The 57,671-nt window shown below is 73.4% G+C and carries 52 protein-coding genes and 1 pseudogene (1 of these 53 running past the window's edge); 26 read left to right on the top strand and 27 right to left on the bottom strand.

Annotated elements, in window-relative coordinates; genetic code table 11:
* Positions 1–1,589, bottom strand: a 1,589-nt coding sequence (locus AC156L_RS36105) for an ABC-F family ATP-binding cassette domain-containing protein (RefSeq protein ID WP_330880073.1), incomplete at its 3' end; no start/stop codon positions are given.
* A gap of 229 nt (positions 1,590–1,818) precedes the next feature.
* On the bottom strand, positions 1,819–2,655 hold the full coding sequence (locus AC156L_RS36110) for a carbohydrate kinase family protein (protein WP_330880075.1): 837 nt from the start codon (positions 2,653–2,655) through the stop codon (positions 1,819–1,821).
* 474 nt (positions 2,656–3,129) lie between these two features.
* On the opposite strand from AC156L_RS36110, the gene AC156L_RS36115 reads away from it, so the two are divergent.
* From AC156L_RS36115 to AC156L_RS36125, 3 genes and pseudogenes are all read left to right on the top strand, one after another.
* Complete coding sequence (locus AC156L_RS36115) at positions 3,130–3,411, top strand: hypothetical protein (RefSeq protein ID WP_330880077.1); 282 nt, start codon at positions 3,130–3,132, stop codon at positions 3,409–3,411.
* A gap of 155 nt (positions 3,412–3,566) precedes the next feature.
* Positions 3,567–3,995: a nuclear transport factor 2 family protein gene (locus tag AC156L_RS36120; protein ID WP_330880129.1), complete on the top strand. Its 429-nt coding sequence runs from the start codon at positions 3,567–3,569 to the stop codon at positions 3,993–3,995.
* A 56-nt stretch (positions 3,996–4,051) separates the two neighbouring features.
* A pseudogene (locus tag AC156L_RS36125) lies at positions 4,052–4,177 on the top strand (TetR/AcrR family transcriptional regulator); the annotation flags it as partial.
* Between the two features lie 369 nt (positions 4,178–4,546).
* Here the strand turns inward: AC156L_RS36125 and AC156L_RS36130 are convergent.
* The 4 genes from AC156L_RS36130 to AC156L_RS36145 form a co-directional block, all read right to left on the bottom strand.
* Complete coding sequence (locus AC156L_RS36130) at positions 4,547–5,686, bottom strand: GNAT family N-acetyltransferase (RefSeq protein ID WP_330880079.1); 1,140 nt, start codon at positions 5,684–5,686, stop codon at positions 4,547–4,549.
* Positions 5,687–5,897: 211 nt separating this feature from the next.
* Positions 5,898–8,933 (bottom strand): AfsR/SARP family transcriptional regulator, encoded by a 3,036-nt coding sequence (locus AC156L_RS36135; protein WP_330880081.1) that lies wholly within the window; start codon positions 8,931–8,933, stop codon positions 5,898–5,900.
* Positions 8,934–9,460: 527 nt separating this feature from the next.
* Entirely contained in the window at positions 9,461–11,638 is a 2,178-nt protein-coding gene (locus AC156L_RS36140) for a hypothetical protein (RefSeq protein ID WP_330880083.1), read from the bottom strand.
* Between the two features lie 12 nt (positions 11,639–11,650).
* Positions 11,651–13,312: a P-loop ATPase, Sll1717 family gene (locus AC156L_RS36145; protein ID WP_330880085.1), complete on the bottom strand. Its 1,662-nt coding sequence runs from the start codon at positions 13,310–13,312 to the stop codon at positions 11,651–11,653.
* Between the two features lie 236 nt (positions 13,313–13,548).
* Here AC156L_RS36145 and AC156L_RS36150 point away from each other — a divergent pair, with 236 nt between their 5' ends.
* From AC156L_RS36150 to AC156L_RS36180, 7 genes are all read left to right on the top strand, one after another.
* Positions 13,549–14,007 carry a pyridoxamine 5'-phosphate oxidase family protein gene (locus AC156L_RS36150; protein ID WP_330880087.1) on the top strand — a complete coding sequence of 153 codons (459 nt, stop codon included), beginning with the start codon at positions 13,549–13,551 and terminating at the stop codon, positions 14,005–14,007.
* Between the two features lie 114 nt (positions 14,008–14,121).
* The gene (locus tag AC156L_RS36155) at positions 14,122–14,649 is read left to right on the top strand and encodes a YlcI/YnfO family protein (protein ID WP_330880090.1); all 528 of its coding nucleotides are present in this window, start codon (positions 14,122–14,124) and stop codon (positions 14,647–14,649) included.
* Positions 14,650–14,698: 49 nt separating this feature from the next.
* On the top strand, positions 14,699–15,544 hold the full coding sequence (locus AC156L_RS36160) for a DUF4097 family beta strand repeat-containing protein (protein ID WP_330880092.1): 846 nt from the start codon (positions 14,699–14,701) through the stop codon (positions 15,542–15,544).
* A 26-nt stretch (positions 15,545–15,570) separates the two neighbouring features.
* The gene (locus tag AC156L_RS36165; RefSeq protein ID WP_330880094.1) at positions 15,571–16,524 is read left to right on the top strand and encodes an ATP-binding cassette domain-containing protein; all 954 of its coding nucleotides are present in this window, start codon (positions 15,571–15,573) and stop codon (positions 16,522–16,524) included.
* Complete coding sequence (locus AC156L_RS36170; protein ID WP_330880096.1) at positions 16,521–17,300, top strand: ABC transporter permease; 780 nt, start codon at positions 16,521–16,523, stop codon at positions 17,298–17,300. The genes AC156L_RS36165 and AC156L_RS36170 overlap by 4 nt, the downstream gene beginning before the upstream one ends.
* A gap of 24 nt (positions 17,301–17,324) precedes the next feature.
* Positions 17,325–18,521, top strand: a complete 1,197-nt coding sequence (locus AC156L_RS36175) for a cytochrome P450 (RefSeq protein WP_330880098.1) — start codon at positions 17,325–17,327, stop codon at positions 18,519–18,521.
* Complete coding sequence (locus AC156L_RS36180; protein ID WP_330880100.1) at positions 18,518–18,718, top strand: ferredoxin; 201 nt, start codon at positions 18,518–18,520, stop codon at positions 18,716–18,718. Before AC156L_RS36175 ends, AC156L_RS36180 begins: the two co-directional genes overlap by 4 nt.
* Before the next feature lie 54 nt (positions 18,719–18,772).
* Here the strand turns inward: AC156L_RS36180 and AC156L_RS36185 are convergent, their stop codons facing one another.
* The 5 genes from AC156L_RS36185 to AC156L_RS36205 form a co-directional block, all read right to left on the bottom strand.
* Positions 18,773–19,342 carry a LysM peptidoglycan-binding domain-containing protein gene (locus tag AC156L_RS36185; RefSeq protein ID WP_330880102.1) on the bottom strand — a complete coding sequence of 190 codons (570 nt, stop codon included), beginning with the start codon at positions 19,340–19,342 and terminating at the stop codon, positions 18,773–18,775.
* 142 nt (positions 19,343–19,484) lie between these two features.
* A complete protein-coding gene (locus AC156L_RS36190) occupies positions 19,485–20,585 on the bottom strand; it encodes an NAD(P)/FAD-dependent oxidoreductase (protein WP_330880104.1) in 1,101 nt (366 codons plus the stop codon).
* A gap of 69 nt (positions 20,586–20,654) precedes the next feature.
* Positions 20,655–20,873: a hypothetical protein gene (locus AC156L_RS36195; RefSeq protein WP_330880106.1), complete on the bottom strand. Its 219-nt coding sequence runs from the start codon at positions 20,871–20,873 to the stop codon at positions 20,655–20,657.
* A gap of 42 nt (positions 20,874–20,915) precedes the next feature.
* Positions 20,916–21,890, bottom strand: a complete 975-nt coding sequence (locus AC156L_RS36200; protein ID WP_330880108.1) for a glycosyltransferase — start codon at positions 21,888–21,890, stop codon at positions 20,916–20,918.
* 213 nt (positions 21,891–22,103) lie between these two features.
* The gene (locus AC156L_RS36205; protein ID WP_330880111.1) at positions 22,104–22,544 is read right to left on the bottom strand and encodes a winged helix-turn-helix transcriptional regulator; all 441 of its coding nucleotides are present in this window, start codon (positions 22,542–22,544) and stop codon (positions 22,104–22,106) included.
* A 67-nt stretch (positions 22,545–22,611) separates the two neighbouring features.
* On the opposite strand from AC156L_RS36205, the gene AC156L_RS36210 reads away from it, so the two are divergent.
* The gene (locus AC156L_RS36210) at positions 22,612–23,067 is read left to right on the top strand and encodes a PaaI family thioesterase (protein ID WP_330880113.1); all 456 of its coding nucleotides are present in this window, start codon (positions 22,612–22,614) and stop codon (positions 23,065–23,067) included.
* Here the strand turns inward: AC156L_RS36210 and AC156L_RS36215 are convergent, their stop codons facing one another.
* Positions 23,068–23,421, bottom strand: coding sequence for an STAS domain-containing protein (locus AC156L_RS36215; RefSeq protein WP_330880115.1), 354 nt, complete (start codon positions 23,419–23,421; stop codon positions 23,068–23,070). It lies immediately after the preceding gene.
* Between the two features lie 189 nt (positions 23,422–23,610).
* Positions 23,611–24,084 carry a MarR family winged helix-turn-helix transcriptional regulator gene (locus AC156L_RS36220; RefSeq protein ID WP_330880117.1) on the bottom strand — a complete coding sequence of 158 codons (474 nt, stop codon included), beginning with the start codon at positions 24,082–24,084 and terminating at the stop codon, positions 23,611–23,613.
* A gap of 147 nt (positions 24,085–24,231) precedes the next feature.
* On the opposite strand from AC156L_RS36220, the gene AC156L_RS36225 reads away from it, so the two are divergent.
* The 7 genes from AC156L_RS36225 to AC156L_RS36255 all read left to right on the top strand — a co-directional run bounded on the left by AC156L_RS36225 (position 24,232) and on the right by AC156L_RS36255 (position 34,534).
* Entirely contained in the window at positions 24,232–25,410 is a 1,179-nt protein-coding gene (locus AC156L_RS36225) for a PP2C family protein-serine/threonine phosphatase (protein ID WP_484407671.1), read from the top strand.
* A gap of 194 nt (positions 25,411–25,604) precedes the next feature.
* The gene (locus tag AC156L_RS36230; protein ID WP_330880121.1) at positions 25,605–25,988 is read left to right on the top strand and encodes a MerR family transcriptional regulator; all 384 of its coding nucleotides are present in this window, start codon (positions 25,605–25,607) and stop codon (positions 25,986–25,988) included.
* A gap of 55 nt (positions 25,989–26,043) precedes the next feature.
* Positions 26,044–26,418: an STAS domain-containing protein gene (locus AC156L_RS36235; RefSeq protein ID WP_330880123.1), complete on the top strand. Its 375-nt coding sequence runs from the start codon at positions 26,044–26,046 to the stop codon at positions 26,416–26,418.
* A 41-nt stretch (positions 26,419–26,459) separates the two neighbouring features.
* Positions 26,460–27,050: a DinB family protein gene (locus tag AC156L_RS36240; protein ID WP_330880125.1), complete on the top strand. Its 591-nt coding sequence runs from the start codon at positions 26,460–26,462 to the stop codon at positions 27,048–27,050.
* A 157-nt stretch (positions 27,051–27,207) separates the two neighbouring features.
* A complete protein-coding gene (locus AC156L_RS36245) occupies positions 27,208–31,737 on the top strand; it encodes a HAMP domain-containing protein (protein ID WP_484407673.1) in 4,530 nt (1,509 codons plus the stop codon).
* Between the two features lie 23 nt (positions 31,738–31,760).
* The gene (locus AC156L_RS36250) at positions 31,761–34,199 is read left to right on the top strand and encodes a SpoIIE family protein phosphatase (RefSeq protein ID WP_330878790.1); all 2,439 of its coding nucleotides are present in this window, start codon (positions 31,761–31,763) and stop codon (positions 34,197–34,199) included.
* Between the two features lie 47 nt (positions 34,200–34,246).
* Complete coding sequence (locus AC156L_RS36255) at positions 34,247–34,534, top strand: DUF1905 domain-containing protein (protein WP_330878791.1); 288 nt, start codon at positions 34,247–34,249, stop codon at positions 34,532–34,534.
* 4 nt (positions 34,535–34,538) lie between these two features.
* Here AC156L_RS36255 and AC156L_RS36260 read toward each other — a convergent pair whose 3' ends face one another.
* Positions 34,539–35,048, bottom strand: a complete 510-nt coding sequence (locus tag AC156L_RS36260) for an ATP-binding protein (protein WP_330878792.1) — start codon at positions 35,046–35,048, stop codon at positions 34,539–34,541.
* Positions 35,049–35,107: 59 nt separating this feature from the next.
* Positions 35,108–36,589, bottom strand: coding sequence for a serine/threonine protein kinase (locus AC156L_RS36265; RefSeq protein WP_330878793.1), 1,482 nt, complete (start codon positions 36,587–36,589; stop codon positions 35,108–35,110).
* A 200-nt stretch (positions 36,590–36,789) separates the two neighbouring features.
* Between AC156L_RS36265 and AC156L_RS36270 the strand changes: the two genes are divergently transcribed.
* Positions 36,790–37,218: a DoxX family membrane protein gene (locus AC156L_RS36270; RefSeq protein WP_330878794.1), complete on the top strand. Its 429-nt coding sequence runs from the start codon at positions 36,790–36,792 to the stop codon at positions 37,216–37,218.
* Between the two features lie 51 nt (positions 37,219–37,269).
* Here the strand turns inward: AC156L_RS36270 and AC156L_RS36275 are convergent, their stop codons facing one another.
* The gene (locus AC156L_RS36275) at positions 37,270–38,085 is read right to left on the bottom strand and encodes a glycoside hydrolase family protein (RefSeq protein ID WP_330878795.1); all 816 of its coding nucleotides are present in this window, start codon (positions 38,083–38,085) and stop codon (positions 37,270–37,272) included.
* A 106-nt stretch (positions 38,086–38,191) separates the two neighbouring features.
* Here AC156L_RS36275 and AC156L_RS36280 point away from each other — a divergent pair, with 106 nt between their 5' ends.
* On the top strand, positions 38,192–39,196 hold the full coding sequence (locus AC156L_RS36280) for an AraC family transcriptional regulator (protein ID WP_330878796.1): 1,005 nt from the start codon (positions 38,192–38,194) through the stop codon (positions 39,194–39,196).
* On the opposite strand, the gene AC156L_RS36285 is transcribed toward AC156L_RS36280, so the two are convergent.
* The 5 genes from AC156L_RS36285 to AC156L_RS36305 all read right to left on the bottom strand — a co-directional run bounded on the left by AC156L_RS36285 (position 39,159) and on the right by AC156L_RS36305 (position 43,603).
* Positions 39,159–40,667, bottom strand: coding sequence for a nitrilase-related carbon-nitrogen hydrolase (locus AC156L_RS36285; protein ID WP_330878797.1), 1,509 nt, complete (start codon positions 40,665–40,667; stop codon positions 39,159–39,161). The genes AC156L_RS36280 and AC156L_RS36285 overlap by 38 nt on opposite strands.
* Positions 40,668–40,706: 39 nt before the next feature.
* A complete protein-coding gene (locus tag AC156L_RS36290; RefSeq protein WP_330878798.1) occupies positions 40,707–41,060 on the bottom strand; it encodes a hypothetical protein in 354 nt (117 codons plus the stop codon).
* Positions 41,061–41,348: 288 nt separating this feature from the next.
* On the bottom strand, positions 41,349–41,750 hold the full coding sequence (locus AC156L_RS36295; RefSeq protein WP_330878799.1) for a hypothetical protein: 402 nt from the start codon (positions 41,748–41,750) through the stop codon (positions 41,349–41,351).
* Positions 41,751–41,849: 99 nt separating this feature from the next.
* Positions 41,850–42,518, bottom strand: a complete 669-nt coding sequence (locus tag AC156L_RS36300; RefSeq protein WP_330878800.1) for a response regulator transcription factor — start codon at positions 42,516–42,518, stop codon at positions 41,850–41,852.
* Entirely contained in the window at positions 42,515–43,603 is a 1,089-nt protein-coding gene (locus AC156L_RS36305; protein ID WP_330878801.1) for a sensor histidine kinase, read from the bottom strand. The genes AC156L_RS36300 and AC156L_RS36305 overlap by 4 nt, the downstream gene beginning before the upstream one ends.
* A 128-nt stretch (positions 43,604–43,731) precedes the next feature.
* On the opposite strand from AC156L_RS36305, the gene AC156L_RS36310 reads away from it, so the two are divergent.
* The 3 genes from AC156L_RS36310 to AC156L_RS36320 all read left to right on the top strand — a co-directional run bounded on the left by AC156L_RS36310 (position 43,732) and on the right by AC156L_RS36320 (position 44,720).
* The gene (locus tag AC156L_RS36310) at positions 43,732–44,058 is read left to right on the top strand and encodes a PadR family transcriptional regulator (RefSeq protein ID WP_330878802.1); all 327 of its coding nucleotides are present in this window, start codon (positions 43,732–43,734) and stop codon (positions 44,056–44,058) included.
* A 94-nt stretch (positions 44,059–44,152) separates the two neighbouring features.
* The gene (locus AC156L_RS36315) at positions 44,153–44,401 is read left to right on the top strand and encodes a DUF1048 domain-containing protein (RefSeq protein ID WP_330878803.1); all 249 of its coding nucleotides are present in this window, start codon (positions 44,153–44,155) and stop codon (positions 44,399–44,401) included.
* Position 44,402: 1 nt separating this feature from the next.
* On the top strand, positions 44,403–44,720 hold the full coding sequence (locus AC156L_RS36320) for a DUF1048 domain-containing protein (protein ID WP_330878804.1): 318 nt from the start codon (positions 44,403–44,405) through the stop codon (positions 44,718–44,720).
* A gap of 55 nt (positions 44,721–44,775) precedes the next feature.
* On the opposite strand, the gene AC156L_RS36325 is transcribed toward AC156L_RS36320, so the two are convergent.
* Both AC156L_RS36325 and AC156L_RS36330 read right to left on the bottom strand, forming a co-directional pair.
* Positions 44,776–45,957: a carboxylesterase family protein gene (locus AC156L_RS36325; RefSeq protein ID WP_330878805.1), complete on the bottom strand. Its 1,182-nt coding sequence runs from the start codon at positions 45,955–45,957 to the stop codon at positions 44,776–44,778.
* The gene (locus AC156L_RS36330; protein ID WP_330878844.1) at positions 45,954–46,847 is read right to left on the bottom strand and encodes an MBL fold metallo-hydrolase; all 894 of its coding nucleotides are present in this window, start codon (positions 46,845–46,847) and stop codon (positions 45,954–45,956) included. The genes AC156L_RS36325 and AC156L_RS36330 overlap by 4 nt, the downstream gene beginning before the upstream one ends.
* A 75-nt stretch (positions 46,848–46,922) precedes the next feature.
* Here AC156L_RS36330 and AC156L_RS36335 point away from each other — a divergent pair, with 75 nt between their 5' ends.
* A complete protein-coding gene (locus AC156L_RS36335; RefSeq protein WP_330878806.1) occupies positions 46,923–49,544 on the top strand; it encodes an AAA family ATPase in 2,622 nt (873 codons plus the stop codon).
* 48 nt (positions 49,545–49,592) lie between these two features.
* Here AC156L_RS36335 and AC156L_RS36340 read toward each other — a convergent pair whose 3' ends face one another.
* Positions 49,593–49,940 (bottom strand): DUF6968 family protein, encoded by a 348-nt coding sequence (locus tag AC156L_RS36340; protein WP_330878807.1) that lies wholly within the window; start codon positions 49,938–49,940, stop codon positions 49,593–49,595.
* Positions 49,941–49,958: 18 nt separating this feature from the next.
* Positions 49,959–51,521, bottom strand: coding sequence for a glycoside hydrolase family 76 protein (locus AC156L_RS36345; protein ID WP_330878808.1), 1,563 nt, complete (start codon positions 51,519–51,521; stop codon positions 49,959–49,961).
* 509 nt (positions 51,522–52,030) lie between these two features.
* Here AC156L_RS36345 and AC156L_RS36350 point away from each other — a divergent pair.
* On the top strand, positions 52,031–52,975 hold the full coding sequence (locus tag AC156L_RS36350; protein WP_330878809.1) for an ArsR/SmtB family transcription factor: 945 nt from the start codon (positions 52,031–52,033) through the stop codon (positions 52,973–52,975).
* A gap of 49 nt (positions 52,976–53,024) precedes the next feature.
* Here the strand turns inward: AC156L_RS36350 and AC156L_RS36355 are convergent, their stop codons facing one another.
* Complete coding sequence (locus AC156L_RS36355; RefSeq protein WP_330878810.1) at positions 53,025–56,312, bottom strand: hypothetical protein; 3,288 nt, start codon at positions 56,310–56,312, stop codon at positions 53,025–53,027.
* A gap of 69 nt (positions 56,313–56,381) precedes the next feature.
* Here AC156L_RS36355 and AC156L_RS36360 point away from each other — a divergent pair, with 69 nt between their 5' ends.
* Entirely contained in the window at positions 56,382–56,654 is a 273-nt protein-coding gene (locus AC156L_RS36360; protein WP_484407676.1) for a hypothetical protein, read from the top strand.
* Here AC156L_RS36360 and AC156L_RS36365 read toward each other — a convergent pair.
* Positions 56,599–57,671, bottom strand: the final stretch of a protein-coding gene (locus AC156L_RS36365) for a discoidin domain-containing protein (protein WP_330878812.1). Its footprint extends 3,295 nt past the window's final position; 1,073 of the gene's 4,368 nt are visible here — the last part of the coding sequence; its start codon lies off the right edge, out of view; it ends in the stop codon at positions 56,599–56,601. The genes AC156L_RS36360 and AC156L_RS36365 overlap by 56 nt on opposite strands.

Genomic DNA, 57,671 nt, shown 5'->3' on the forward strand with positions numbered 1-57,671 from the left:
GCCCCGTCCGACAGCCGGAGCCAGCGGTTCACGCCGATCGCGGCCAGGAACCGCTCGTCGTGGCTCACCACCACGAACGCGCCCTGGTAGGCGTTGAGCGCGCTCTCCAACTGGTCCACGCTGACCAGGTCGAGGTTGTTCGTCGGCTCGTCCAGCAGCAGCAACCGCGGTGCGGGTTCGGCGAACAGCACGCACGCCAGCGTGGCGCGCAGGCGTTCGCCGCCGGACAGCACGCCCACCGGGAGGTGGATGCGCGCGCCCCGGAACAGGAAGCGGGCCAGCAGGTTCATCCGCTGCGCCTCCGGCATCCCCGGCGCGAACGCGGCCAGGTTGTCGGCCACCGTGCGGTCGAGGTCGAGCAGGTCGAGGCGCTGGGACAGGTAGGCGATCCGGCCGTCCACCCGCTTGGTCCCGCTCACCTCCAGGTCGCCGTTGAGCACGCGCAGCAGGGTCGACTTGCCCGCGCCGTTCGGGCCGGTCAACGCGATCCGCTCCGGGCCGCGGATCGCGAGGTCGACGCCGTCGCCCGCGAACTGGGCCCGGTCGCCGTAGCGGACCTGCATCCCCTCGCCCTGGAAGACCGTCCGTCCCGGTGGGACGGTGGTCCCCGGCATCACCAGCACGATCTTCTGGTCCTCGCGCAGGGCGCGGCCTGCTTCGTCCAGCCTGGCCTTGGCGTCGTCCACCCGCGACGAGTGGGTCTCGCGCGCCTTGCCCGCCGACTCCTGCGCGCCGCGCTTCATGTTCCCCGCGAAGATCCTCGGCAGACCGGCGCTCTTGAGGTTGCGCGCGGCGTTGCCCGCCCGCCGCTCGGCGCGCTCGCGGGCCTGCTGCATCTCCCGCTTCTCCCGCTTCACGTCCTGCTCGGCGGTGCGGATGTTCTTCTCGGCGACCTCGCGCGCGGCCCGCACCGACTCCTCGTAGGACGTGAAGTCGCCGCCGTGGAACCGGACCTCGCCCCGGTCGAGTTCGGCGATGCGGTCCATCCGGTCGAGCAGCGCGCGGTCGTGGCTCACCAGCAGCAGGGTGCCGGACCACTCGCCGATCACGTCGTAGAGCTTGCGGCGGGCGTCGAGGTCGAGGTTGTTGGTCGGCTCGTCGAGCAGCAGCACGTCGGGCCGCTTCAGCAGCTGCGCGGCGACACCGAGGAACACGACCTGGCCGCCGCTGAGCGTGCCGAGGCGGCGGGTGAGGTCGACGTCCTCCAGCCCGAGCCGGTCGAGCTGGGCGCGGGTGCGCTCCTCGACGTCCCAGTCGGAGCCGATGGTGGTGAAGTGCTCCTCGCTCGCGTCGCCCGCCTCGATCGCGGCCAGCGCCCTGACCTGCGGGGCGATCCCCAGCACCTCGGCCGCGGTCAGGTCGCCGTCCAGCGGCAGGCTCTGCGGGAGGTAGCCGAGCACGCCGTCGACGGTCACGGACCCCGCGCTCGGCCGGAGTTCACCCGCGATCAGCTTGAGCAGCGTGCTCTTGCCCGCGCCGTTGGGCGCGACGAGACCCGTGCGCCCGGCGGGGAACGTGCAGGACAGGTCGGCGAAGACGGGGGTGTCGTCCGGCCAGGAGAAGGACAGGGTGGAGCAGGTGATGGACATGCGGTAAGACCTCGCGTGCGATGCGGGCGCGACTGAACCGCCCGGCTGGTACCAGGAAGTGGGGGTACGACAAGGAGGCCGCGGTACTAGTCCTGCGGCCCGATCACTCCGGTATCACCCGGAGACGTCGTCTTCGCCTGCCACTTCCGTGCTCCCTCGATCGCGATCACTCGGCTCCCACGATAACCCGTGAGGCCCCCTGTTCGCCGGCCGACCGCCACCGGCGGCGTCAGGCCAGGTCTGGTGAGGCCAGGCAGCGCGCGGCCGAGGCGGCGCCCGCGGTGAGGGCGCCGGGCACGTCCGCGCCCGCGAGGTGGGCGACGAGGAATCCGGAGAAGAACGCGTCGCCGGCGCCGTTGGTGTCCACGATCGTCTCGACCGGCACCGCCGCGGCCCGGTGCAGCACGCCGTCCGCGGCCGCCACCGCCCCGTCGGCGCCGAGCGTCGCCACGGCGATCCGGCTGTCGAAGCTCTTGAGCAGCGCTTCCAGGTCGGCGCGGTCCGGGACGCCGTCGTCGTTGAGGAACACGTGGTCCGCCGCGGCCACGAAGTCCTGGTGGAACGCGGACCTCCCGTCGTAGTCGTGCAGGTCGCACCAGACGGGAACGCCCGCGGCCCTCGCCCGTGCCAGCAGCGGCCGGGAGTGCTCGGCGAGGTCGACCACCGCCGCGTCGGCCGCCGCCAGCGCGGCCAGCGCCCGCCCGTCGTGGCGCGGCTCGCGCAGTTCGGGCAGCTCCAGGTAGATCGACACCCGACCGCCGTGGGTGTCCATCAGGTTGAGGTGCTGCTCGGTCGGCCCGTCCGCGACCTCCGCGATCACGTCCACCCCCGCCGCGGCGAGGACCGCCAGCGCCGCCCGTCCCGGCTCGTCGTCGCCCACCACCGTCCGCAGGGTCACCCGCGCGCCGAGCTTCGCGAGGTTCAGCGCCTTGCCCGCCGACGTGCCCCCCACCGTCGTCCAGTGCCCCCTGGCGAACGCCGTGTGCGGCCGGGCGGCGGGCAGTTCGTCCAGCGAGACGAGGTGGTTCCAGGACACGGGACCGGCGATGAACACGTTCGGCGTCATCCCGCCATTGTGGGGGCCGGTGCCCCGAACACGGTGGCCACTCTGGCGCGACAGCGGACAGTACTCCATTTGATCTATATAACGATCTTATAAAGTTGAGCCGTTCGCACATTGTTGTCAGGTCTGAACGGTCCTGACACCTCGCACGGCCGACAAGTAAGGTTGCGGCATCCCCGGCAGCTGAATCATCTTGCCGACCGTGATTGTAAGATCGACAAGGAATCACCGCGTACGATGTGCGAGCAAGATCCAGAAAAGTGTTCAGAGCAAGTACCGGAACCTCCGGTGACTGTTCGGAATGATATCTCCGGGAGAGTTCACCTCTCCGTTCAGGCAAATATGATTTCGGGTGGCGTGAAGTTCGGGGGAGCTGCTTCGACTGCTCCCCAAGTTGAACCTCGCACGTCAAGAGCCCAAGAGCCGTCTCGTGTGGTAGAGCCGAAGACTGTGGTGCCTCGGTCCGCTGTTGCGGCGATGCTGCACTTCGCGGCCATCTTCGTAGTTTTTGCCGCTTACGCCCGACTGTATCATTTAGTTAGTTTCGACGGGCTCGATTGGGTTCAGATCGCCATCACTTCGATCGTGCTGAAGTTTTTCTTCCATGCCTCCAGGAGTGCAATCTGGGGCAAGCCAGAAATTATTTGGTCGTTCGTGACAGTCGTGGTCGCGATCGCCGGATTCACGCAAGGCGCGAAAGGCTTCGCCGGTGACGGTCTCGTCCAGTACGTCGCCGCTTGGATGGTGTGGAACTTTTGAGTTGTGAATGTCGTGGGCCCGACAGGCCGGTCGAGGAGGTCGGCCGACGGCGGCAGGACGGGCCAGTAGGTTATCGGTCGACCACTAACCCAGGAGTCGACATGACCGACGACGCCACCCGTCGCGCCGCGGCCTAGCACGCCCTGTCCGAGCACCTGCGCCTCACCGCCGCGGGCCGGGTGGAGGAGTGGGTCGAGTTGTTCACGCCGGACGCGGTGCTCGAGTTCCCGTTCGCGCCCGACTGGGTGTCGCGGCGGGTGGAGAGGCGGGACGCGCTGGTTGCGCACATGAGCCACTTTCCTGAGACCTTCGCGGTGGAATTCGTCGACCTGGTCTTCCACGAGACGGCCGACCCCGGCTTGGTGGTCGCCGAGTTCCGCTCGACGGGCACCGCGGTGCCGACCGGCAAGCTGTACGAGCAGACGTGCGTGTCGATCGTGCGGACCGACGGCAACGGGCTGATCACCCACTACCTGGACTACTGGAACCCGCTGGTGGCGATCGAGGCGCTCACGCCGCGCGACGTGCCCGCCGAGTCGGACCTCAGCGTTGCTTTGGGCGCTGAGGAGAACCGTGTTAGCTGATGACCATGCCCGTCGCAGGCACCAGCGCGAAGAGCGACGAACGCCGTCGGGTCATCATGGCAGCCTCGGTCGACCGCTTCGCGCGCAAGGGTTTCTGCGGCGCCACGACCCACGAGATCGCCGAGTGGGTCGGCATCTCGCAGCCGTACCCCTACCGGCTGTACCCGAACACGGAAGCGCTGTTCGCCGCGGCGGTCGACCACGTGTCCGTGGTCATGACCGAGACGTTGCTCTCGCACGCGTCGGACGGGACCGGGTCGGCGGTGGTCGCGGCGCGCGCGGGCTACGCCGCGCTGGTCGAGGACCGGACCGTCCTGCGCTTCCTGGTGCACGCGAACTGCGCCGTGCGCGAACCGCTCGTGGCGCGGGCCGTGCGCCGGTGCTACGCCGAGCAGGTCGAGACCGTGCGGGGTCTGCTGGGCGACGACGCCGTGCGGCAGTGGTTCGGCGCCGGGATGCTCGACAACGTGGTCGCCGTGCTGGACCTGGCCGACGTCGACGAGCCACGGGCGCACGTCCTCACCGCGCGCCGAGGCGTCCGTCCACCGCGGTCAGGCCACGTAGTAGGTCAGCAGGTCGGCGCGGACCGGTGGGAACAGCGCGGCCATCAGCTTGCGGTTCGGGCCGGGGTAGACGTCGGGGTGGAGCCTGGCCAGCCCCTCGATGCCGTGCGGGCCGAACAGCAGCGACGGCACCAGGTCCGGCGCGACCCCCGCGCCGCCGACGGAGGCGGGGCCCTGCATCGGCCCGCCGGTGGTCATCGGCCCCGCCTCGCCGTCGGTGCAGCGGAACCGCACGTGCGACCCGAAGAACGAGAGCACGACCTCGCCGTCGTACCCGGCCGCGCGCTGGGACAGCAGCGGGCGCAGGTGCTCCAGCAGGGCGGCGGTGTCCGGGATCCGCGCGTAGTACATCTCGGCGTCCACGGGCAGCGGCCCGAGGAACGGCCCGAGCCGGTTGCCGAACCGGTCGGTGACCGTGACGCCCTCCGCGAGACCCGCGACGTGGTGCAGCAGCGCCTGCTCGGCCGCGGCGTCGACCCCGGCGACCTCGCTGAGGTGCGACTCGGTCAGCCGCCCGGTGCCGACCACGACCCCCGCGCGCTCGACGACCCACTGCGTGCTGCCCTCCCGCTCCACCAGCCACCGCCAGCACGCGGCCGAGTGCGGCATCCGCAGGTCGAGCTCGGCCTGGAGCGCGTCCTGCGCGGCGGCCATGGCCGCGATGTCGGCCGCGCCCGCTCGCCGCACGACGTGCCCGGCCACCGGCGGCGGCACGGCGACGACCTTGCGGGTCGGCGGGATCGGGATGGCGTAGGCGTAGCCGAACCGGCGGTAGAAGTAGGGGATGCCGATCATCACCTGCGCCAGGTGGCCGCGGTCGGCCGAGCGCTGGTGCGCCCACGCCATCAGCCGCCGCACCAGGCCGCGGCCCTCGTACTCGCGGTCGGTCGCGACCAGTTCGACCTGCCCGGCCGGGATCTCGACCCCGCCGAGCGAGAGGGTCTCGTCGAGCAGCATCAGCGTCGAGACGACGCGGTCGCCGTCGACCACCACCGCGCACGACGACCACCCCTGGTCGGGGTCGTGCACCACTAGCCGGTGGTCGAGGGCGTCCTCCGGTTCGCCCCTGGCCACCAGCAGGGCGGCGATCTGGTCCAGGTCACGGGGTTCGGCCTGCCGCAGGTGCATCGGAGCAGTGTGCCGAACGGAGCGGCGGTCGGGCGAGCGAATATCGGTGTGTTCGCACACCGAACGGACGATCGGCGTCTTCCCTCGTCGTCCACAGTGGACACGAGGGCCGTTGTCGTCGAACCGTGGACAAGTCCGCGTCCGACCGTTCGGCGGCGGGAGCCGTGCCGTTCCCGCGCGGGCGGGGGTGGGGTGCGTTCGGACGTCGGTGTCACGGCTGCGTGTCCGAGGTTGGCTCGGACGGTGCCGCTGCCGTCTGGTGCCGCGCGTCGGCAGCGGCGGTCCACTCGGCCAGGTGGGCGCTGACCCGGTCGGCCTCCGGGACGCCCAGGTCGCGGTAGAGGGCGAGGCTCTGCTCCCAGTGCAGGCGGGCGGCGTCCGGGTCGGTCGCCGACACGGCGTGGCCCAGGCCCAGGTGCGCCCGTGCCTGCTGGTGGCGGTCGCCGATGTCGAGGGCGTGGGCGAGGGCCTGCCGGTGGTCGGCCTCCGACGGCAGGCCCGCCGCGCGGTGCGCCTCGCCCAGGTCGTTCAGCACGCTGGTCTCCTCGGCGTGCGCACCGATCTCGCGGTCCATCGCCAGGGCCTGGTGCAGGTGTTCCAGCGCCTCGGTGTGCCTGCCCGCCACGCTGAGGGCCTGGCCGATGTTCGCCAGCACGTGGGCCTCGCGCAGGCGGTCGTCCAGCTCCCTCATCAGGACGAGCGCCTCCCGCTGGCAGCGCAGGGCGTCGTCGTGCTGCCGCAGGCCCCGGTGGATGAGCCCGAGGTGGATGAGCGTCTCGCCCTCGCTCCACCGGTCGCCGAACTCGCGGATGACCACCAGCGCGTCCCGGCAGTGCCGGAGGGCCTCGTCGTAGCGGCCCACCCGCTCGCACACCAGCCCGAGGTTGCTCAGCGTGGTGCCCTCGCCGCGCCGGTCGCCGATCTGCCTGCACAGGGCGAGGTCCTGGAGGTGGTGGTCGATCGCCTCCTGGTAACGGCCCATCCGGTCGTGGACGAGCCCGAGGTTGCCCAGCACCGCGGCCTCGCCCTTGCGCTCGCCGACCTCCCGGTACAGCGCCAGCGCGCGCTGGTAGTGGTCCAGGGCCTCGGCGTTGTGCCCCACCTGCCACGCGGCGGTGCCGAGGCTCTTGAGCACCTCCGCCTCCGCGAACCGGTCGCCCAGTTCCCGCGCGGCGGCCAGCGCGACCCGGTGGGTGGTGGCCCAGTCGTCGAGGTGCCCCCGGATGAAGTAGAAGCGCCACAACGCCTGCGCGAACCGCCACGCGTGGGAGGGCAGGCCGCGGTCGGCCGCGTGCAGCACCGCCGACACGAGGTTCGCGTGCTCGCCGTCCAGCCACCCCAGTGCTTCCGCGCCGGTGGCGAACTCCGGGGCGTCGGCGGGCGGGTGGTCGACCGGCGGTTGGCGCGACACCGGACCGAGGTGGAGCGCGGCGGTCACGGCGGTGTGCAGGTAGTGGTCGTACAGGCGGGCGGACGCCTCCGCCCGCCCGGCCTCCGGCTCGGTCTGGAGCACGAGGGCCAGCGCGTGCTCGCGCAGCAGGTCGTGGAACCGGTAGCGGTCCGGCGTCGGCTGCTCCAGCAGGTTCACGTCGACCAGCTCCTCCAGCAGCCCGTCGGCCGCGGCGACGTCGACACCCGTCAGCGCCGCCGCGGCGCGGGCGTCGAAGTCGGCTCCCGGCACGAGCCCGAGCAACCGGAACAGCCGCCCCTGCTCGGCGGTGAGGTGGCGGTGCGACAGCGCGAAGGCGGCGGCGACGCTCCGGTCGCCCGCCGATAACTCCGACAGCCCCTGCCGCAGGCGCTGGGCGAGGTGGCTCACCGTCCACTTCGGACGGCTGCGCAGGCGGGCGGCGGCGATCCGCAGCGCCAGCGGCAGGTGGCCGCACAGCTCCACCACCTCGTCCACCACCCCGGGTTCGCGCTCGGGGCGGTCGTCACCGACGACGGTGGTGAACAGGGCGACCGCGTCCCGGTGCGGCATCAGGTCGAGCGACAGCACGCGCGCCGTCTCCAGGTCGAGCATCCGCCGCCTGCTGGTGATCAGCGTCAGCGCGCGCGACGTGCCCGGCAGCAGCGGGCGGACCTGGGCCGAGTCGGCCGCGTTGTCCAGCACGACGAGCGCCCGCCGGGTCGCCAGCTCGGCCCGCCACAGCGCCGACCGCTCGGCGGGCTCGGCCGGGATGCGGTCACCGGGCACGCCCAGCGCGCGCAGCAGGGTGTCCAGCGCGGCCATCGGATCGGTGGCCCTCTGGTCGGAGGCGTGGCCGTGCAGGTCCACGAACAGCTGCGCGTCGGGGTAGCGGTCGGCCAGCAGGTGCGCGAGGTGCACGGCGAGGGTGGTCTTGCCGACGCCCGCCATGCCGTCGATGGCCTCGATCACCACGGCGGTCGCCGAACCGGGGTCGTCGGGGACCGCCGCGAGCACGTGCCGCAGCTCGGCCTCCCGGCCGGTGAAGTCGGCGAGGTCGCCGGGGAGGTCGTTGCGCACCACCACCGCCGCCTTCGGCGCGGGTTCCGCCGCGTCGACCTGGCCCCGCAGGATGGCCTCGTGCAGCCGCCGCAGCGGCGGGCTGGGATCGCTGCCCAGCTCCTCGGCCAGCAGCCGCCGGGTGCGCTCGAAGTGCTCCAGCGCCTCGGCCTGGCGGCCCGAGCGGTAGAGGGCGAGCACGTACTGGCCCGCGAGCCGCTCGTCGAGCGGCTGCTCCGCCGTCCTGGCCCGCAGCGGCGGCAGCACCTCGGCGTGGGCACCCCGCCGCAGCGCCAGGTCGTTGCGGTCCAGCTCGGCGGCCAGCCGTTCGCGCCCGAGCTGCTCGCGGACCACCGCCAGCCACGGCGTGTCGAGGCCGGTGAACGCCTCGCCGCGCCAGAGCCCCAGCGCCTCCTCGAACAGCTCCGGCTCCTCGCTGGCGCGGGCGCGGGCCACCAGCGCGCGGAACACGTGGAGGTCCACGACCTGCTCGTCGACGGTCAGGACGTAGCTGCCCGAGCGCCGGACGATCGTGACCACGCCCGCGAGCGCCTGCCGGACCCGCGTCAGGTAGCTGTGCAGCGTGCCGACGGCCCGCGCGGGCGCCCGCTCACCCCACACGCGGTCGACCAGCTGGTCCACCGGGACGGGGCGGTTGGCGTCCACGAGCAGCGCGGCCAGCACGCACTGCTGCCGGGCGGGGCCGATGTCGATCAGGTGGCCGTCGGTGGACGCCTCGACGGTTCCGAGCACGCGGAGTCGCACCGCGGAGAAGATCACCGTCTTGGGATAGCGGTTCTCAACTGCGGATTCAAGCGAAACGCAAGGATCTCCCACGTTCGGCCGAGCACCCTGGTCCCCGTGGCGGCCGTGAGCCGCCCGCAGGGGATCAGCATCCACCGACAGGAGGAGCGATGGGCTCGACGACGATCCGCATCGGCGGCGGGGCCGCGGGGGCGACCGTGCCAGGGGAGCCGAGCGCGGACACCGACCGCACCACCGGCCAGGCCTGAGGCCTGGCCCCGGCGCACCGCGAGCGGGACGATCCGACCCGGCCCTCTCGCGCCCCCGCAGGGGGAGGGGGCCGGTCGTGGCCCGCGGGCCACGACCGGGTGCGCCACCGGTTCCGCGTGACGGCCCGGCCCCCGTGCGCGCCGGTCGTGGCCGGTCTGTCACGACCCGGTGCGCCACCGGCGTCGCGCGACGGGCGCGACCACCCGTCAGCGCGGGACACCCGCCTGCGGGTGGCCCGCGCTGACGAGGGCGTCGACGATCTGGACGTCGGGGCCGCTACCCGAGGGACGCCGCTACCCGAGGGACGAGGCCGCGCCGTCGCGGTGGAACGGCTCGGCGGCCGTCGGTGCCGGGCGCAGCAGCGGCTCGGGGATGTTGAGCAGCTCCAGCGCCTGTCGGCCCGCCTCGTGGCCGAGGGTCCGGTAGGCCTCGAACTGCTCGTCGGTGAACATCTGCTGGCTGGTGGAGTGGTTGGGGAAGCGCCGGTCCCGCCGCTTGAACGCGTGCAGGTCCCAGCTCGACCCAGGGGTGAGGACCGCCTTGGCGTACACGAGCTTCGCCTCCTGGCCGGGAGCCGGGTAGTGGACGAGGCCGCTGACGGCCATGGACTCGCTCAGCCCGTCCGCACCCGGCATCACCGGGCGGGGGTCGAGGTCGACGTCCGCGCTCAGCTCGCTGCGGGCCAGTGCGATGGCGCGCCCGATGTCGAGCCCGTCACCGGTCTGGTCGCAGGTGGCGTCGAAGCAGAGCACGTGGGTGCAGCGCCGCCGCAGCAGCTCCACCAGCCCGAGGTTCTCCCAGTGCCCGCCGTCGGTCAGGTAGATGTACCGGTGGGTCGACTTGGCGCCGCCCAGCGCCTCCCGCAGCACGTAGAGCGCGCCGGGCTCGTGCCAGCCGTCCTTGATCGACGCCCAGGCCCTGGCGGCCAGGCCGGGCCGCACCGCCTCGTCGGGCACCGTCGGCTGCCAGCTCCGGTGCCGGGGGTTCTTGATCCAGACGCCGAGCCGGACGTTGGTCAGCGCCATGAGGAAGCGCAGCGGCGGGTAGGTGAACCGGCCCATCAGCGGGGACAGCGCGGCCCCCGAGACGGCCATGATCGACGGCAGGGTCAGCTGGGTGCCCGCCAGCCCCGACCGCCCCTCGAAGCGCGCGGTGTCGTGGTACTTGAACAGCGGCCCGCCGCTGCGGTCCGACTCGAAGGTGAACGACTCGGCGAACCGCCCCACCGGCACGTCGTCCGTCGTCAGGTTGACCGCGCAGCACACCACCAGCTTCGGCAGCCGGTTGCTCTCCTTCGGGCCCAGCTCGGAGAAGTACAGCTTCTCCTCGTACCCGATCGGCTCGGCGACGATCCGGTTCCCCTCCCGGCGGCGCTTCAGCGCGAACGCGCTGTTGAGCCGCTCGCGGTAGAACAGGTGCATCGAGTAGCGCCGGTTGTGCACCTTCACCGCCATCACCAGCACGATCAGCAGCGCGACGGCGACCCCCACCGCGTCGCCCGCGGAGTGCAGGCCGTGGCGGGTGGAGTACTCCAGCGACGACAGCAGCGGCACGAGCAGCAGACCCGCGCTGGAGATCGACGACAGCACGAGCATCAGCCGCAGCGCGCGGAAGCGCCTGCCGAGCATCAGCGCGATGACCGCCAGCAGGCACGACACGAGCAGCCACACGAACGCGATCACGATGCGACCGCCCGCCGTCTGGAAGGACTCGGGCCGCTCGTCGACGAACGTCGAGAGCAGGTTCGTCGACGACGTGGCGTACACCTCCGCCAGCGGCGGCAGCACCAGGCAGACGCCCACCGCCGCCGCCCCGGTCAGCAGCCACGAGGCGACGCGCTCGGAGTGGGACTCGCCGTAGTTCCCCGGCTTCCCGTCCTTGAACCACCGCCGGTAGGCGACCAGCAGGAGCGCCACCCCGACGCAGACCGACGCGGCGATCAGCAGGACGGTCAGCAGCGTCGACTCGGGCAGCGCGAGGCCGTTGAGCCGCAGGTCCGACAGCCGCACCCCGAGCAGGTGCAGCAGCCAGCCCGCGACCCGGCCGATGATCATGGCGCACAGCACGAACGGCAGGTAGTTCAGCACGAAGCCGTAGACGACGCTCGCCGCCATCCACTGCTTGCCCGCGCGGCCGGGCGCGAGGTAGTCGGTGTGCTGGCGCAGGTACCGCTCTTCCGGCGAGCCGCGGCCCCACGGCTGCTTGCCGTTCTCGCAGTCCGGGTCGGTGTGCGCCGCGGAGATCGTCAGCGCGCTGGCGATGTAGTTGCCGCCGGACACGGCGGCGAGGTACTCGGCGCTCTGGAGCACGCCCTGCGACTGCAAGGCCTGGAGGGCTCCGAGGTTGAACGCGGCGGACCGGATCCCGCCGCCGGACAGGGCGATCCCGATCCGGATGTCCTCCGGCGCCGAGTCGGAGTACTCCTCGGCGAGGCTGGGCAGGTCGTTGGTGGTGCGGGGTGCGAGTGGCATGTCAGTCCAGGATCACGTTCCGGTGTAGCCGAACGAGTGGCGGTAGTCCTCGCCCTTCAGGTCGCAGCCGTAGGGGTACGTCGCGTGCGCGTGGGCGGACCTCAGCCGCGGCAGCGCCCGCTCGTGCAGGAAGCGGGTGAACAGCGGGTGGAAGCAGAGGACGTCGGTGTCCTCCTGGGCGGTCAGGTTGTAGTCGAACGTGTACTGGAAGTGCGCCTTGTTGTACCGGCCGGTCTGGCCGAACCGGACCCCGAGCACGCCGAGGGTGAACAGCATCGAGAGGAAGTCGTCGAAGTCCAGGTTCGTCAGCTTCCGGATGCCCTGCTGGTTGTAGACCCTGTGCAGGTCGTTGGCGGGGAAGGAGATGTCGACCCGGCCGGAGAGCTGCCGCACCGCCGCCGAGGCGAACGGGAACGACGCCAGGTGCGCGTTGAAGATGCCGCTGACGAGCAGCTGCTCGGCGTGCCGCGTGCCCGCCCGCACGGCGGCCTGCGTCACCGCCCACGGCCTCGACCCGTGGTCGGTCCTGGTGAACACGCTGTTGAGGATCTGGATCAGGTGCCGCGGCAGCAGCTGGGTGTGCCGCAGCAGGTAGGCGATCGGGTCCTCCTCGATGTCCAGGCCGCTGATCATCCGCGGCGGCAGCGCGGCCCTGAGCAGGGCGATGACCGGATCCGGCTCGTCGACCAGGTCGGCGCGCCGCCGGAGCCTGCCCAGTTCGTCGGGGTGGTGCATCTGGAGGAAGAGCGCGAGCCGCGTGCCGGTGAGCCTCAGCAGCTCCCGCGCCGTCCAGTAGATCTTCAGGTACCGGCCCTGGAGGTCCTTCTCCGGTGCGGCGGCGATCTCGTGGATCTTGTCGAACAGCTCCGACGGGAGGCAGATCTGCGTGCCGAACGGGCGGTTGCCGGGGTTGGTCGCGACCAGCCTGCCGACGCAGCGGAACAGCCCGGCCAGCACCTCGGTCAGCTCGTGCAGCCGGACGTGCAGGTCCTCCAGGTTGTCCATCACGATGACCGGTGTCTCCGCCCGGCCCGCCAGCACGGTGTGCATCGCCGCCCTGGCCACGTCGAAGCGGACCCCGCCGTTCGTCACCCCCGCGATGGTCTCGCGCAGGCCGACGGAGGGGCGTTCGGCCGTGTGGTGCAGCAGTTCGGCGAGGAAGTGCTCCGCCACCACCGTCGGGTCCGCCGGTCCGGTCGCCCGGCCCACGTAGTCCGACAGGGCCTGCAACTCGCGCGCCGGGTCCCGCCGGGACGCCGTACGCCAGGCGTGGACGATCGCGATCTGCTCGAACAGCGCCTGCCAGATGTCCGCCCGCTGGTCGACGAAGAGCTGCCCGTGCGCGTGGCTGTACTCGCGCAGGACCTTCAGCATCGCGTGGTAGACGCTGTCGGTCTTGAGCACTTCGCTCAGCGATCTGCCCTTGAGCGTCGACCCGACGAGGAAAGCCGTCTTGCCCGCGCCCTTGCGTCCGATGATGTACGTCGGCTGCGTGTCGGCCACGGTTTGCGCGTAGATCAGGTTCGTCCGGTCGAAGAGGCGGTCGACGTTCGAGAGCCCGTGGTGCACGACCGACTCGGTGTCGCCGGGCCCGAAGGGCTGCTGATCGGTGAGGACCTGCCTCAGTCCGTTGAACTGGTGTGGATTGCTCTTGTCAGGTACGTCCTGATCCATCTCTTCTCCACTCGGCCGGCATCGTGATCGTTCCGGCACTCGAACTTTTTTATACTCTTTTCGGTCGCGTTCCGTGGTCGATTTACGTGGTGCACTCACTCGTATGGAGCAGGTTTTCTCGGGGTCGGATGGAATTGTGAATTGTCCTCTCATTCCGCATTTTCGCGCCGGCCGAGTCCGGCGGAAAGGGAATTGGTCACCTCGGTCGTGCGGGTCGCGGCACTAGCATCGGTCCGGTGTCGCGCCGAGAGCAGATCAGGATGAGCCGTGCGGAGGTGCGCGCGTTCCTCGACGAGGAGCGCGTGGTCACCGTCGCCACCACCAACCCCGGTGGCCGGATCCACCTCGTGCCGCTGTGGTTCGTGCGGCGGGACGACGTGTTGGAGGGGTGGACGTACGGGCGGTCGCAGAAGGTGGCGAACCTGCGCCGCTCGCCGCTCGCGACCCTCCAGGTCGAGGCGGGGGACGCCTACGACCAGTTGCGCGGCGTGGCGCTGGAGTGCGACGTCGAGCTGGTCACCGATCCGGACGCGGTGGTCGCCATCGGCCTGGCGGTGTCGGCCCGCTACGCGGGGCAGGACGGTCCGGAGGTGGAGGCGTTCATCCGCGCCCAGGCCGCGAAGCGGGTCGGCCTGCGGTTCACACCGACGAGCGCGACGAGCTGGGACCACCGCAAGCTCGGTGGCACCTACTGAGCCACTGTGGCTCACCCTGTTCTACCTGGACTTTCTTTTTCTGAGGGCATCGATGGTGCCAAAGTGGTGCCAGAGTGGCTTGCGTTGGTGCCATCGATGTGTCAGAGTTGTGCCATGGACTTGAGCACGCACGTCGAGAACCTCGGCCGCGAACTGGCGGTCTTGGCCGAAACCGGTGGCGACGAGGCTCGCGCGCTGGTCGAGCGCCTGAGCGGGTCGCTGGAGTCGGCGATCCGCCTGACCCTGCTGGAGACGCTGTCCGCCGCGGCGGACGAGATCACCCTCGACCTGGCACCGGGGTCGGTCGAGCTGCGCCTGCGCGGCCGTGACCCGAACTTCGTCGTCACCCTCCCCGCACCCGACCAGCCCGCGGACGTCCAGCCCGAACCGAGCACCCTCCCGGCGCAGGTCGAGGACGTGCCGGTGATCGAGGACGGCGCCACGTCGCGGATCAACGTCCGGCTCCCCGAGCAGCTCAAGGCCGCCATCGAGGAGGCCGCCGCCAAGGAGGGCCGCTCGGTGAACGCGTGGCTCGTCCGAGCCGCGTCGGCCGCGCTCCACCGGCCTGCCCAGGACCGCGGGCGCGAGGCGGGCGGGGGCGGCAAGCCCGGTCAGCAGCGCTTCACCGGCTGGGTCAAGTAACCCTCCCACCAGGCAGAACACCACACCGACACCATCACAGGGGACAGCCATGCCCATTTTCGACACCCCCGCTCCCGTCGACGTCACGATCGACGTCTTCTCCGGTGACGTGCGCGTCACCGCGACCGACCGCACCGACACCACCGTCGAGGTGCTGCCCGCCGACGCCCGCGAGGCGAAGGACGTGGAGGCGGCCGAGCAGACCCGCGTCGAGTTCGCGGACGGCAAGCTGCTGGTCAAGACGCCGAAGCCGCGCGGCCTGTCCTACGTCCGGGCGAAGTGGTCGGTCGAGGTTCACGTCGAGGTGCCCACGGGCTCGACGCTCCGCGGCGACACCGGGATGGGGGACTTCCGCGTCACCGGCGAGCTGGGGGAGTGCAGGCTCAAGTCCGGCTCCGGGCACATCGAGGTCGACCAGGCGGGCCCGGTGCACCTGCGCACCTCGGGGGGCCACGTCACCGTGGAGGCCGTCACCGGCACCGCCGACGTCTCCACCGCGTCCGGCACCGTGCGCATCGGCCGGGTCGACGGCGAGGCCGTGGTCAAGAACTCCAACGGCCCCACCACGATCGGCCGGGTCGGCGGCGACCTGCGGGTGCGCTCGTCCAACGGGGACATCACCGTCGCGGCGGCGGCGGGCGGGGTCGACGCCAAGTCGGCCAACGGCACCATCCGCGTCGACGAGGTGGTCCGCGGCTCGATCGTGCTCAAGACCTCGACGGGCGACCTGGAGGTCGGCGTCGCCGAGGGCACGGCCGCCTGGCTCGACGTGAACACCTCCCAGGGCCGCGTGCGCAACTCGCTCGACGAGTCGCGGGAGCGCCCCGACCGCGGCGACACCGTCGAGGTGCGCGCGGCGACCTCCTTCGGCGACGTCACCATCCGCCGCTCCTGATCGCGAGAGAAACCGAGAGGTACACCGTGAACCCGAACCCCGCGGCGATCGTCGTCTCCGGACTGCGCAAGTCCTACGGCGACAAGCTCGTCCTCGACGGCATCGACCTGCACGTCCAGAGCGGCACGATCTTCGCCCTCCTCGGCCCCAACGGGGCGGGCAAGACCACCACCGTGCAGATCCTGTCCACGCTGGTCCGCGCGGACGGCGGACTGATCTCCGTCGGCGGCCACGACCCCGCCCGCGACCCGGACGCCGTGCGCGCCGCCATCGGCGTCACCGGCCAGTTCTCCGCGGTCGACAACCTCCTGACCGCGGAGGAGAACCTGGTCCTCATGGCGGACCTGCACCACCTCGGCAAGCGCGCGGGCAGGCAGCGCGCCGCCACCCTGCTGGAGCGCTTCGACCTGACCGACTCGGCGACGAAGCAGGCCTCCACGTTCTCCGGCGGCATGCGCCGCAGGCTGGACCTCGCCATGGGGCTGGTCGGCGACCCGCGCGTCGTGTTCCTCGACGAGCCGACCACCGGGCTCGACCCGCGCAGCCGCCGCGACATGTGGCGGATGATCCGCGAACTCGTCGCGGGCGGCGTGACGATCTTCCTCACCACGCAGTACCTGGAGGAGGCCGACCAGCTCGCGGACCGGATCGCGGTGCTGGACCACGGGAAGCTGGTCGCGGAGGGCACCGCGGAGGAGCTCAAGCGACTGGTCCCCGGAGGCCACATCAGCCTGCGCTTCGCCGACGCCACCGCTCTGGACACGGCCGTCCGCAGCCTCGGCGACGTGCCCCGCGACGACGACGCGCTGGTCCTGCGGGTGCCCAGCGACGGCGGCGTGGCCTCGCTGCGCGGCCTTCTCGCCCGGCTCGACGCGGACGCCGTCGAGGTGGCGGAGCTGACCGTGCACACCCCCGACCTGGACGACGTCTTCCTGGCCATCACCGGCAAGCCCGACCACGAGAGAGAGCTGGCGAAATGAGCACCCACGTCCTGGCGGACTCCGCCACCATGCTGCGACGGCAGTTGCGGCACATGAAGCGCTACCCCTCCCTGACGTTCATGCTCGCCGGGATGCCCGTCGTGTTCCTCCTGCTGTTCGCCTACGTCCTCGGCGGCGCGCTGGGAGCGGGCATCGGCGGCCCGTCCGGCGGCCGGGCCGAGTACATCGACTACCTGGTCCCCGGCGTCATCCTCATGACCGTGGCCTCCGCCGCGCAGGGGACGGCCATCTCGGTCGCCATGGACATGACCGAGGGCATCGTCAACCGGTTCCGGACCATGGCCATCTCCCGCGCGTCGGTGCTGACCGGGCACGTGCTCGGCAGCGTCGTCCAGACGCTGATCAGCATGGTGATCGTGCTCGGCGTCGCGCTGCTGATCGGGTTCCGCCCCACCGCGACGCCGGTGGAGTGGCTCGCCGTGGTCGGGGTCCTCGCGCTGCTCACGTTCGCCCTCGTGTGGCTGTCGGTCGCCCTCGGTCTGGTGGCCGACAGCGTCGAGACCGCGAGCAACCTCCCGATGCCGCTCGTCCTGCTCCCCTTCCTGGGCAGCGGTTTCGTACCCACCGACTCGATGCCGACCGGCCTGCGGTGGTTCGCCGAGTACCAGCCCTTCACGCCCGTCATCGAAACGCTCCGCGGGCTCCTGCTGGGCACGCCGATCGGCGGCAGCGTCTACCTCGCCGTCGCCTGGTGCGCCGCCATCGCGCTCGGGGGCTACCTGTGGGCGAAGAAGCTCTACAACCGCACCAACTGACCAGACTCCTCGGGGGAGAACAGCATGACCCGGTTCGACGACACCGTGACGATGCCGACCACCCGCCCCGCGGGCTGTCCCTTCGACCCGCCCACCGACCTCGCGGCCCTGCGCGACGAGCAGCCGCTGCGCCCGATGCTCTACCCCGACGGCCACCGGGGCTGGCTCGCCACCGGCCACGCCGCGGTCCGCGCGGTCCTCGCCGACCGCAGGTTCAGCTCGCGAACCGAACTCATGCACAGCCCGGTGCCCCGCGAGGGGATGGACGGTCCGCTGCCCTCCTCCCCGCCCGGCATGTTCATCAACACCGACGCCCCCGAGCACACCCGCTACCGGGGCCTGCTCACCGGCGCGTTCACCGTCCGGCGCATGAGGCTGCTGGCCGAGCGCGTCGACGAGGTGACCCGCGAGCACCTCGACGCCATGCAGCGGCAGGGCCCGTCGGCCGACCTGGTGACGGCGTTCGCCCAGCCGATCCCCGCGCTGATGATCTGCGAGCTGCTGGGCGCGCCGTACTCCGACCGCGACTTCTTCCTGGAGCACACGGCCGTCTTCAACGACTTCGAGGCCACGGCGGAGCAGCAGGCGGCGTCGGTGACGGCGTTCGGCGGCTTCCTGCACGACCTCGTGCTCGCGAAGCGGGCCGCGCCGACCGACGACCTGCTCAGCGACCTCACCAGGACCGACCTGACCGTCGAGGAGCTGACGAACGTCGCGTTCCTGCTGCTGGGAGCGGGCCTCGACACCACGGCCAACATGATCGCGCTGGGAGCGTTCGCGCTGCTGACCACGCCCGACCAGGTCGCCCTGCTGCACGCCGACCCGGAGCGCTCGGTCGAGGAGCTGCTGCGCTACCTGAGCATCGCGCACACGATGGTCCGCGTCGCGCTGGAGGACGTCGAGCTGGACGGGCGGCTGATCAGGGCGGGCGACACCGTCACCCTCTCCGTCGAGGCGGGCAACCGCGACCCCGCGAAGTTCCCCGAGCCCGACCGGCTCGACCTGGGCAGGCGCGCCACCGGCCACCTGTCGTTCGGCCACGGCATCCACCAGTGCCTCGGCCAGCAGTTGGCCAGGGTCGAGCTGCGCGTCGCCCTGCCCGCGCTGTTCACCCGCTTCCCGAGCCTGCGCCTGGCCGTCGCGCCGCAGGACGTTCCGCTGCGGTCGGGTGTGGACATCCTGGGCGCGCACCGGCTCCCGGTCACCTGGGACGCGCCGTGAGGGTCGAGGTCGACCGGGGGCGGTGCGTCGGAGCGGGCATGTGCGTGCTGACGGAGCCCGCGGTGTTCGACCAGGACGACGACGGCACCGTGCTCCTGCTCGACCCCGCGCCCCCGGCGGCCGGGCACGCCGCGGTGCGCGACGCGGCCCTGGTGTGCCCCGCGGGGGCGATCACCGTCCAGGACGGGCCGAGGTAGGGAAACGTCCACTGTGGAGCTTCCGCCGTGCGGAAGCTCCACAGTGCTGTGCGATCAGGCCGGGATGACCAGGACCTGGCCGGGCTGGATCAGGTCCGGGTTGTCGAGACCGTTGGCCTCGGCGATGCGCTGGTACTGGTTGCCGTCGCCGTAGGCCTTCTCCGCGATCGCCCACAGGGTGTCGCCGGGGTCGACGGTCCACGTCTGCTGGGCCGGGGCGGCCGGGGCCTGCTCGACCGGCGCGGGCGCGGGGGTCTCGACGGCCACCGGGGCGGGGACGGGGCGGGGGTCGTCGGTGTTGGTGCCCGACGCCCAGGTGCTGGAGCCGCCGCTGTTGTAGACCACCACGTTGCGGTCGGTCTGGAGGACGAGGCGCGAGCCGGGGTTGCCGCTGGTGTCGCTCGCCCACACCGAGGTGCCGGACGCGGTGTAGAGGACGAAGTTGCCGTCGTCCTGCAGGGTGGCGCTGGTCGCGCCGGAACCGTTGGTGCCGGTCGCCCAGACCACTTCGCCGCCGTCGGTCAGCACCAGGTTGCCGTCGGACTGGAGCACGAGCGAGTACCCGTTCTCCGAGTCGAGCTGCTGGCCGACCGCGAGGTTCTGCCCCGCCTGCAAGGTGTCCACGTGTTGAGCCTCTTCCGAATTGATCAACGAATCGTGGCGACCCTACCGCCGTTCGGGCCGGTCCACCGGGCAGGCGGCGGGTGTCCGGTTGCGACGGTGCCGTTGTCCACTCGAAAGGGTGGAGTCCGGCACCGCGAGCGGATCAGAAGCGCTCGAACCGGAAGGGTTCCAGCGCCCCGTCCTGGTCCTCGCCCAGCACCTCGGCGGCGACCAGGTCTCCCGCGTGCACGCTCAGCGTCGCACCGCTGTGCGAGACGGCGAAGTGGAAGTTCGGCAGCGCGAGCGCCCGGCCCAGCACGGGCAGGCCGTCACCGGGGATCGGCCGCTCGCCCACCCGCACGCTCTCCACGGCCGCGTCCCGCAGTCCGGGGTAGAGCGCGCGGCCCGCCACGAGCACGTCGTCGACCGCCGACCGGTCGACGGTGACCTCGCCGGTGTCGGACACGCGCACCGCGCCGTCGCCCTCGTGGCTGTGCAGCAGCAGCCGCCCGGCGCCGTCGGGCCGCAGGTGCACCCGAGGGGCGTGCACGACGCGGGAGACCCACACCGCGACCGGCGCGGTGCAGACCAGCACGCCGCGGGTGTTGTTCATCGGCAGCGCCAGACCGGCCATCGCGGCGACCTCCGCCGCCCGCGGGCCCGCGCAGTTCACCACCGCGTCCGCGGCGAGGCGGCGCCCCGACGCGAGGCGGACGGCGCGCACCGCCCCCGCGCTCGACTCCACGCCGGTGACGGCGTCGCCGCGCACCACCTCGGCGCTGCGCGACACCGCCGCCGCGAGCAGGTGGCCCACCAGCCTGGTCGGCTCGATCCAGCCCTCGCGCGGGAAGTAGGCGATCCCGTCCTCCGGCACCCGCGCCGGGTCGAGGTCCGGTTCCAGGCGCAGCACGTCCGCCCGGTCGAGCCAGCGCGCCTCGTACCCGTAGTCCAGCAGCCCGGCGACCTTCCGGCGCAGCTCCTCGGCCCCGGCCTCGTCGGCGGCCCACTCCAGGTTCCCGCCCTCGTGGTACCAGTCGCCGAGGGTCGCGAGCCGCCGGTGGGCCTCCATGGCCGCCACGCTGAGGTCGTGGTAGGCCCTGGGCTGCTTGCCGCACGAGTTGGTCCACGAGAACGTGGCGCCGGAGGTGCCGCCCGCGGGCGCGCCCGCGTCCACGACCGTGACGCGGGCGCCGCGCCGGGTCAGCGAGGCCGCCACCGCGGCACCGTACACACCCGCACCGATCACGACCACGTGCTCGAACATCCTCGCAACGTGGCACGGCCACCGGCCGCAGTCAACCGCCGGAAGTCGTTGCGGGTCAACGACTTCGACTCAGGTGGTCTCCTCGGAGCGGCGGTGCTCGCGGTCGGCCGGGTCCTCCGGGACCGGCCCCTGCTCACCGTCGGGCACCGCGAGCAGCGCGTTGCCCCGGTCCTCCGACTCCCGCAGCACGGCCTCGGCCTGCGCGCGGGGATCGGCGCTCCCGCCCGCGGACTCCTCCTCGGGCAGCAGGTGGGCTCGGGACGCGACCTCGTCCTCACGTGGGCTCATGATCCCGAGTCTGCCACCGGTCGGCGGCGCGGGCAGGTCGGCTCAGACGTGGTCGGGCAGGCGGCGGGCCACCTCGGCCGGTGACGGCATGAGCGCGATCTCCTCGGCGACCGCGCGGGCGGCCTCGCGGTGGCCCGCGCGCCCCAGCAGGGACAGGGCGTGGTCGGTGACGGCGTCCGCGCTCACCTCGGTCGGGTGCAGGCTCAGCCCGGCGCCCGCCGCCGCGACCGCGTCGGCGTTGGCGAACTGGTCGGCCCCCTGCGGGAGCAGCAGCTGGGGCGCGCCGGCGGCGAGCGCGCCGAGCGTCGTGCCGCTGCCGCCGTGGTGCACGACCAGGGCGACGTTCGGCAGCAGGTCGGCCTGCGGCACCCAGGCCTCCGCGGTCACGCCGTCCGGCAGGTCGCCGAGTTCCCGCACCGGCACCCGACCCGTGGCGACCACCACCCGCGCGCCCAGCGCGGTCAGGCCCCGGACCGCCGTGGTCAGCAACTCCGCCGTGCCGAACGCCGTGCCGAGCGTGAGGTAGACCAGCGGTCGCGACCCGCTCGGGGCCGTCCACCCGCTCGGCGTCGAGTACGGCACGGGCCGCAGGGCGATCCGGTCCGCGGTGGCGAGGAAGCCCTCGTCCTGCAAGGACGGCGGGCAGATGTCCAGGTGCGGGGCACCGGGCGCGGGCACCTCCAGCCCGATGCCCTCGGGGAACATGCGGCCGAACCCGTGCCACAGGCCGGGGATGCCCGCCCGCCGCGCGGCGACGGCTCCCGCGGGCAGCCCCCACTCGTGCACGACGAGGTCGGGCTCCAGCCGAGCCAGCTCGGGCTCCAGGTCCTCCGCGTAGATCTCGTAGAACGAATCGGCTGGTCGGAACGGGCGCAGTCCGTTGGCCGCCAGCGGCGCGTGCACGGCGTCCCCGACGGCGTAGTGCACCTCGTGGCCCGCCTCGCGCGCGGCGACCGCGAGCGGGATCAGCGGGTAGGTGTGGCCCACGGAGGCGAGGCTGGTGAACAGGACGCGCACAGCGCCACCCTAGTGCGGTGGCCGCAGTCCACACCGGGTTTCGCGCGGCTCGGGTGGATCCCTCGCGGCACCGCCCCCACGCCCCCGTACTGCCGGTGCGAGAGCGGTGCCGATGCCTCTTCGCCGGCGGGCGCGGGGGAGGCGGCGCCACGATGAATCGCCCTGAACGGCACGAAACCCGGCAAGGGTTCGTGGCCACCGCACCAGACGTCGTCAGGCCGGTTCGAAGCCGTGGTCCTCGCCGGTGATCCGCTTGCCCGTCTTCTCGTCGAGCACGACCGGGCGCGCGGTCCGGCCCGTGGCGCGGTCGACCAGGCGGGCCGACGGCCGCTCGGGGCCGAAGTGCCGGTGCCCCCACGCGGCCATCGCGGCGAGCACGGGCAGGAAGTCGCGCCCGCTCGCGGTCAGCACGTACTCGTGCCGGGTCGGGCCGGTGGCGTAGACGCGCTGCTCCAGCAGGCCGGACGCGACCAGTCCCTTGAGCCTGCGGCTGAGCGAACCGGGGGAGATCCCCAGGTTCGCCTGGAGGTCGGCGAAGCGCGTGACGCCCGCGGACACGTCCCGCAGGACCAGCACGCTCCACCACTCGCCGACGTGCTCCAGGCTGCGGGCGATCGGGCAGTTCGCGTCGGCGAAGCTGACGTGCTGGACCACCGCGGGCCTCCTCGGGCTTTCGGTCCGGACTTTCCCGGAGTGCAACTACCATGATAATAGTTGAGGCATGACCACCGTTGACCCCACCGCGCTGTCCGGCCTCGACGTGATGCGCCACGCGCAGCGCACCCAGGACGTCGACGCGCCGCACATCGGCCGCCTGCTCGGCATGAGCTTCGACGAGGTCGAGGAGGGTCGCGTCGTGATGTCGCTGGTGACCCGACCCGACTTCATGAACCCGCTCGGCACGGTGCACGGCGGCATCGCCGCCACCCTGCTCGACTCGGTCATGGGCTGCGCCGTGCACTCCACCCTCGCCCCCGGCGTCGGCTACACCACGCTGGAGCTGAAGGTGAACTACATCCGGTCCGCCCGCACCGACGGCAGGCGGCTCGTGGGGGAGGGCAAGGTCGTGCACGCGGGCAGGCGCACGGCCACCGCCGAGGGCCGGGTCGTGGACGAGCGGGGTGCCCTGGTCGCCCACGCCACCACGACGTGCCTGATCCTCGCGCCGGAGGCCTAGTCAGACGGGGGCGAGGTCGGTGGCGGCCGGGAGGTCGACGTCCCAGGTGAAGCCGGTGAGGCTGAGCACGCGCGCCGCGGCGCGGCGGGGGCCGACGATCCGCACGCGGTGGCCGGTCGAGCCGAGGTGGAGGTTCAGCCTGGCCAGGAACGTCAGGCCCGCGCAGCCGAAGAAGGTCGCGCCCGCGAGGTCGACCACGACGTGCGACGGGGCTCCCGCGGCCAGTTCGAGGTAGGCCTGCTCCAGTCGCGCCGTGGCGGCGCGGTCGATGTCGCCGAGCAGGTCGACGCGGGGGAGGTCGTGGGAGCGGGAGAACCGGACCTGTCCGGTGGGCAGCACGTCCTGGATCGTCACGGGTCCGTGCCGCCTTCGTCTCGGGTACCAACTTCATCGTTGCACCACGACAAACGTTGTGACCTCAGTATGCACGTCCGGTGGTGGTAATTCCACTGAGCCCCAGGTGCTCTCGATGTCGGAACGACCCGTGCGCGGGTGTTTCCGCAGCTCACCGTCGGCAACATTTGTCGGAAGACAAAAAAGCGCTCAGGCGCGCCGTTCCCACGAGGTGGCGTCGTGCGCCGCGGCGTTGAACTCCGCCAGCCCCGTGAGCAGGGCTTCCCGACCCGCGGGCGACATGTCGCCGAGGATCAGGGCCAGTGCCTGGCGGCGGTTCCGGCCGACCTCGGCCAGCAGGGCCCTGCCGTCCCTGGTGAGCGCGAGCATGACCTCGCGGCGGTTGTGCACGCTCGCCGCGCGGGTCAGCAGCCCGGCCGCCTGCAACCGGTCGCACAGCCTGCTCGCGGAGGACGGGATGGCGTCGAGCTCCGCGGCGAGGCCGTTGAGGTTGATCTGGCCGTGGCGCTCCACGATGGCCAGGGCCTGCATCTGGGACGGGGACACCCGCGTCTTCGGCGTCCGCTGCGTGCGGTCCCACAGCGCGGTGAGCGCCTCGGCGGCGGCTTCCACGGCCGAGGACACGTCCGCGGTGCGCGGACCTCGACCGTGGCTGCTCGTCATGGCCCCTACTCTGGCACCTCGCCGCCCGCCGGAACAGCCCGGGGTCGAGGCGTCGACGGTTGTCGTCGGTGCGGACCGTACTGTCAGCCTGCTGTGCACGGAGCAGCGCGGGCCGAACGGCCGCGCGCCGACGACCTGGAGGCAACCATGAGCGGCGCCGACGACCGGTTGGTGCGCGCCGAGCGGGCGCTGCGCGCCAGTCCTCCCCACGCGCTGCTGGACGTCCTCGACTCGGTGCTGCGGAGCGACTTCGACGTCGCCGGGTCGGAGCTGCTGCTCGCGGACTACCGCCTGAACGTGCTCCAGCCGGTGACCAGGCTGCCGCACACCGCCGAGCCGATCTCGATCCGCACCAGCGCTGCCGGGCGCGCGTTCACCGCCCAGCGGACGCTGCTCGAACCGGTGCCCGGCGACGGCGTGGCGGCCTACGTGCCGGTGGCGGTGCGCGGTGACCGGCTCGGCGTGCTCGTGGTGACGCTGCGGGAGGTGCCGGGCGACGGTGCCAGGCGGGCGTTGGAGGACCTCGCGACCGCGCTCGGCCACGAGCTGGTCGTCGCCGAGCGGGACACCGACCTGTACCTGCGCGCCCGGCGGCGGGAGCGGCTGAGCCTGGCGGCCGAGATGCAGTGGCAGCTGCTGCCCGGCCGCGGCTGCGCCCGCGAGGAGTACTCGCTGGGCGGGCAGCTCGAACCCGCCTACACGATCGGCGGCGACAACTTCGACTGGAGCGCGTCCGCCGACCACCTGACCGTGACGGTCTCCAACGGCATGGGCAGCGGCATCCAGGCCGCCCTGCTCACCAACCTCGCCATCAGCGCGCTGCGCAACGCCCGCCGGGCCGGTCTCGGCCTGGTCGACCAGGCGTGCCTGGCGGACCAGGCCGTGTACGCCCAGTACGGCGGGGCCGAGCACGTGGCGACCCTGCTGCTGCGCTTCGAGCTGTCGACCGGCCGGGTCGGGGTCGTCGACGCCGGGTCACCCCACCTGCTGCGGCTGCGCGACGGCCGGGTCGAGCTGGTCCCGTTCGAGGAGCAGATGCCGCTGGGCATGTTCGAGAGCACCGAGTACCAGGAGCAGGACTTCCACGTCGAGCCGGGGGACCGGCTGGTCGTGGTCAGCGACGGCGTGCACACCGCCCGCTCGCCGCGCGGTGGCGAGTACGGCGCCACCAACCTGGACCGGATCATCCGCGACTCGCGCAACCTGCCCGCGCCGGAGGCCGCCAGGGCGATCATCACGGAGCTGCTGGAGTACCACGAGGGCACCGACCTGCTCGACGACGCGGTGGTGGTCTGCCTCGACTGGACGGGCACCGTCGGCCACTGACCCCTCTCGTGCCTCGTTCACCTGAATGAGTAAATCTGTGGTGGCTGGTGTAGACATTCGAGCATGGCTGTCGGTACCCTTCTGACCGCTGGAGGAGAGGAAGTCGATGGCGAGGTTCGTGGACCCCGGCGGCGCCGGTACCCCCGAGGGGTGTCCCGCCACCGCCGTCGAGCCTGCCGCCAGGCGGAGGCGCGATGATCCCCGACAACCACGACGAGGCCCCGACCCTGCGCTCGGTGGCCGAGAAGTTCGACGACGACCACTACCCCGCCTACACGACGGGCAGGGCCGCGGAGATGCTGAACACCTCGGCCGGCTTCCTGCGCAGCCTGGACGAGGCGAGGCTGATCGAACCCCAGCGCTCCTCGGGTGGGCACCGGCGCTACTCCCGCCACCAGCTGCGCCTCGCCGCGCGGGTGCGCGAGCTGGTCGACCGGGGCACCGGGCTGGGCGCGGCCTGCCGCATCGTGACGCTGGAGGACCAGCTCCGGGAGGCCAGGGCCGCGGTCGAGCCGCGGCACCCGCCCGGCGAGCCCTACCCACCACTGCGGGGCGTGCCGCCCCACCGACCCGACTGACGGCCGGACCGGCCGCACCGACACGCGGAAGCACACAGGGCAGAGGGGACGTTCCGTGCTGAACAGGTCGAAGGGTGACGTGCTCGTGGAGGTCGACCGCACTCCCCGAGCGTCGATCGTCACCGCGTCGGGTGAGCTCGACGCGACCACCGCGGGCGCGCTGGACGAGCACCTGCTCCTGTTCGCCGCGGGCGAGGCCGTGGTCCTCGACCTGACCGGCGTGACCTTCTGCGACTCCGTCGGCATCGCCTGCGTGCTGGCGGCGCTCCACCGGGGCGTCGACCTCCGCGTGGTCGGCTCCCGGCGGGTGAGCAGGGTGCTGGCACTGGTGGGGAGGGGGCTGGAGGAGCGGCTCCACACCTCGGTGGCGGAGGCGCTCGCCCAACCCGCCCAACCCGCCCGGCGGTACCCCGGCCTCCGTTCCGTGTAGCCGTCCCGCCCGCCGCGTCGCGGACCGAAGGAGTGCCGACCATGACCGGTCCCGATCCCAAGTCGGACCTCCACCACTACCTGGGGGTCGCTCGCGACGCCCTCCTCTGGAAGCTGGAAGGTCTCGCGGAGTACGACGTCCGCAGGCCCCTCACCCCGACCGGCACCAACCTGCTCGGGTTGGTGAAGCACGTGTCCGGGTGCGAGATCGGGTACTTCGGCGAGACGTTCGGCAGGCCGTTCCCCGACCCGCCCGCCTGGCTGCGGGACGACGCGGAACCCAACGCCGACATGTGGGCCACCGCCGACGAGGCGCGCGAGGACGTGGTGGGGCTGTACCGGCGGGCGTGCGAGCACGCCGACGCGACCATCACCGAACTGGCGCTCGACGCGCCCGGTGTGGTGGCCCACTGGCCCGAGGAGCGGCGCCGGGTCACGCTGCACCAGATCCTCGTGCACATGGTCTCCGAGACCACGCGGCACGCCGGGCACGCCGACGTCGTCCGAGAACTGGTCGACGGTGCCGTCGGCGTCCGCAGGGACCTGAGCAACCTCCCTCCCGGCGACCGGCGGTGGTGGTCGGGGTACCGGGACAGGCTGGAGACCGCCGCCAGGGAAGCGGGCCGGGGATGACCGGCCCGCCGCCCCCCGCGGCGGAACCGCTCGTCCGGGTCTCCGGCCCCGGTAGCGGGAACACCTCAACCAGCACGCGGCGTCGAGCCCCCTCCCCGACGCGGAGGGGCTCTCGGCGTTCCCGGCCACGGACCAGGTCCAGCGGAACGAGGGTGGAATGAGTGGCGTTGCGGCGGAAGCCTCCAGACCGGGCACCGTGGAGCACGTGGTCGACCAACCGGGGTTGCGGCAGCTCCTGGCGGGCCTGACCGCCGTGCGCGACGGCGACTTCGGCACCAGGCTGCCTGACGACGCCGACGGGCTGCTCGGCGAGATCGCCACGGTCTTCAACGGCATGGTCGACCAGCTGTCGCTGTTCACCTCCGAGGTCACCCGCGTGGCCCGCGAGGTCGGCACCGAGGGCAGGCTCGGCGGGCAGGCGCAGGTGCCCGGCGTGTCGGGGACGTGGGAGGACCTGACCGACTCGGTGAACGCCATGGCGGGCAACCTGACCAGCCAGGTCCGCGACATCGCGCAGGTCGCCACGGCGGTGGCGCGCGGCGACCTCTCACAGAAGATCGACGTGGACGCGCGCGGGGAGATCCTGGAGCTGAAGGAGACCGTCAACACGATGGTCGACCAGCTCTCCAGCTTCGCCGACGAGGTGACGCGCGTGGCCCGCGAGGTGGGCAGCGAGGGCAGGCTGGGCGGCCAGGCCGAGGTGCCCGGCGTCGGCGGCGTCTGGCGGGACCTCACGGACTCGGTGAACTTCATGGCGGGCAACCTGACCGACCAGGTGCGCAACATCGCCCAGGTCACGACGGCGGTGGCGCGGGGCGACCTGAGCCAGAAGATCACCGTGACGGCGCGGGGGGAGATCCTGGAGCTGAAGAACACCATCAACACGATGGTCGACCAGCTCTCCAGCTTCGCCGACGAGGTCACGCGCATGGCCCGCGAGGTCGGCACCGAGGGCATCCTCGGCGGGCAGGCGGACGTGAAGGGCGTCTCGGGCACCTGGCGGGACCTCACGGACTCGGTGAACTTCATGGCGGGCAACCTGACCGCGCAGGTGCGGTCGATCGCCCAGGTCGCCACGGCGGTGGCGCGGGGCGACCTGAGCCAGAAGATCACCGTGACGGCGCGGGGGGAGATCCTGGAGCTGAAGAACACCATCAACACCATGGTGGACCAGCTCTCCGCGTTCGCCGACGAGGTGACGCGGGTGGCCCGCGAGGTCGGCACCGAGGGCCGGCTGGGCGGTCAGGCCGACGTCGAGGGCGTGTCGGGCACGTGGAAGGACCTCACCGAGTCGGTGAACGTCATGGGCGACAACCTGACCGCGCAGGTGCGGTCGATCGCCCAGGTCACGACGGCGGTGGCGCGGGGCGACCTGTCGCAGAAGATCCGGGTCGACGCGCGCGGGGAGATCCTGGAGCTGAAGGAGACCATCAACACGATGGTGGACCAGCTCTCGGCGTTCGCCGACGAGGTGACGCGCGTGTCGCGGGAGGTGGGCACCGAGGGCAACCTGGGTGGGCAGGCCACCGTGCGCGGCGTCTCGGGGACGTGGAAGGACCTGACGGACAACGTCAACGTGATGGCCTCCAACCTGACCGGCCAGGTGCGGTCGATCGCCCAGGTCGCCACGGCGGTGGCGCGGGGCGACCTGTCGCAGAAGATCACCGTCGAGGCCAAGGGCGAGGTCGCCGCGCTCGCGGGCGTGATCAACACGATGGTGGACACGCTGTCCGCGTTCGCCGACGAGGTCACGCGGGTGGCCCGCGAGGTCGGCACCGAGGGCATCCTCGGCGGCCAGGCGCGCGTGCCGAACGTGGCGGGCACGTGGAAGGACCTGACCGACAACGTCAACTTCATGGCGGGCAACCTGACCAACCAGGTCCGCAACATCGCCCAGGTGACGACCGCCGTCGCGCAGGGCGACCTGACCCGCAAGATCGACGTCGACGCGCGCGGCGAGATCCTGGAGCTGAAGACGACCATCAACACGATGGTCGACCAGCTCTCGGCGTTCGCCGCGGAGGTCACCCGCGTGGCGCGCGAGGTCGGCAGCGAGGGGCGGCTGGGCGGTCAGGCCGAGGTCGAGGGCGTGTCGGGCACGTGGAAGCGCCTGACGGAGAACGTGAACGGGCTCGCGGGCAACCTGACCCGGCAGGTCAGGGCCATCGCCGAGGTGACGAGCGCGGTCGCCGAGGGCGACCTGACCCGCTCCATCACGGTCGAGGCCTCGGGGGAGGTCGCCGAGCTGAAGGACAACATCAACTCGATGGTGGGGTCGCTGCGCGAGACCACCAAGGCCAACCAGGACCAGGACTGGCTCAAGTCCAACCTGGCGCGCATCTCCGGGCTGATGCAGGGGCGCCGGGACCTCGCGGTCGTCGCCGAGCTGATCATGGACGAGCTGACGCCGCTGGTGTCCGCGCAGTACGGCGGCTTCTACCTCGCCGACGACAGCCCCGACGACCCCGAGCTGCGGCTGATCAGCTCCTACGGCCACCCCGACCGCCCGGACGACCACAGCCGCACCCGGTTCCGCTTCGGGCAGTCCCTGGTCGGCCAGGCCGCGCGCAGCCGCCGCACGATCGCGGTGGACGACGTGCCCGCGGAGTACGTCACCGTGTCCTCCGGGCTCGGCCGCGCCGCGCCCGCGAACCTGGTCGTGCTGCCCATCGTCGTGGAGGACCAGGTGCTCGGCGTCATCGAGCTGGCGTCGGTGCACCGGTTCACCGCCATCCACCGGGACTTCCTCGACCAGCTCATGGAGACCGTCGGCGTCAACGTGAACACCATCGTGGCCAACGCGCGCACCGACGAGCTGCTCGGCGAGTCGCAGCGGCTGGCGGCGGAACTCCAGGCCAGGTCGGGGGAACTCCAGGTGCGCCAGGAGGAGCTCCAGCGCTCCAACGCGGAGCTGGAGGAGAAGGCGGCGCTGCTGGCCACCCAGAACCGCGACATCGAGGCCAAGAACCTGGAGATCGAGCAGGCCCGCCAGGAGCTGGAGGCCCGCGCCCAGCAGCTCGCGCTGGCGTCGAAGTACAAGTCGGAGTTCCTGGCCAACATGAGCCACGAGCTGCGCACCCCGCTCAACAGCCTGCTGATCCTGGCCCAGCTGCTCGCCCAGAACCCCGGCCGCAACCTCACCCCCAAGCAGGTCGAGTACGCGGAGATCATCCACTCCGCCGGGTCGGACCTGCTCCAGCTGATCAACGACATCCTCGACCTGTCGAAGGTCGAGGCGGGCAAGATGGACATCACGCCGGAGCAGGTGCCGCTGCGCAGGCTGCTCGACTACGTCGAGGTGACGTTCCGGCCGTTGACCACGCAGAAGAGCCTGGGGTTCCAGGTGACCACCGCCCCCGGCGTCCCCGGCGAGCTGCTGACCGACGACTCGCGGCTGCGGCAGGTGCTGCGCAACCTGCTGTCGAACGCGGTGAAGTTCACCGAGACCGGCAGCGTCGAGCTGCGCATCGAACCGGTCGACTCCGCCGACCTGCCCGCGTCGGTGCGCCACCACGGGTCGGCCATCGCGTTCCGCGTGGTCGACACCGGCATCGGCATCGCCGAGCAGCAGCTGGAGTCGATCTTCGGTGCCTTCCAGCAGGCCGACGGCACCACCAGCCGCAAGTACGGCGGGACCGGCCTGGGGCTCTCGATCAGCCGGGAGATCGCCTACCTGCTCGGCGGGGCCATCGCGGCCGAGAGCACACCGGGCCGGGGGAGCACCTTCACCCTGTACCTGCCCGTGGCGCGCCCGGACTTCCAGGCGCCGCCGCACCCGCGCGCCGCGGAACCCCGGCCTGCCGCGGGCTTCGCGGGCAGGCAGGTGGCCGCGCACCACCAGCGCAGGCTGCTGGTGGTGGAGGAACGGGCGCGCGGCCTGCTCTCGCTGGTCGCCGAGAGCGCCGTGGGCGACCTCGCCGACAGCCACGACCCGCGCGGGCCCGTGGAGGTCGTCACCGCCGTCGGGGCGCGGGACGCCGCCGCCGCGCTGGCCGCGCGGGCGTGCCACTGCGTCGTGCTGGAGCTGGACATGTCCGACGGCGTCGCGCTCGACCTGCTGGAGGCGATGGACGGCGACGCCGGTCTGCACGGCGTCCCGGTGCTGGCGCACAACAACCGCCGCCTCGACCCGGACCAGGAGCGACGGCTCCGGTCGCGCACCGCGACGAGGCCGTTGGAGCTGCTGTCCAGCCTGGACGAACTCCGCGAGCGCATCGCCCTGCACCTCACCGCGGAGGAACCCGGCGACGTGCTCCCCCTCGTGCGCACCGAGGAACGGCCCGACCCCGTCCCCCGGCGCCGCGACGGGAAGCTCGCGGGCCGGACCGTGCTGATCGTCGACGACGACGCGCGGAACCTGTTCGCGCTCAGCAGCATCCTGGAGCTGCACGGCGTGGACGTCGTGCACGCCGAGAACGGCCGGGAGGCCGTCGAGGCGCTGTCGGGGCCCGTGCCCGTCGACCTGATCCTGATGGACGTGATGATGCCGGAGATGGACGGCTACGCCGCCACGTCCGCGATCCGGGCCATGCCCGAGCTGGCGAGCCTGCCGATCATCGCCGTGACGGCGAAGGCCATGCCGGGTGACCGCGAGAAGAGCCTGGCGTCCGGCGCCAACGACTACGTCACGAAGCCGGTGGACGCGGACGACCTGCTGGCGTGCATCCAGCGCTGGCTGGACACCTGAGCCGCGGGCGCGGAGGGAGTCCGGTGGACGGGCAGGTGCCCGCGGGCGAGGGGACGGCGCTGCGCAGGATGGCCGCCGCGGTCGAGCGGCTCTCGGCCGAGGTCCGCCGGGCGCGGGCCGAGGCCGACCGGCGGGCGGTGGTCGAGCTGGCCAGGGGCGTCCTGGTCGAACGGCTGGGGTGCGGCCCCGCGCAGGCCGCCCGGCAGCTCGCCGACCTCTCCGCGCGGGCAGGCGTGTCGCAGCTCGAACTGGCGGCGGACGTCGTCGACCAGGCGGCGCGGGGTCGGTTTTCCCCGGCTGCGGCGGAGCTTGTCGACCGGGTGTTGGCCGGGTCGGAGGTGGGGCAGGCGGCGGATGTCGTGGATGAGGTGGCGCGGGACTGGCCCTCCTCCACCACGGCGGAACCCCTCGACCACGCGCTCACCGGGCCGGAGCCGTCCGGGTCGGTCTCCCTGCGGCTGCGCACCGCCGAGAGCGGAGCCCTCGCCGCGGGTGACGGCTGGAGCGTGGCCGGGTCGCTGCTGGACCACGCGCTCGCCCCGCTGGGCGCCACCGCGGTGGCGATCTGGTCGGTGGGCGCGGACTCCTCACTGGCGCTGGCCGGGGCGGCGGGCTTCACCGCCGAGGAGACCGGGGGGTGGCGCTCCGTGCCGCCCGACGTGGCCACGGCGGCCCGGCGCGCGCTCGCCGAGCGGGACGCCGTGTGGATCGAGGACCTGGCCGCGTCGGGACTGCCGTCGATCGGCCACCGGCACCTGGCCGGCGGCCGGGTCGTCCTGCCCGCCGTGGTGGGCGGCCGGGTCCTCGGTGTGCTGGAGGTCTGCTGGCCACGTCCGCTGCCGCCGCAGCCACCGCGGGTCCGGCGCCAGGTGGAGGCGCTGGGGGAGCTGTGCGCCCACGCGCTGGAGAGCGACGCCGAGGCGGGCACGGCCGGTGGCCAGGACGACGCGGCGCGGCTCGCGGAGCTGGTGGCCCTGGCCGACGGGCTCCTGGACCCGGCGCTGGTCCTGCGGCCGGAGCTGACCGGCGGGGCCCTCGCCGACTTCCGGCTGCACCACCTCAACCCCCGCTTCCAGGACCTGGCAGGCCGGTCGCGCGAGTCCCTCACCGGGGCCGGGCTGCTGGAGGCGTACCCGTTCGCCGAGGCCGGGGAAGGCCTGTTCACCGCCGTCGAGCACGTCTACGCGACCGGCGAGCCGTTCCGGGCCGAGCGGATGGTCCTCACGGCGCGGTTCGAGGAGGTCCCGCTCACCGTGACCGCGGACATCGGCATCAGCAGGCACGGCGACTCCGTGCTGCTGGTGTGGCGGGTGCGGGACGAGACCGCGCTGCTGGTCGACCTGCTGCGCCACGCCCAGCGCCTCGGCCGCATCGGCGGCTTCGAGCAGGACACGGCCTCCGGCCGGATCACCTGGAACGGCGAGCTGTTCGGGCTCTTCGGGCTGCCCACCGCGGCCGGACCGGTCCCGCTGGCCGACCTGCCCGCGCACGCCCACCCCGACGACGCCGCCGCGCTCCACGGGTTCCTGCGCACCGTGCTGCACCACGGCAAGCCCGCGTCGACCGCGTTCCGGCTGCGCCGCCCCGACCGGATCACCCGCCACATCAGGGTCATCGCCGAACCCGTGCTCGACCGGGCGGGCCGCGTGGCGGTCGTGCGCGGCGCGTACCAGGACGCCTCCGCCCAGCACTGGACGGAGGTGGCGCTGTCGGCCACCCGCGACCAGCTCGCCCACTCCGAGCAGCAGGCCGCCGAGCAGAACCGGTTGGCGCTGCGGCTCCAGCGGGCGATCATGCCGCCCGCCCAGCCGACGATCGACGCCTTCGACCTGCGCATCGCCGCCCGCTACCGGCCCGCCGAGATCGAGCACCTCGTCGGCGGCGACTGGTACGACGCCGCCGTCCTGCCGTCCAAGCAGATCCTCGTGTCCGTCGGCGACATCACCGGCCACGGCATCAAGAGCGCGACCGGGATGGTCGTGCTGCGCAACGCGCTGCGCGGCCTCGCCGCGACCGGCGCCGGTCCCGCCCAGCTCCTGACGTGGCTCAACCTCGTCGCCCACCACCTGACCGACCACATCTTCGCCACGGCCGTCTGCGGGCTGTACGACCCGGCCGCCGGGGTGCTGAGGTGGGCCCGCGCGGGCCACCCGCCGCCGGTGCTGGTCCGCGACGGGGAGGCGACCGCCCTGCCCGTGCCGCACGGGGTCATGCTCGGCGCGCTCGCGGAGGCCGACTACGAGGAGCGGCGGGTGGAACTGCGGCCGGAGGACACCCTCCTGCTCTACACCGACGGGTTGATCGAGCGCCGGGACCAGGACCTGGACGAGTGCGTCCGGTGGCTGCTCACCACGTCCGCGGCGTTCACCGGGTCGCTGGAGCAGCGGTTGGACGACCTGCTCGTCCGCAGCGAGTCCGACACCGACGACGACGCCTGCATCGTGGGCGTCCAGCTCGGGTGAGCGGGTCGGTACCGTCGTCCCGCGCGGTCTGCTGAGGAGAGTGGTCGGTGGAGTTCGAGTTCGACGGTGAGCTGTGGTTCTGGCGCGGTCCCGCGCCGTGGTACTTCATCACCGTGCCGGAGGAGGACTGCGTCCTCATCCAGGCCGAGTCGTCGGCCGTGAGCTACGGCTGGGGCATGATCCCCGTCGCCGCCCGGATCGGGGAGACCCGGTGGACGACGTCGCTGTTCCCCAAGGACGGTCGCTACGTCGTGCCGGTGAAGGCGGCGGTGCGCCGGGCCGAGGGGCTGGAGGAGGGCGACAGCCCGACGGTGCGCCTGACCCTGCACGGGTGACGCGTCAGCACTCGGGGTGCTCGCGGAGCACGCCCCACACGGTCTTGCCCGGTCCGCCGTCGGTGGCGGGGCGCACACCCCACTCGTGGCACAGCTCGTGGACGAGCAGGACGCCGTGGTGGTGCGGGCCGACGGGGTGCGCGAGGTGCAGCACCGGTTCGGCGGGATCGCCGTCGGTGACCTCGACCCGCACGGCGCACCCCTCGCGGTCGACGCGGAGCCTGCGCGCGCTCCCGGTGTGCTGGTAGGCGTTCTCGACCAGTTCCTCCACCACCAGCAGCACGTCGGTCAGCACGTCGGGGTGCACGGCGGCGGCCAGGTGCCGGCGCACCCCCGTGCGGACCGACCACGGGCTGGGGTGGGTGCTCAGGTCGCGTTCCCAGGGCAGGAGGACCAGCGCCAGCACGTCCTGGACCTCGCTGATCAGCCGGGACACGGCCTGGGGCAGCGGGCCGCTCACCAGCGGTGGCCCGCCGGACGGCTTCGGTGCGCGACCGGGCTCGGAGTGCTCCATCACCGGACGTTCGCGGTGGCGGGCACTTCGGATCGGTTGTCGGGCGAACCCGTTCGGGTTCAGCCCCGCTGCCACCTCTGGTTGGCGCCCCCGGAGCAGTTCCACAGCACGACGGGGGTGCCGAACTCGGTGCCCGAGCCGAGGACGTCCAGGCACAGGCCCGACTGCGCACCGGTGATGGTCCGGTCCTCGTTGAGGGTCCACCTCTGGTTGGGCCCGCCGTTGCAGTCGTGGACGTCGACGCTCGTGCCCGGCTCGGTGCCCGCCAGACGGGCGTCCAGGCACTTGGTGCCGCCGTACACCCGCAGCTCGCCCGCCACCGTCGGCGCCCACCGCTGGTTGTCGCCGCCGTTGCAGTCGAAGACGGTGACCGCGGTGCCGTTGTCCGTCGCGTTCCCCGGCACGTCGAGGCACTTGCCCGACGCGTCCACGACCAGCGGTGCCGCGGTGGCCGTCGCGGGCCGCGGCGCCGAGCTGGACGTCGGCGCCGACCGGCTGGACGACGTGCCGGGCGGGGGAGTGGACGCCTCGGACCGCCCGTCCCGGTTGGCGTGGAGGAACGCGCCGCCGACGACCCCGACCAGGACCAGCAGCGCGGTCACGAGACCGGCGGCGGCCCGGCGGCGGCTCCGGCGCTCGTCCGCGGCGGACCTCGGCGGCAGGGTGAAGGTCGAGGTGGACCGGTCGCGCAGGTCCACCACCAGCGTCGGCGTGGGCGCCGTCGTCCTGGCCACGGCGTCGAGGGCCTCGGCGGTCTCGGCCATCGTCGGCCTGGCGCGGGGGTCCAGGGCGAGCAGCCCGGCCAGCAGCGGGGCCAGCGCCCCGGCGCGTTCCGGCGGCCGGATCGTGCCCGCGGCCGCTCGGTAGAGCTGGGCGATCGAGTTGTCGGAGATCCCGAACGGCGGCACGCCCTCGACGGCGTTGTAGAGCGTGGCGCCGAGCGAGAACACGTCCGACGGGTATCCGGCCTCCTGGCCCCTGGCGACCTCGGGGGCGAAGAACGCCGGGGTGCCCGCGTACTGCCCGGTGGCGGTCGCGGTGGTGTCGTCCAGCGCGCGGGAGACGCCGAAGTCGGTGATCTTCACCGCGCCCTCGGCGCCGAGCAGGACGTTGCCCGGCTTGACGTCGCGGTGCACCACGGACACCCGGTGCGCCGCGGCCAGCGCGTCGGCCACCTGCTTGCCGATCCGCACCACGTCGCCGACCGGCAGCGACCCGCGTTCCGCGAGCACCGCCGCGAGGCTCTGGGACGGCAGGTACTCCATGATCAGCCAGGGCTGGCCGTCGTGCTCGACCACGTCGTGGACGGTGACGGCGTTGGGGTGGTGCAGCCGCGCGGCGATGCGCCCCTCGCGCTGGGCGCGCCGCCGGGCCTGCTGGACGGCCTCGGCGTCGAGGTGCGGGGGCAGCAGGAGTTCCTTCACGGCCACGACGCGTTCGAGCTTCAGGTCACCCGCGAGCCACACCACGCCCATGGCTCCGGCGCCGAGCTGCTCCCGCAGCTCGTAGCGCCCGGCGATCAGCCTGCCCTGCTCCCCCACGTGCCACTCCCGGTCCGGCTGACTGACGGTGCGGCGATGGTAGTGGAGCCCGCGGGCGGGACGGGACGGGAGGCTCGGCGGGAACGCGGTGGGAAAATGTCGGGAGAAAGTTCCGGTGGCGTGTCGATCCGGCCCCCTCCCGTTCGACGCGGGGGTAGGGCCAGGCACCACGAGCCTGGCGGAACCGGGGAGGAACCACCATGACCGCCACGACCACCACGACCGCTCGGCGCACCACCGCTCTCCGCCACCTGCCCGCCGCGGGCCGCGTGGTGCTGGGTCTGCTGTTCTCCGTCACGGGCCTCAACGGTTTCGTGGGTTTCCTGCCGCAGGACACGTCGGGAATGACCGACGGGGCCGTGGCCTTCAGCGTGGCGCTGGCGCAGACCGGGTACCTGATGCCGCTGGCGATGGGCGTCCAGCTCGTGAGCGGGATCCTGCTGCTGGCCAACAGGTTCGTCCCGCTCGCGTTGGCGCTGCTCGCGCCCGTGGTGGTCAACATCGTCGCGTTCCACGTCTTCCTCGCGCCCACGGGTCTGACCACCGCCGCGGTGGTGGCGGCGCTGGAGGTCGGGCTCGCGTGGGCGTACCGCGACTCGTTCCGGCCGATGCTGCGCGCCACCCGCTGACCGGCGGTGGAACCCCTGTTCCCGCACCCCGTGCGGGAACAGGGGTTCCGGTCAGCCCACCGAGCGGTAGGCGACGCCCGTCGCGTTGGGCGTGGTGCCGGTGTACAGGCCCGTGCGGTGCGTCGTGGTGGACAGCGTGAACCACGAGTAGCGCTCCACGAACGACAGTCCCTGCATCATCGCCGCGGAGTTCTTCGCGAACGCCGCCTGCTGGTCGGACGAGGGGTAGCGCGGCGTGCCGGTGGTGAAGTCGATCAGCGCGTACTCCGTGAGCCAGATCGGCTTGCGGTAGCGGTTGTGCACGTTCTGGAGGTAGCTCCGCAGGTGGTCGACGGCCGCCGCCGAGAAGTCGCTGCCGTACCAGTGCAGCGGGATGAAGTCGACGCGGTAGCCGCGGGCGGACGCACCGCCGAGGAACCGGTCGAGCCAGCCGCCCGGCGTGTCGCCGCCGTAGGCCACGGCGGGCGCTCCGAGCCTCATGCCGGTGCCCTGGAGCTGCGGCCACAGCTGGAGGGCGTGGTCGACGGTCATGTTCGCCTGGCCGCCCAGGTCGGGCTCGTTGAACGCGAGCAGCGTGGTGCCCAGGGACTTCGCCTGGTTGAGCTGGGTCGGGTTCACCGCGCCCGCGCCCCAGATCATCGGCACGAACTCCGTGCCCGCCGGGTTGGCGATGCCCTGCTTGTCCGACGCCCAGGTGTAGAACCAGCCCGCGCCGACGTCGCTGAGCGCGGTCGTGACACCCGCGAAGTTGGCGGCGCTCACCCCTTTCTTCTTGACGGCCGGGACCGCCGACGCCGGTGACGGCACCAGGGTGAGCGCGATGAGCAGGGTCAACGCCATCGACAGCAACCGGTGTGCGGTGCGCATGCGGAACGTCCCTTCCACGACAGCGCGGCGGCGCGGGCGGTGCTGATCACATCGTGCCGCAGCAGGCGCCCCGTGTCGCCGGTCGGGGGGATGGCACGCTGAGGGGGTGGCCGTCTCCGGTGTCTCGATCGAGTTCGTCCGCCCCGCGCTCGCGACGGGTGGGGTCGACGTCCGCCGGGTGCTGCGCGAGGTCGGCGTCGACGCCGCGGCGTCGCGGGTGGACTGCGACCGGGTGGTCGCGCTGGTGCGGTCGCTGTGGCGGCTCACCGGCGACGAACTGCTCGGTCTTGGTCCGCGACCGGTCCCGCTCGGCACCGTCCGCCTGATCGCGCTGGCGGTGGTGCACGCACCGGACCTGCGCGCGGCGCTGGGCCGCGTGGTCGAGTTCGCCGCGCTCACCACGGGGTACACGCGCGGCAGGCTGGTGGTGGACGGCGGGGTGTGCCGGGTCGAGTTCGCGTCCGAGCAGGACGTGGTGGACGAACCGGTGGCGCTGGAGGCGGTGCTCGCGTTCGCGCACCGGTTCGCGGGGTGGCTGGTCGGGCGGCGGATCGTCCTGACCGGACTCGCGTTCCCGTTCGCCGAACCCGCGCACAGCGCCGAGTACGACCACGTCTTCGGGGTGGCGGCGGCGTTCGGCGCTCCCGCGGCGTCGCTGAGCTTCGACGCCGCCCACCTCGGCGCGCCGGTCGTGCGCGACGAGGCGGCGCTGGAGGCGTTCCTGCGCGAGTCGCCCGAGGACCTGATCATGCTCCGCGACCACGGGAGCACGACCGCCGACCGCGTCCGCCGGATCGTCGAGCAGGACCCCGGCGTCCGGGTCGACGCCGCTGCCGCCCGGCTCGCGATCAGCGGCCAGCACCTGCGCCGCCTCCTGCGGCGGGAGGGCACGTCGTTCCAGGGCATCCGGGAGGACGTCCTGCGCGGCCTCGCCGTCGCGGGCCTGCGACGCGGTCGCGAGTCCGTCGAGGACCTGTCCCGGCGGCTGGGGTTCTCCGAGCCGAGCGCGTTCCGCCGCGCGTTCGCCCGGTGGGTGGGGAGCCCGCCGGGCGAGTACCGGGCGCGGTACGCGGTCAGGTCCGCGAGCGGCGCCGCGCGAGACCGGCCATGAGCACGGTGGCGGCCGTGCAGAGCCAGGCGAACAGGTCGCCGACGACGCCGTGGACGGTCGTGACCCGCCGCGTCGGCACGTCGGAGTGCACGACGTGGGTGTCGGAACGCGCGTGGTCGTGGGCGGTGAGCACCCGGCCGCGCTGGTCGACCGCGCCGGACGTGCCGAACTCCGCCTGGCGGACCACCGAGTAGCCGTTCTCCACGGCCCGCAGAGCGGCCTTCTGGCTGTGCACCGCGCCGACCTCGGCCCAGTCCCGCGCGGGCACGAGCAGGATGTCGGCGTCCACGCGGGCCAGGGCCGGGAAGTCGGCGTCGAAGCAGGTGAGCGTGGCCAGCCGCCCGTGGGGCGTGTCGACCACCGGCACCACGCCGTCGCCACCGGGGTAGCCCTCCAGGCCGGGGATGGGGCGCGCCTTGTCGTAGGTCCACACCCGCGTGCCGGTCGGGTCGAACAGGTGCGTCCGGTTCGCCGCGTGCGGGGCCTGCGGCAGGTACAGGTACACCGCGACCTGGAGGTAGACGCGCTCCTCCCGCGCGGTCCTGGAGGCCTCGGCCAGGAACGCCTCCTCGTCGGCCGCCAGCACGTTCGCCGCCTGCTCCGACCAGAGCACGATCTCCGCGCCCGCCCGTGCCGCCTCCCGCGTCCTGGCGAACAGGTTCGCGGTGACCTCCTCGAACGCGGGCCGCACCTGCGCCGGGTCCCGGTCGACGACGCCCCGCGGGGTGAACTCCTCGCCGATCAGGTCCCGCAGCTCCTCGGTGACCGCGGTGTCCGGGCTGATCCCCGCCACCCGGACCGTCCCGCCCGGAGCGGGGGTCGCGAGCACCGCTCCGCCGCCGATCAGCACGAGCGCGAGCACGAGCCCGTAGGCGCCGACGACCCGCCGGTCCACCGAGCGCTCCCACACGTCGTTGGCGACGGTCGCGCCCCAGCCGACGAGGAACGCGACGCCGTACAGGCCCGTCACCCCGGTGAGCTGGAGCAGCGCGAGCGACCCGTGCTGGGTCGGGGCGAGCACGCCGTACGCCGCGCCGAACGGGCTGATCGCCGTCATCAGGAACTCGGTCGCGGCGACCGCCGCCGGGAACAGCAGCAGCGCGGTCACCCGGCGGGCCCTCGGCGCGACGAGCCGGTCCAGCGCGTACGGCAGGGCCGTCACGGTGCTGAGCGCGACCAGCCCCACGAGGGTGGTCGCCGTCATCGGCACCGCCGTCTCCACCGCCCAGAACACCCCCGCCGCGACCGACGCCAGCCACACCGCGGGCAGAGCCGCCGCGGGGCGGCCCGCGCGGGTGAACCGCAGGAGGAACACCGGGAACAGCCACGCCGCCACGGGGACGTCGAACCGGCCGTGCACGGCGAAGAGCCACAGCACGGCGCCGACCCCCAGCCAGACCCACCGCCGCCGGTCGGGAGCGGGGTCCCGCCCCGGTGCGACCCGCTGTCGTTCGAGCTGCTCGGTGCTCATCGTTTCTCCACCCTCACGTCCCTGACCTGCGGTTCCAGGTCACGCACCGACGCTAGCGGCGGGGGTGGGCGGTCCGCTGCGACCGGACCTCGCGCGTTTCGTGACCGATGTGGTGCGCCACCGGAGCAGCCCGAGCGCGACGAGCACACCGAGGACGGCCAGCCCCAGCGGCCGGAGCGAGGGCGTCCAGGGCCACGCCGGGCCGGTGAGGTCCAGGTGGTCGACCGGGTGCTCCAGGACCTTCGCCGACCACCGCGCGGGGGCGCGGCGCGGCCAGTCGGTGACCGGCTCGACCGTGCTCGCGTCGACGTCGGGAAGGGCGGGCACGACGACCACGTCCGGCGCCCGGTCGCCGAGCGGCCGGTCCAGCTCGTCGGAGGTGAGGTCCGGCACGAGGCCGAGCCCGCCGGTCAGCGGGAGCGGGCGGCGCGACCGCGCAGAGGTTGACCGCGCCGGTCGAGGCCAGCACCTCGTACGGGGCCAGCACGTCGGACACGACGGCGCCCCGGTCGCCCAGCACGACCACCGCGGTCGGCTTGGCGGGGTCGTGCGGTCGCGGCGGGGGCGCGGCCGTCGCGCCGTCCGCCCGAGGGGCGTTGAGGGCGCCGAACGCCGAGGAGGCGGTGACGGCCCCGAGCGCCACGGGCAGGACCAGCGCGAGGGCCGGCAGGCGGGCCACGGTCAGCACCCGTACTCGTGCCCGCGCCGCAGCATCGCCACGAGCATCGCGGGCAGCATCAGCACGTGCCCCGCCGTCGACAGGGCGGACGCCGACAGCAGCCCGGCCCAGAAGAACGGCAGCAGGACCAGGAACGGCACGTACATCGCGGCCGCCATCTCGGCGATGCCCGGCCAGGAGTGGCGGCGGATCCTCATCCACAGCGCCATCCCCGCGGCCATGTCGGTCGCCATCACCAGCACGTGCGCGGTGACGACACCGGGCAGGCCGGGCCAGACGAACGACCAGACCGGCTCCAGGACCACCATGCCCACGACCATGGCGACCACCATCTCCAGGTAGTGCAGGGCGAAGCGCGCCGCGGGGCGGGCCCGCCGGGTTCCGGGGGTGCGTTCGGTACTCATCGGGACTCCTTCGGATCGTTGCCGTGCAACGGATCCTCTGCCGCGCGGCGGGCGCGGTCAGGTGCCGGAGGTCATGTCCGGGGTCATGTGACCCGTCGGTCAGAGCAGGCCGAGGTCCCTGGCCCGCAGCGCCGCCTGGGTGCGGTCGCGCACCTGGAGCTTGGCCAGCACGCTCGTGACGAGGTTCTTCACCGTGCCCTCGGCCAGGAACAGCCGTCCGGCGATCTCGCGGTTGCTGTTGCCCTCCGACAGCAGCCGCACCACGTCGAGCTCGCGCTCCGACAGCGGGACCACCAGCGGCTGCCGGGCGGGCGGGGCGTCCTCGTGCGGCATCCGCGCCACCCTGGCCACGAGCTTGGCCGCCACCGACGGCTGGAGCACCGACTCGCCGCGCCGGGCGGCGACCAGCGCCTCCACCAGCCGCGCGGAGGACACGTCCTTGAGCAGGTAGCCGACCGCGCCCGCCCGCAGCGCCGCGAACACGTCCGCGTCGTCGTCGAACGTCGTCAGCGCCAGCACCCGCACGCCCGGCTGCTCGGCGCGCAGCCGGGTGGTGGCCGCGATCCCGTCCAGCACGGGCATCCGCAGGTCCATCAGGACGACATCGGGCCGCAGGTCGGCGGCCAACCGGACGGCCTGCTCGCCGTCGCCCGCCTCGCCGACCACCTCGATCTCCGGCTGCACCTCCAGCAGCGTCGCCAGCGCCTCCCGGAACAGGGCCTGGTCGTCGACGATCAGGACCCGGACGGCGGACCCCGGCGCGCTCACCCCGGCACCTCCACGGTCAGCGCCACGCCCGATCCGGGGCCGGGGTCGACCGACACCCGCCCGCCGAGGTCGGCCAGCCGCTCGCGCAACCCGAGCAGCCCGAACCCGGTGCCGGGGTGCTCGGGCAGCCCCCGGCCGTCGTCGCGGACCTCCAGCCGGACGAGGTCGTCGCGGCCGAAGTCGAGCACGACGCTCGCCGCCGACGCCTCCGCGTGCTTGCGGACGTTGGTCAGCCCCTCCTGGGCCGCCCGGAACAGCGACTCCTCGACCTCGGCCCGCATCACCCTCGCCTCGCCGCGCACCTCCAGCCCGGTGGGCACCCCCGCCTCGCGGGTCAACGCGCGCAGGGCGTCCACCAGCGGCGCGGGCCGGGGCTCGCGCAGCGCGGAGACCGAGCGGCGCACCTCGGCCAGCGCTTCCCGCGACTGGTCCTGCGCCTTGGCGAGCATCCCGTCGAGCCGCTCGACGTCCGCGGTGCGGATCACCGCGCGCGCGGCTTGGAGCAGCATCTGCACGACGGTCAGGTGGTGGCCCAGCCCGTCGTGGATGTCGCGGGCGACCCGGTTGCGCTCCTGCGTGGTGGCGAGCTGCTCGGCCTGGGCCGCGTACCCGCGCAGCCGTTCGTTGGCCTCGGCGAGTTCGGCCCTGGCGCGCTGCTCCCGCACCAGCAGCTCGGTCACCACGAGCGTGAACGTCGTGACGGCCAGCGTGCCGAGCCCCTCCCGCAGCCCGGCGCCCCACTCCATCCCCAGGTGCACCAGCGGGATCACCGCGGCCACCACCGCCGCGACCGGCAGCGGCAGCAGCAGCGCGCTCTGCGCGACCAGGACGACCAGCAGCAGGACCGACCCGACCGCCGCGCCGGACAGGGAGAACAGCTCGAAGCCCAGGCCGAGCTGGACCGCGGTGTACCCCAGGGCGAGCGCCCGGCCGCGGCCCTCGACGAACCGGAACCCGACGACGGCCAGGACGGCGAAGACCAGCCCCACCAGCAGCGTCGGCAGGAGCCGCTGGGCGTACGCCGCGGAGCCCAGCGGCAGCGTCGCCCACGCGACGACCGTCAGGATGCCCAGCGCCCTCCGCACGCGCCCACTGTGCAAGACGGTCGAGAGCGCGGTCAACCGAGGTGGCGACCGCTGGGCACGTCCACTACTACGTGATACCGTGTACTGGTACTCGGTGTCACGCAGTAGTGAGGTCGCGGAGGAGGGCCATGGAGGACCTGACGGAGATGTTGAAGGGCACGCTGGAGGGGTGCGTGCTGGAGATCGTCGGCGGCGAGGAGACCTACGGGTACGCCATCACGCGTCGGCTGAACGAACTCGGCTTCGTCGACGTCGTGGAGGGAACGGTCTACACCATCCTGCTGCGACTGGAGAGGAACGGGCTCGTCCAGGTCACCAAGAGGCCGTCCGGTGTGGGCCCGCCGCGCAAGTTCTACGCGCTCAACGACGCGGGGCGCGCCGAACTCGCGAGGTTCTGGGCGAAGTGGGAGTACGTGTCGGCACGGATCGACAAGCTCAAGGAGGGCGGGGAATGACCTTCTGGGAGACCATCACGGGCGGCGATCTCACCAGGGAGTTCACGGAGTTCGAGGCCAGGGCGGGCGCTCTGCCCGGCGAGCACCGGGAGGTGTGGAGCAGATCAAGGTCACCCTGTACCCCTGCGGGAACCTCAGCGGCCGCAACCTGGTGCCGATCCTCGACGGCGTCCTGGGGCTGTTCGAGGAGACCGCGGCCGAGGGCCAGGACGTCCACGACGTGCTGGGCGCGGACGTCGAGGGCTTCTGCGCGGCGCTGGCGGGCGCCAGGAGCCACCGGGACCGGTGGCGCGAGCAGTTGAACGGGAACGTCGCGCGGAAACTGCGCCGGGCAGGAGGGTGACGTGGGTATCCGGGACATCATCGAGGGCAAGAAGCAGTGGCGGGCGCACGTGGCCAGGGCCAAGGCGCTCCCGAGGGACCACCAGATCGTCTACCAGGAGATCCAGCGCTACTGCTTCAAGGTCGGGCCGGTCGCGCTGACCGAGGGCGACCTGCTGTCGGGGATCGTCGACTTCTTCGAGGAGGGCGCGGCGACGGGCAGGGCAGTCCTCGACCTCGTCGGCGCCGACGTCGCGGCCTTCTGCGACGAGCTGGTGGAGGACTCGCGCACCTGCTCGGACCTCTGGCAGGAGTCGCTCGGGGGAGGAGCCGGGGCGTAGCACCCGGCGGCACGGGACGCCGGCGGTCGCTGGTCGACCACCGGCGCGGCACCCGCTACGCGGTGAAGCGGTGGTGGCCGGTCCACCCCGGATCGCCGGTGGCGGCGAACCGGACCCACGCGCCGTGCACCTCCGCCGCCAGCGACGGCGGCACGTCCGGCCCGAGCAGGCCGTCCGGTCCGCGCAGCGCGGGCAGGTGGGTGGTCTCGAACACGAACGGCACCTCAACGCCGTGGCAGGCGCCGTAGGGCCCGCCCCGCCAGTCGAAGTCGTAGGTGAGCGCGGCCCCGTGGGCCTCCACGAGCGCGCGCCTGCCCGCGTCGAGCACCCCGTCGATCGCCGCGGACCGGGACGGGTCCTGGTACAGCCTCGACTCCTCGGTGTTGGTGCCCACCAGCAGGTCCACGGCGCCCGCCACCCGGTTCGCGGTGCGCACGGTCCCGAACGGCGTCACCCCGGCCGCGCCCGCGGGGCGGAGCCCGCTCACGGCGTCGACCAGGACGGCGTCCGGCACGTCGGCGAAGGCCGCGCGCGTCGGGGCGATCCCGAGGGCGTCGGCGAGGTCGGCCGCGGTCCTCGCCGCGGTCTCGGGGGGAAGCTCGACGAGTCCGCCGCTCTGGCTGATCGCGCGGTGGAACAGGCCGCGCGCGGCCGGGTCCACGACCAGCGAGCCGACGATCATGGCCCCGGCGGACTGCCCGACCAGCGTGACCCGACCGGGGTCGCCGCCGAAGGCCGCGACGTTGTCGCGGACCCAGCCCAGCGCGGCGAGCACGTCGAGCGCGCCGCGGTTGTCCGGTGCTCCGGGCAGGCTGAGCCACCCCGGAGCACCGAGGCGGTAGTTCAGGGTCACCAGGACGACGCCGTCGCGGGTGAACGCGGACCCGTCGTAGGCCGGGGCGCTGCCCGTGCCGGACAGGAACCCGCCGCCGTGCACGAACACCACGACCGGCGCCGACCCGGTCGTGGACGGCGTGGACACGGTGACCGTGAGGTGGTCGTCGCCGGTCACCCGGTCGACCCCCATGAACGGGCCCATGTCGGTCCTGCCGAACCAGCGGCGGTCGGGCGCGGGCGCGGACGGGCCCGGCGCGCTCGCGTCCCGCACCCCCGTCCACGGCCGGGGTGGAGCGGGCGCGGCGAACCGGCCCGCGCCGACCGGCGGCGCGGCGTAGGGGATGCCGTGGAACACGGTGGTGCCGCTGGACACGACACCGGAGGTGGTGGAGACCTTCACGCGAACGCCGCCCATTCCTCGACCGCGAACCTGTCGCCGTCCCTGCGGATCTCCGCCGCGCCCGACCCGGCCAGGTGCGCGGGCAGCACGAGCGCGTTGTGGTCGGCCGCCCAGCCGAGCACCCGCCTGCGGGTGGCCGTGGCCGCCGCCTCGTCCTCGTCGAAGGACGGGCAGCGGTCGGGCGAGACGAACTGGAGCGGGCTGTGCAGCAGGTCGCCGACGAACACGGCGCGGTCCGTGCCCGAGGTCAGGGTGAGCACCGAGGAGCCGGGGGTGTGCCCCGGCGCCGGGTCGATCCGCAGCGCGTCGTCGAGGACGTACGAGTCCTCCCAGAGCGTGACCAGCCCCGCCTCGTGCACCGGTGCGACGCTGTCCTCGAACACGTTCTGCATCTTGCGCCCCGATCGGGTCCGGTGCTCGTTCAGGGGGTTCCAGTAGTCGAAGTCGGCGCGGGCCAGCAGGTAGCGGGCGTTGGGGAACGTCGGCACCCACGCCGACCCGTCGAGGCGGGTGTTCCAGCCGACGTGGTCGCCGTGCAGGTGCGTGTTCACCACGACGTCCACGTCCTCCGGCTGGACGCCCGCGCGGGCGAGGTTGTGCAGGAAGTCCGTGTCCAGGTGCGCGAAGAACGGCATGTACGGCCGTTCCTTGCCGTTGCCGACGCCGGTGTCGACGAGGATCGTCCTGCCCCCGCTGCGCACCAGCCAGGTCTGCATGACGGCCAGCACCTCGTCCTGCTCCGGCCGCCAGTGGTCGGGCGCGAGCCAGGTCGCGTTGGCCTCCCAGTCCCGCCGCGGCACGTCCGGGAACACGAACTCGCGCGGCAGTCCGGCAGGGGGTTGTTCGACGACGCGGGTGATCTCGACGTCGCCGAGGGTGATGGTGTCCATGCCGTCGAGCCTGGCCGCCAGGACGTGCCGCGGGGTATCGGTCACGTGACTGCGGTCGCCGATACAGTCGACCCGGTGAGGACAGCGGGCCGGGAGGCCGAGATCGCCTCCGTCACGGGGTTGACCAGCGGGGTCCTGGTCGTCGCGGGTGAGCCGGGGACGGGCGTGAGCACGCTGCTCGACGCCGCCGCGGACGCCGCGTCGGCCGACCGCGCGGTGCTGCGGCTGACCGGGGCGCGCGGCGAGGCGACCCTGCCGTTCTCCGGGCTGCACCAGCTCCTGCGCCCGGTGCTCCGCGAGGCCGACGAGCTGCCCGAGCGCCAGCGGTCGGCGCTGCTCGGCGCGATCGGCCTCGGCGGGGACGCCGGCCCGCCGGACCGGCTGATCATCGGTGTCGCCGTCCTCGCGCTGCTGTCGGAGCTGAGCGACCGCGTCCCGGTGCTCGTCGTGGTGGACGACGTGCGGTGGGTCGACGAGGGGTCGCGCGACGTGCTGGCGTTCGTCGCCCGGCGCATCGGCGACGAGCCGCTGGCCGTGCTCGTCGGCGCGCGGGACGAGGCCGAGTTCCCCGGCTTCCCGCTCCTGGCGCTCGGTCCGCTCGACCCGCTCGCGGCGGCGGCCCTGCTCGACGCCCAGCCGTCGCCGCCGACCGGCGCGCTCCGCCCACGGGTGCTGGCGCAGGCCGCGGGCAACCCGCTCGCGCTCGTCGAACTCGCCAGGGCCGGGTGCGCCGACGACGACATCCTGCCGCTGACCGAGCGGCTCGAACGGATCTACACCGCCGACCTCGACCGGCTGCCCGAGGCGACGCGGAGCGCGTTGCTGCTGGTCGCGGCGGACACGGCCGACCTCGTCGCGCACACCCTCGCCACCGAGCTGGCACCGGCCGAGGCGGCGGGGCTGGTGCGGCTGGGCGGCGGCCGGGTCCGCTTCCGGCACCCGCTCCTGCGGTCGGCGATCTACCACTCGGCACCGCTCGCGGCGCGGTCGGAGGCCCACCGCGCGCTCGCCGCCCTGCTCGCCGCCGAACCGGACCGGCGGGCCTGGCACCTGGCCGCCGCCGCCACCGGACCCGACGAGGCCGTGGCCGCCGAGCTGGAGGCGACCGCGAGCCGCGCCCGGTGCCGGGGCGGTCACGCCGCCGCCGCGGGCGCGCTCGAACGGGCGGCCGAGCTGAGCCCCGACCCCGACGACCGGGCCCGGCGGCTGGTGCTCGCCGCGGGCGCCGCCGTCGGCACCGGCCAGGCGCGGTGGGTCGAGCAGCTCGCGACGGCGGCGACCCACCTCACCGACGACCCCTTCCTGGTCGCCACGGCCGAGCTGAGGGTCGGCCAGGTCCTCACGCTGACCTCCCGCCACGCCAGGGCGATGGAGCTGCTGATGCGCGCGGCCGACCAGCCGTCGCTGACCGTGCAGGCACTCGCGGCGGCGGCCGTGACCAGCTTCTACTCCGGTGCCGAGCACGACCGCGACCTGGTGCGCGGTCGGTCCGGCGGCGACCCGTGGACGGCGGCGGTCGTCGACCCCCGCGAGAACCGGGCCGAGCTGGCCGCGCGCATCCCCGACCTGGTCGCCCGCGCGGGCGACGACCCGGCCGTGCTCACCTCGCTCGGCGCGATGGCGTGGCTGCTCGACGAGACCGCGCTCGCCGTGCGGATCTACGACGACGCGCTGCACCGCTGCCGTGCCGCGGGTCGGCTGCCGACCGGGCTGGGCTGCTCCGCGGGCTGGGCCTACCTCGACCACGGCGACTGGGCCCAGGCGCGGCTGGCGGCCGCGAGCGCGGCAGCGTTGTCGGCCGGTGCCGACCTCCCGCACCTCACCGCGGCGCACCTGGTCCTCGAAGCCTCCGCCGTCGTGCTCTCCGGGGACACCGCCACGGCACGCGACCTGGCGGACCGCGCGCTGGCCACGATCGACCCGGCCACGAGCAGGGCGGTCGGCGCACGGGCCCGGTGGGTGCTCGGCATGGCGGCGGTCGCCGACGGCGACCACGTCACGGCGTACGAGCGGTTCCGGCAGCTCTTCACCGCCGACGGCGATCCCGTCCACCACCACTTCTCCCACGTCGCGCTGGCCGAACTCGCCGCGGCGGCGGTCCGCACCGGGCACGAGGCCGAGGCCGCCGAGATCCTCGACCGGGCGGAGAAGGGCGTGGCGGACGACGCGTCCGCGCGGACGCGCCTCCTGCTGCACCGCGGCCGGGCGCTGCTGGAACCCGACGCCGCCGAGGACCGCTTCCGGACGGCGCTGGCCGATCCGCTGGGGGAGCAGTGGCCGTTCGAGCGCGCCCAGGTGCTCCTCGACCACGGCGAGTGGCTGCGCCGCCGCCGTCGGATCGCCGAGGCCCGTCCGGTGCTGACCGCCGCCAACGAGGTGTTCCGCCGCCTGGGCGCCCGCCCGTGGCTCGACCGCGCCCAGGGGGAGCTGCGGGCCGCGGGCGTCGACTCCGCGCCCGCCGCGCCGGACGCGCTCACGTCCCTCACGCCCCAGCAGCAGCAGATCATCCGGCTCGCGGCGCGCGGGCTGACCAACAGGGAGATCGGCGAACGCCTGTTCCTGTCGCCGCGCACCGTCGGCTCGCACCTGTACCGGAGCTTCCCGAAGCTGGGCATCACCGCCAGGTCCCAGCTCCGGGACATCGTGGACGGCGCGGCGGTGTCGCACCGGGACCGACCGCGACCGGTCCACGGCTGACGCGGTCCGGCCGCCGCGACCCGGTCGGGGCCGCGGCGGCCGTCCTGATCAGGACCTGGTGAGCCCGGCGACGTCCGGGGCGACCGTCAGACCGAACTCGGTCATCCCGAACCAGTCCAGCGACACCCCCGCCCGTTCCGCCCGCGCGGCCAGCTCCACCCGCAGGCCGAAGACGCTCAGCAGCAGCGCCTGGAGGGAGTCGACGCCGAAGGACGCCCCGACCGCGTCGTCGCCGAGACCGAGGATCTGGTGCGGGCAGCACCAGTCACCGTTGCTGCTCAGCGGATCGGGGTGCGGCGTGCCCACCCTGATCGTCACGGTGCCGCGCGCGCCGTTCTCGGCGGTGCTCTCCAGGTCGCGCTCGGCGATGACCGCACCGAGTTCGTAGATCGTCATCGAACCACCGTACCCGCGCTACCCGGCCGCGTTCATCAGGTCGACGGCGCTGTGCTGCCGTGCGGCGTCGCTGCGCTGGAACGGGCCCGCCCAGGGCTGGTCGTAGGAGTCGCTGCTGGACCGGTCCCGCGCGTACGCCGAGTCGGCCTGCCGTTGCAGGTACGCGGTGTACGGCCGGTCGGCCAGCACCCGGTTCAACGCCGCCAGCCCGCGCGCGTAGACGCCCTTGAACGACGGGACGTCCCCGCCGCCGCCGTTGTCGAACAGGATGCCGCCGGGGTTGAGCGCGGCGTTGGTGGTGGACGCGTTCGCGAGCGCGCGGGCCCTGGTGAGCAGGCTCGCGTCCCCGGTGGCGCGGTGCAGCTCGACCAGAGCGGCCAGCGGCACGCCCTGGTTGTAGCTCCACGGCGTCTGCCCGTTGTTGGCGCACGTGCCGAGGGTGAGGCCGTCGTTGACCAGGTTGGCGCTGTTGATCATCCCGCTGTTCTGGAACCACGTCCACCCGGCCCTGGCGCGGGACAGGTACGCGGTGTCGCCGGGGATCCGGTTGTGCAGCGCGGCGTTGAGCTGGACGTAGAGCGAGTTGGCGATGGCGTTCTTGTAGGTCTTGCTGGAGCTCCACCACACCCCGCCGCCGCACACCGAGTCCCAGAACTTGGCCATGTGGTCGGCGCCGACGCGCGCGGTGCTGAGGTAGCGGCTCTCGCCGGTCAGGTCGTAGGCGGCGACCCACGCCAGGCCCCACCACGCGATGTCGTCCTGGTAGGCGTTGATGAAGTTCCCGTCCCACGCGGTGATGTTCAGGTCGTAGGTGCGCGCGATGGCGTAGCGGTAGCTGCCCATCCCGGTCAGCCGGGCGTTGTCGATGATCGCCGTGAGGGCGTTCGCCGAGTTCCACCAGCCGGTCGTGTCGAACAGGCCGTTGGCGAGGTTGTAGCGCTCCATCAGCGCGGTCGCGGCGGCCGTGCGGCGGTTGCCCGCGTTCCACGTCGTCCGGTACCAGCTCGTGCACGCGACGGCGGTCGACCCCGACGGCTGGGTGCAGGCGCGCAGCAGGCCCACGCCGAGGTTGGCCCAGTCGTCGACGTTGAACATCGTCGTGCGCCAGTCGCCGACCCCGGCGGGGACGCGCGTGTCGCCGAGCCGCGAGCCCGAGCCCCAGCTGACGCCCGCGTCGAACGACCGGTCCAGCCACAGCGCGTCACCCTGGACGGCGGGGGTGATCCGCGCCCAGCCCATCGCGTCGGTGTCGTTGAAGTGCAGGGAGATCTGCCGCGTGCCGACGGTGAGGGTCTGCGTCAGCCGGTCGGTGGGCGCGAGCGCGGGGTCGCGGGCGTCGCAGAACCTGTTGCAGACGACGGCCGAGGCCGCGGGGGCCGCGGGTGAGGTCGACGGCGGGCCGCCGGTCGGCCGGGTGGGGGCGTCGGGACGGGTGGCCGACCGCTGGGCGCTCGACGGCAGCGCGGGGTCGCGGGTGTCGCAGTAGGCGCCGCAGTCGGCGGGCGCGGCGGTGGTCCGTTCGGGCGGCACGACGACCACGAGGGACAGGACGAGCGAGGTGAGAACGGCAGCTTTCAGCACAGGACCTCCCGGAGCAGGGGGTGGGTGGCCGTGGGAAAAAGTGAGAGCGCTCTCATCTTGAGGCTAGGGCTCGTTTGCGTTAAGCGTCAAGGAAATGTCCTGTTCAGGACAGCGCACGAGCGGTGCGCCGGGTGGCGGTCCACTGTGGACGGCCACCCGGCGGCTCGTGCCGCGCCGCGCCGCCCGGTGCGTGCCGTGCAGGGTGACGCCGCTGCTCGGGACGTCGCCTGCGCACCCGGTCGGTGGGCACGCGGGCGACATCACCCCCCTTGAGCGCCGCGATGACGTCCGACACCGCGCGGACCGCGCCCGCGGCCCGATGCGCCCTTCACGGTAATCAGCCGGGGCGGTCCCCTCACGCACTTTCGGGCTAGGCCGAACGAGCGTGGTGAGGAGGTTTCCCGGAACGCCCCGGCGTGGTGAGGAGTTTTTCCGGGCCCCGTCCTGTGTACTCGTCGCGCGCCCTCGTCGAGCGCGGCGCGGGCACGATCACGCCTCCGGGGGGAACCGTGCTCCGAATCCACTTCTCCGCCGACGACCTGGGCAGGGTCAGGCTGGCCGGGGCGCCCGACCCGCTCTGGGAAGCGGTGCTGAGCCTGCACCAGTGGCAGCACCGCGGACCCGATCCGGACCTGGTGGGGTGGCAGCGCCGCGCCCGCCGGGCCGTGCGGTCGTCCGGCCAGATGGTCGTGATCACGAAGCTGCTCGCGCTCGTGCCGCCGCACGGCTACACACCGGACTTCCTGACGCCGACCGGCTGCTCGACCCTGGAGCAGGGCCTGGACGCGGTGCTGCGCACACCGAGGCGCCGCGTGCGGGGCGACCTGACCGCGCTGGCGGAAGGCGTCCGGCTGCCGGTGTGGGTGCGGGACCTGGCCGAGGGCGGGTCCCGGCAGCTCGCGGCCGTGGTCGCGGCCCTGCGCCGGTACCACGACCTCGTGGTCGGACCGCACCTCGCGGACCTCGGGCCCCCGGTCGTCGCGGACGCCAGGGCCGTGCCGCGGCACGAGGCGGACGACGCGCTGGACGGCCTGGCACCCGGCGTGCAGTGGCGGGCACCTGTGCTCCAGGCGCCCTACCCGTGCGACCAGGACCTGTACCTGCGGGGACGAGGCCTGCTCCTGGTGCCGTCGCACTTCTGCCGCCGCACGCCGGTGACGCTGGCGGACCCGGAACTGGACCCGGTGCTGGTCTACCCGACCCTCGTCACCCGTCGTGAGCCGTCGCCCGGTCTGGTGGCGTTGGTGGGGCGGACGCGGGCGCGGGTGATGCAGGTGCTCACGACGTCCCGGTCGACCGGTGAGATCGGTCGGCTCCTGGACCTGTCGGGCGCCAGTGCGAGTGAGCACACGACGGTGCTGCGCAACGCGGGTCTGGTCGCCAGCACGCGTCGGGGGAACACGGTGCGGCACGTGCTGACGTCGAAGGGGCACCTGCTGGTGAGCACGGCCTGAGCGGCCACCCCGGTGGCCATCCGCGGTGGACGGCCACCGGGGTGGCGGGTCACTCAGCCGCCGTGACCGTGTCCAGCGCGGCCAGGCGCACGTCCGGGTCCTCGTGGCGGCGCAGCGCGCGCAGCAGCGCCCGCCAGTGCTCCGGCCAGCCGGTGTCGGGCCCGGCGACCGACGTGATCGCCAGCGCGAGCCCGGCCGCCGCAGGCCCCCCGACCGCCAACGCCTCGGCGACCTCCCGGACGCGGGCGCGCGGCAGGCGGCGCACCGCGGCGTCCACCTGCCCGGACAGCTCGACCCGCGCCCGCTCGGCGAGCACCGGCCGGTCGGCGAGCCCGGCGACCTCGCGCAGCCCCGGCAGCGGGTCGTCGTCCCACGGCACCGCCGCCACGGCGAGCGCCACGGCCGACCCCCGGTGCTCCGGCGTGCCGGCCAGGTCCCGCGACAGCGCCGTCGCCGCGTCCCGCAGCACGGCCGACCGCCTGCGGTCCACCACCAGCCGGGTCAGCACGCCGATCCGCTGCCGGGCGGGCAGGTCGCGGTCGGCGTCCGCGTCGAACCGGTCGCCCGCCGCCAGCAGCCGCGCCACGACCGCCCGCAGCGGCTCGACGTCGCCCGCGACACCGGACACGTCGAGCAGCGCCGTCAGCGCGGACGACCAGGTCGCGGTGTTGTCGACGTCGGAGGCCATGGCCACCAGCAGCGGCGTGAAGTCCGCGTCCCACGTGGCCCACAGCGGCAGCGTCGCGTGCCGGAGCACGGCGGGCTCCTGGCCCGGCACCTGCACGACCGCCCGGACCAGCGCCGCGTAGCGGGCTCGGTGGCGCGGGGCCACGGTGAACGGCGACCGGTCGAGGACCGTCACCGCGACCGCCGGTTCCGAGGCCGCCGCCTCGGCCAGCAGGGTCCACGCCGCCTCGTCGTCCAGGAACCACTCGGTCGCCCACACCAGCGCCCGCCGCACGTCCCGGTGGGCGTTCGGGCCGTCCCACGCGGCGGTGAACAGCGCGGCGGCCCCCGGCACGTGGTGCTCGGCCAGGAGCCGGACCGCCTCCTTGCGCGCGGTGACCTTGGGGCTGCCCAGCAGCCGCCCGAGGTGCTCGCCGAGCCGGTCGGGCGCGACGAACCGGGCGCACCTGCTCACCGCGTGCACGGCCACCCGCGCCCGGTCGGTGTCGACGTGGGCGAGCAGGTCGGGCAGCACGGCACCGGGCTCGTCGGTCCACGCCAGCGCGGACAGCGCCGCCTCGGCCACCTGGACCTCGCGGTCGGCGACGAACCGGCGCAGCACGGCCGCGGTGCCCGGCACCCGCCCGAGCGAGCGCACCGCACCCGCCCGCTCGTGGACGGTCGCGCGCCCGGTCGAGGCGAGCGCGGTCAGCTCGGCCGCGTACGCCGCGGTGTGGCGCGGCAGCCACCGGGCGAAGCAGCCGTGGAACGACGGCACGTACCGCACGCCCCGCTTGAGGAACCTGCCGTGCAGCGGCTTGCCGATCACGTCGTCGAGCAGGTCGGTGCGCCGGAACCCGATGGCGTCGCGCACCGACGGCAGCGTGATGGTCGACCGGTCGCCGCGGAACACCCGTTCCACCCGCTCGTCACGGGTCGCGGGCGGCCGGAGCCACAGGTCGACCGCCTGGCGCACCACGGAGTCGTCCTTCGCCGACCGGGCCTGGTCCAGCAGGTCCTCCAGCGGCGCCATGCCCCACGCCCGGCGCCCGAGCCCGGACGCCAGCGCCAGCAGCACCGAGTACCGGCCGCGCGCCGCGTCCACCGCGAGCCGCTCGCGCAGCGCGTCGAACACCTGGTGCTCCGCGCCGCGCGGCAGGGCGTGGTCCAGCTCGTGCAGGGTGAGCCACGACAGGTGCCTGCCCATGCTCTCCAGCCCGGCCAGCCCCGCGTCGACCAGCGCTGGGCGGCGCGACACCGCGCCCTCGCGGACCAGGGTGGTCGCCAGCGCGCTCACCGCGTGCTGGGTGGCCCACGAGCAGTCCCGCGCCTGCGCGGCGTCGACCATCAGCTTCACCAGCAGGTCGGCCTCGGCGGGCCGGAACAGCCACGCGGGCACGGCCGCGAGCGCGCCGAGCGCCGCCGCCCGCACCGGGTCCTGCTCGTTGGGCAGCCTGGTGAGGGACGCGAGCACCGCCGCGAACGCCTCCGGGTCGCGGCTCGCCGCGCCCGCCGCGATGTAGAGCGGGTACGCCTCGCGGCGCTCGTCCGCCGTGGCCCGCTTCGTGGCCTCGCGCAGCACCGGCGCCGCGTCGGCCCAAGCGGTCCGCGCGGTCACCGCGAGCCGCCGCGACGGGTCGTCGGCGGTGGCGCGCAGCGCCAGCAGCCTGCGCGCCTCGGTGTCGCGGGCGGCGGCGGGCAGCTCGTCGAGGGCGTCCAGCGGCACGTCCGCCCGGCCGCCGACGGCGTCCGCGAAGACGGCGGCCCGGCGCGACGGCGGCAGGGCGTGCAGGAACCGCACCAGCGCGGCGCCGTCGAGCAGCCGCGCCAGACCGACGAGGTCGGCCTGGTCGACCCCGGCCAGCGCGCGCCACAGCGACCGCCGGTCCGGGGTGCCGCCCGTGCGCCGCGGGTCCAGCAGCACCCGCACCACGCGGTCGGGGGAGTGGCGGGCCAGCACGCCCATGCGGTTGACCAGCGCCCAGGACAGCGGGGCGTGCGGCAGCGTCCGCTCGACCAGGTCCAGCACCCGACCCGGCCTCGGCTGGACCGCGGCGGCCACCCCCGCGCCCAGCCGGTCCCACACCCTCGGCCACCACGCGGGCGACATCGCCGCCAGCTCGGCGTCGACCAGGTCCAGGAACTCGTCGGGGTGGTTGCGGCCGATCGTGGTCCAGTTCGCCACGGCGTGCGCGAGGCCGGGCAGCTCGGCGGCGACCACCGGCGGCGAGCAGGCCGCCACCAGCGCGGCGGCCTCCCGGTCGCCGAACGACTCCCGCACGGCGGGCAGCAGCGCGTCCGCCAGCCCGGTCGCCCCGCGCCGCCGCACACCGGTGTAGAGGGTGCGGCGCAGCGCCGTCGGCAGGTGCGGCAGCCGCTCCAGGAACACCTCGGCCGGCAGCCCGAGCCGGATCGCCGCGCCCAGCGCGTGCCCCACCACGGCCGTCTCCCGCGCGGCCAGGCCGCGCCGCACGTGCTCGCGGTGCCCGGCCACGTACGCCATCCGCAACGCCGTCCGCTCGGCGGACCCGTCGGAGCCGAGGTCGCGCAGCAGCGCGTCCAGCTCGGCCGTGCCCGCCAGCCGCCTCGCCGTCTCGGACAGGAGCTTCTGCCGGGCGCCGAAGGGCAGCCGGTCGAGCGTGCGCAGCAGTCGTCGTGCGGAAGTGGTCACGGGCGGTGATTCTCGTGTCCGGAGGGGCCGGTCGCCAGTCGTTTACCGGCGCGGCGGTACGGCTCGCCGATGGCGACCGCGCCACCGGCGGGGCTCGCCTGCCCCCGGGGCACCGACCGGGGGCGGTGGAACGCGGCCTGCGAGTCCTTCGTGGACGCGACCACCGGCCCCGTGCCCCTGGCGCACGACGTGCCGGACCCCGAGGTCGAGACCACCGCGCGTGAGCTGGTCGAGCTGGAGCCCGACCCCGAGCGCCGGGCGTCCGCGCGGACGCCCGGCGCCTCACCTACCGGGGACCACCCGCCCTCGCGGGCCGGGCGGCGGCCGTCGAACCGCCGGTGATCGTGAAACCCGAGCCCGGCTCGACCAGGACGTCGCCCTGGGCCGAGTTGGTGATGGTCACGTTCGTCAGCGTGGCGCTGCCGCGGGCCCCGCTCATCGCGAGGACGCCCGAGCCGTTGTTCGACCTGTCGATCTTCACGTTGCTGATCACGACACCCGGCATGGTTCCGCCGCCGGTCTTGAACTGGATGCCGTCGTAGGTCGAGTCGACGATGTCGGTGTCCCGGATGGTCACACCGGTGATGTCCTTGTTCGCCGCGAACAGCGTCAGCGCGCCGAACTCCTGGTCCTCGCCCCAGAACACGCCGCCGCAGCGGTGCAGGGCGTTGTTGGCGATCACCGTCGTGCCCGAGAACGGCAGCGGGTCGTGGTCGGTCGCCAGCATGATGCCGGGGTAGTTCATCGTGTCGAACACCAGGTTGTTCTCGATCGAGTTGCCGTACCCGCCGTAGACCGCGATACCGGTGGCGCGCCACGGCAGCTGGATCGTGTTGTTGACGAAGTGGTTGTCGTGGCCGACGTCGGTGTTCTGGTCCTTCACGTACTTGTTGGCCCACACCGCCAGCGCGTCGTCACCCGTGGTGCGGAACGACGAGTTGAACACCTTCGAGTTCCTGGTGCCGTTGGAGAAGTTGATGCCGTCAGCGTAGGTGTCGCGGATGCGCATCCCGCTGAACTCCAGGCCGTCCGCCGGTCCCCACAGGTCGGGGATGTTGTCGTAGTCGCGGCCGACCCAGACGCCGACGTTCGCGTGCTCGATCCACACGTTGCTGATCTTCGTGCCGGTGCCGAACCGGCCGTTGAGGCCGACGCCGCCCTCGGCGTTGCCGTCACCGCCGCGGATCCGGCCGGAGCCGAAGATGGCGATGTCGGAGATCTGCGTGTTCTTGTCGATGTCGAACCCGAAGTTGCCCTCGTGCGGGTGGTTGATGCTCCCGACCGCGTTCTGCGGCTCGGTCAGCGTGTACAGGTGCGAGTGCCACATGCCCGCACCGCGGATCGTGACGTCGCTGATGC

Source organism: Umezawaea sp., assembly GCF_057122925.1.

Coding starts and splice junctions, on each gene's coding strand:
- AC156L_RS36110 (WP_330880075.1), bottom strand. CDS start 2,655: ATGACGCCGAACGTGTTCATCGCCGGTCCCGTGTCCTGGAACCACCTC.
- AC156L_RS36115 (WP_330880077.1), top strand. CDS start 3,130: ATGCTGCACTTCGCGGCCATCTTCGTAGTTTTTGCCGCTTACGCCCGA.
- AC156L_RS36130 (WP_330880079.1), bottom strand. CDS start 5,686: ATGCACCTGCGGCAGGCCGAACCCCGTGACCTGGACCAGATCGCCGCC.
- AC156L_RS36140 (WP_330880083.1), bottom strand. CDS start 11,638: ATGCCACTCGCACCCCGCACCACCAACGACCTGCCCAGCCTCGCCGAG.
- AC156L_RS36145 (WP_330880085.1), bottom strand. CDS start 13,312: ATGGATCAGGACGTACCTGACAAGAGCAATCCACACCAGTTCAACGGA.
- AC156L_RS36155 (WP_330880090.1), top strand. CDS start 14,122: ATGGACTTGAGCACGCACGTCGAGAACCTCGGCCGCGAACTGGCGGTC.
- AC156L_RS36160 (WP_330880092.1), top strand. CDS start 14,699: ATGCCCATTTTCGACACCCCCGCTCCCGTCGACGTCACGATCGACGTC.
- AC156L_RS36170 (WP_330880096.1), top strand. CDS start 16,521: ATGAGCACCCACGTCCTGGCGGACTCCGCCACCATGCTGCGACGGCAG.
- AC156L_RS36175 (WP_330880098.1), top strand. CDS start 17,325: ATGACCCGGTTCGACGACACCGTGACGATGCCGACCACCCGCCCCGCG.
- AC156L_RS36190 (WP_330880104.1), bottom strand. CDS start 20,585: ATGTTCGAGCACGTGGTCGTGATCGGTGCGGGTGTGTACGGTGCCGCG.
- AC156L_RS36195 (WP_330880106.1), bottom strand. CDS start 20,873: ATGAGCCCACGTGAGGACGAGGTCGCGTCCCGAGCCCACCTGCTGCCC.
- AC156L_RS36210 (WP_330880113.1), top strand. CDS start 22,612: ATGACCACCGTTGACCCCACCGCGCTGTCCGGCCTCGACGTGATGCGC.
- AC156L_RS36220 (WP_330880117.1), bottom strand. CDS start 24,084: ATGACGAGCAGCCACGGTCGAGGTCCGCGCACCGCGGACGTGTCCTCG.
- AC156L_RS36225 (WP_484407671.1), top strand. CDS start 24,232: ATGAGCGGCGCCGACGACCGGTTGGTGCGCGCCGAGCGGGCGCTGCGC.
- AC156L_RS36230 (WP_330880121.1), top strand. CDS start 25,605: ATGATCCCCGACAACCACGACGAGGCCCCGACCCTGCGCTCGGTGGCC.
- AC156L_RS36240 (WP_330880125.1), top strand. CDS start 26,460: ATGACCGGTCCCGATCCCAAGTCGGACCTCCACCACTACCTGGGGGTC.
- AC156L_RS36245 (WP_484407673.1), top strand. CDS start 27,208: ATGAGTGGCGTTGCGGCGGAAGCCTCCAGACCGGGCACCGTGGAGCAC.
- AC156L_RS36260 (WP_330878792.1), bottom strand. CDS start 35,048: ATGGAGCACTCCGAGCCCGGTCGCGCACCGAAGCCGTCCGGCGGGCCA.
- AC156L_RS36270 (WP_330878794.1), top strand. CDS start 36,790: ATGACCGCCACGACCACCACGACCGCTCGGCGCACCACCGCTCTCCGC.
- AC156L_RS36275 (WP_330878795.1), bottom strand. CDS start 38,085: ATGCGCACCGCACACCGGTTGCTGTCGATGGCGTTGACCCTGCTCATC.
- AC156L_RS36285 (WP_330878797.1), bottom strand. CDS start 40,667: ATGAGCACCGAGCAGCTCGAACGACAGCGGGTCGCACCGGGGCGGGAC.
- AC156L_RS36295 (WP_330878799.1), bottom strand. CDS start 41,750: ATGAGTACCGAACGCACCCCCGGAACCCGGCGGGCCCGCCCCGCGGCG.
- AC156L_RS36310 (WP_330878802.1), top strand. CDS start 43,732: ATGGAGGACCTGACGGAGATGTTGAAGGGCACGCTGGAGGGGTGCGTG.
- AC156L_RS36330 (WP_330878844.1), bottom strand. CDS start 46,847: ATGGACACCATCACCCTCGGCGACGTCGAGATCACCCGCGTCGTCGAA.
- AC156L_RS36340 (WP_330878807.1), bottom strand. CDS start 49,940: ATGACGATCTACGAACTCGGTGCGGTCATCGCCGAGCGCGACCTGGAG.
- AC156L_RS36360 (WP_484407676.1), top strand. CDS start 56,382: ATGGCGACCGCGCCACCGGCGGGGCTCGCCTGCCCCCGGGGCACCGAC.